Source organism: Bradyrhizobium sp. AZCC 1678 (assembly GCF_036924765.1).
In the GTDB taxonomy this organism is placed as follows: Bacteria; Pseudomonadota; Alphaproteobacteria; order Rhizobiales; family Xanthobacteraceae; genus Bradyrhizobium; species Bradyrhizobium algeriense.
Map to the genome: position 1 here is coordinate 169,377 of NZ_JAZHSE010000001.1, position 55,112 is coordinate 224,488.

57 protein-coding genes and 1 pseudogene (2 of these 58 cut by a window edge) are annotated in these 55,112 nt (G+C 62.7%); 25 read left to right on the top strand and 33 right to left on the bottom strand.

What is annotated here, in order from left to right; genetic code table 11:
* Window positions 1-255 carry the 5' portion of an MBL fold metallo-hydrolase gene (locus tag V1294_RS00865; RefSeq protein WP_334494564.1) on the bottom strand. It extends 711 nt beyond the left edge of the window, so only the first 255 of its 966 coding nucleotides appear in the window; it begins with the start codon at window positions 253-255; its stop codon lies beyond the left edge, outside the window.
* Window positions 256-498: 243 nt separating this feature from the next.
* Between V1294_RS00865 and V1294_RS00870 the strand changes: the two genes are divergently transcribed.
* The 4 genes from V1294_RS00870 (at window position 499) to V1294_RS00885 (ending at window position 4,017) form a co-directional block, all read left to right on the top strand.
* Window positions 499-1,509 (top strand): AraC family transcriptional regulator, encoded by a 1,011-nt coding sequence (locus V1294_RS00870; protein WP_334494566.1) that lies wholly within the window; start codon window positions 499-501, stop codon window positions 1,507-1,509.
* Between the two features lie 375 nt (window positions 1,510-1,884).
* Window positions 1,885-2,802, top strand: a complete 918-nt coding sequence (locus V1294_RS00875) for an aldo/keto reductase (protein WP_334494568.1) — start codon at window positions 1,885-1,887, stop codon at window positions 2,800-2,802.
* Window positions 2,802-3,485, top strand: a complete 684-nt coding sequence (locus V1294_RS00880) for a DUF6064 family protein (RefSeq protein WP_334486630.1) — start codon at window positions 2,802-2,804, stop codon at window positions 3,483-3,485. Before V1294_RS00875 ends, V1294_RS00880 begins: the two co-directional genes overlap by 1 nt.
* A 13-nt stretch (window positions 3,486-3,498) precedes the next feature.
* Window positions 3,499-4,017 carry a GNAT family N-acetyltransferase gene (locus V1294_RS00885; protein ID WP_334494570.1) on the top strand — a complete coding sequence of 173 codons (519 nt, stop codon included), beginning with the start codon at window positions 3,499-3,501 and terminating at the stop codon, window positions 4,015-4,017.
* A 54-nt stretch (window positions 4,018-4,071) separates the two neighbouring features.
* On the opposite strand, the gene V1294_RS00890 is transcribed toward V1294_RS00885, so the two are convergent.
* Window positions 4,072-4,506, bottom strand: a complete 435-nt coding sequence (locus tag V1294_RS00890; RefSeq protein WP_334494572.1) for a VOC family protein — start codon at window positions 4,504-4,506, stop codon at window positions 4,072-4,074.
* A gap of 218 nt (window positions 4,507-4,724) precedes the next feature.
* On the opposite strand from V1294_RS00890, the gene V1294_RS00895 reads away from it, so the two are divergent.
* Window positions 4,725-5,168, top strand: a complete 444-nt coding sequence (locus V1294_RS00895) for a hypothetical protein (RefSeq protein ID WP_334486635.1) — start codon at window positions 4,725-4,727, stop codon at window positions 5,166-5,168.
* A 63-nt stretch (window positions 5,169-5,231) separates the two neighbouring features.
* Here V1294_RS00895 and V1294_RS00900 read toward each other — a convergent pair whose 3' ends face one another.
* Entirely contained in the window at window positions 5,232-5,726 is a 495-nt protein-coding gene (locus tag V1294_RS00900) for a DUF3237 domain-containing protein (RefSeq protein WP_334494574.1), read from the bottom strand.
* A 29-nt stretch (window positions 5,727-5,755) separates the two neighbouring features.
* The gene (locus V1294_RS00905) at window positions 5,756-6,226 is read right to left on the bottom strand and encodes an ester cyclase (protein WP_334494575.1); all 471 of its coding nucleotides are present in this window, start codon (window positions 6,224-6,226) and stop codon (window positions 5,756-5,758) included.
* A gap of 135 nt (window positions 6,227-6,361) precedes the next feature.
* Here V1294_RS00905 and V1294_RS00910 point away from each other — a divergent pair, with 135 nt between their 5' ends.
* Window positions 6,362-6,970 carry a TetR/AcrR family transcriptional regulator gene (locus V1294_RS00910; protein ID WP_334494576.1) on the top strand — a complete coding sequence of 203 codons (609 nt, stop codon included), beginning with the start codon at window positions 6,362-6,364 and terminating at the stop codon, window positions 6,968-6,970.
* 12 nt (window positions 6,971-6,982) lie between these two features.
* Here V1294_RS00910 and V1294_RS00915 read toward each other — a convergent pair whose 3' ends face one another.
* Complete coding sequence (locus V1294_RS00915) at window positions 6,983-7,360, bottom strand: hypothetical protein (RefSeq protein ID WP_334494578.1); 378 nt, start codon at window positions 7,358-7,360, stop codon at window positions 6,983-6,985.
* Window positions 7,361-7,545: 185 nt separating this feature from the next.
* Here V1294_RS00915 and V1294_RS00920 point away from each other — a divergent pair, with 185 nt between their 5' ends.
* The gene (locus V1294_RS00920; RefSeq protein ID WP_108512806.1) at window positions 7,546-7,857 is read left to right on the top strand and encodes a putative quinol monooxygenase; all 312 of its coding nucleotides are present in this window, start codon (window positions 7,546-7,548) and stop codon (window positions 7,855-7,857) included.
* Between the two features lie 137 nt (window positions 7,858-7,994).
* Here the strand turns inward: V1294_RS00920 and V1294_RS00925 are convergent, their stop codons facing one another.
* Window positions 7,995-8,366, bottom strand: a complete 372-nt coding sequence (locus V1294_RS00925; RefSeq protein WP_334494580.1) for a carbohydrate porin — start codon at window positions 8,364-8,366, stop codon at window positions 7,995-7,997.
* Window positions 8,367-8,380: 14 nt separating this feature from the next.
* Between V1294_RS00925 and V1294_RS00930 the strand changes: the two genes are divergently transcribed.
* The 4 genes from V1294_RS00930 to V1294_RS00945 are packed head-to-tail and all read left to right on the top strand — an operon-like array spanning window position 8,381 to window position 11,932.
* Window positions 8,381-9,286, top strand: a complete 906-nt coding sequence (locus V1294_RS00930; protein ID WP_334494582.1) for a metal ABC transporter substrate-binding protein — start codon at window positions 8,381-8,383, stop codon at window positions 9,284-9,286.
* 5 nt (window positions 9,287-9,291) lie between these two features.
* On the top strand, window positions 9,292-10,188 hold the full coding sequence (locus tag V1294_RS00935; RefSeq protein WP_334494583.1) for a manganese/iron ABC transporter ATP-binding protein: 897 nt from the start codon (window positions 9,292-9,294) through the stop codon (window positions 10,186-10,188).
* 35 nt (window positions 10,189-10,223) lie between these two features.
* On the top strand, window positions 10,224-11,045 hold the full coding sequence (locus tag V1294_RS00940) for a metal ABC transporter permease (protein WP_334504440.1): 822 nt from the start codon (window positions 10,224-10,226) through the stop codon (window positions 11,043-11,045).
* A complete protein-coding gene (locus tag V1294_RS00945) occupies window positions 11,042-11,932 on the top strand; it encodes a metal ABC transporter permease (protein WP_334494585.1) in 891 nt (296 codons plus the stop codon). The genes V1294_RS00940 and V1294_RS00945 overlap by 4 nt, the downstream gene beginning before the upstream one ends.
* Window positions 11,933-11,941: 9 nt before the next feature.
* Here V1294_RS00945 and V1294_RS00950 read toward each other — a convergent pair whose 3' ends face one another.
* Window positions 11,942-13,207 (bottom strand): RNA polymerase sigma factor, encoded by a 1,266-nt coding sequence (locus V1294_RS00950; RefSeq protein ID WP_334494587.1) that lies wholly within the window; start codon window positions 13,205-13,207, stop codon window positions 11,942-11,944.
* A 31-nt stretch (window positions 13,208-13,238) separates the two neighbouring features.
* Window positions 13,239-13,637 carry a YciI family protein gene (locus tag V1294_RS00955; protein WP_334494589.1) on the bottom strand — a complete coding sequence of 133 codons (399 nt, stop codon included), beginning with the start codon at window positions 13,635-13,637 and terminating at the stop codon, window positions 13,239-13,241.
* A gap of 207 nt (window positions 13,638-13,844) precedes the next feature.
* Between V1294_RS00955 and V1294_RS00960 the strand changes: the two genes are divergently transcribed.
* Entirely contained in the window at window positions 13,845-14,357 is a 513-nt protein-coding gene (locus V1294_RS00960) for a GDSL-type esterase/lipase family protein (RefSeq protein ID WP_334494591.1), read from the top strand.
* Window positions 14,358-14,381: 24 nt separating this feature from the next.
* Here V1294_RS00960 and V1294_RS00965 read toward each other — a convergent pair whose 3' ends face one another.
* Genes V1294_RS00965 through V1294_RS00985 form a run of 5 tightly spaced genes read right to left on the bottom strand, consistent with a single transcriptional unit; the run spans window position 14,382 to window position 18,692 of the window.
* Window positions 14,382-15,059 (bottom strand): protease inhibitor Inh/omp19 family protein, encoded by a 678-nt coding sequence (locus V1294_RS00965; RefSeq protein ID WP_108512391.1) that lies wholly within the window; start codon window positions 15,057-15,059, stop codon window positions 14,382-14,384.
* Between the two features lie 20 nt (window positions 15,060-15,079).
* Window positions 15,080-16,069, bottom strand: a complete 990-nt coding sequence (locus V1294_RS00970; RefSeq protein WP_334494594.1) for a 2-hydroxyacid dehydrogenase — start codon at window positions 16,067-16,069, stop codon at window positions 15,080-15,082.
* A complete protein-coding gene (locus V1294_RS00975) occupies window positions 16,069-16,830 on the bottom strand; it encodes an ABC transporter permease (protein WP_334504443.1) in 762 nt (253 codons plus the stop codon). The genes V1294_RS00970 and V1294_RS00975 overlap by 1 nt, the downstream gene beginning before the upstream one ends.
* 23 nt (window positions 16,831-16,853) lie before the next feature.
* Window positions 16,854-17,666, bottom strand: coding sequence for an ABC transporter ATP-binding protein (locus tag V1294_RS00980; RefSeq protein WP_334494595.1), 813 nt, complete (start codon window positions 17,664-17,666; stop codon window positions 16,854-16,856).
* Between the two features lie 6 nt (window positions 17,667-17,672).
* Window positions 17,673-18,692 (bottom strand): ABC transporter substrate-binding protein, encoded by a 1,020-nt coding sequence (locus tag V1294_RS00985; protein WP_334494596.1) that lies wholly within the window; start codon window positions 18,690-18,692, stop codon window positions 17,673-17,675.
* A 145-nt stretch (window positions 18,693-18,837) separates the two neighbouring features.
* Between V1294_RS00985 and V1294_RS00990 the strand changes: the two genes are divergently transcribed.
* From V1294_RS00990 to V1294_RS01000, 3 genes are all read left to right on the top strand, one after another.
* Window positions 18,838-19,647, top strand: coding sequence for a creatininase family protein (locus tag V1294_RS00990; RefSeq protein ID WP_334494597.1), 810 nt, complete (start codon window positions 18,838-18,840; stop codon window positions 19,645-19,647).
* Window positions 19,648-19,800: 153 nt separating this feature from the next.
* Window positions 19,801-20,055, top strand: coding sequence for a hypothetical protein (locus V1294_RS00995; RefSeq protein WP_334494598.1), 255 nt, complete (start codon window positions 19,801-19,803; stop codon window positions 20,053-20,055).
* A 586-nt stretch (window positions 20,056-20,641) separates the two neighbouring features.
* Window positions 20,642-22,660 carry a carbohydrate porin gene (locus V1294_RS01000; RefSeq protein ID WP_442895303.1) on the top strand — a complete coding sequence of 673 codons (2,019 nt, stop codon included), beginning with the start codon at window positions 20,642-20,644 and terminating at the stop codon, window positions 22,658-22,660.
* A 130-nt stretch (window positions 22,661-22,790) separates the two neighbouring features.
* On the opposite strand, the gene V1294_RS01005 is transcribed toward V1294_RS01000, so the two are convergent.
* From V1294_RS01005 to V1294_RS01015, 3 genes are all read right to left on the bottom strand, one after another.
* Window positions 22,791-24,422, bottom strand: a complete 1,632-nt coding sequence (locus tag V1294_RS01005) for an FMN-binding glutamate synthase family protein (RefSeq protein ID WP_334494599.1) — start codon at window positions 24,420-24,422, stop codon at window positions 22,791-22,793.
* Window positions 24,423-24,599: 177 nt separating this feature from the next.
* Window positions 24,600-25,472 (bottom strand): patatin-like phospholipase family protein, encoded by an 873-nt coding sequence (locus tag V1294_RS01010; protein ID WP_334494601.1) that lies wholly within the window; start codon window positions 25,470-25,472, stop codon window positions 24,600-24,602.
* A 229-nt stretch (window positions 25,473-25,701) separates the two neighbouring features.
* Entirely contained in the window at window positions 25,702-26,475 is a 774-nt protein-coding gene (locus V1294_RS01015; RefSeq protein ID WP_108512401.1) for a ferredoxin--NADP reductase, read from the bottom strand.
* Between the two features lie 289 nt (window positions 26,476-26,764).
* On the opposite strand from V1294_RS01015, the gene V1294_RS01020 reads away from it, so the two are divergent.
* Together V1294_RS01020 and V1294_RS01025 are read left to right on the top strand one after the other, a co-directional pair.
* Window positions 26,765-27,763 (top strand): hypothetical protein, encoded by a 999-nt coding sequence (locus V1294_RS01020; protein WP_334494602.1) that lies wholly within the window; start codon window positions 26,765-26,767, stop codon window positions 27,761-27,763.
* Window positions 27,763-29,079, top strand: coding sequence for a bifunctional folylpolyglutamate synthase/dihydrofolate synthase (locus V1294_RS01025; protein ID WP_334494604.1), 1,317 nt, complete (start codon window positions 27,763-27,765; stop codon window positions 29,077-29,079). Before V1294_RS01020 ends, V1294_RS01025 begins: the two co-directional genes overlap by 1 nt.
* Here V1294_RS01025 and V1294_RS01030 read toward each other — a convergent pair whose 3' ends face one another.
* Both V1294_RS01030 and V1294_RS01035 read right to left on the bottom strand, forming a co-directional pair.
* Window positions 29,080-30,003 (bottom strand): amino acid ABC transporter substrate-binding protein, encoded by a 924-nt coding sequence (locus tag V1294_RS01030; RefSeq protein ID WP_334494606.1) that lies wholly within the window; start codon window positions 30,001-30,003, stop codon window positions 29,080-29,082.
* 12 nt (window positions 30,004-30,015) lie between these two features.
* Complete coding sequence (locus tag V1294_RS01035; RefSeq protein WP_334494608.1) at window positions 30,016-31,305, bottom strand: dicarboxylate/amino acid:cation symporter; 1,290 nt, start codon at window positions 31,303-31,305, stop codon at window positions 30,016-30,018.
* Window positions 31,306-31,526: 221 nt separating this feature from the next.
* Here V1294_RS01035 and V1294_RS01040 point away from each other — a divergent pair, with 221 nt between their 5' ends.
* On the top strand, window positions 31,527-32,528 hold the full coding sequence (locus V1294_RS01040; RefSeq protein WP_334494610.1) for an NADP-dependent oxidoreductase: 1,002 nt from the start codon (window positions 31,527-31,529) through the stop codon (window positions 32,526-32,528).
* Window positions 32,529-32,561: 33 nt separating this feature from the next.
* Window positions 32,562-33,344 (top strand): class I SAM-dependent methyltransferase, encoded by a 783-nt coding sequence (locus tag V1294_RS01045; RefSeq protein ID WP_334494611.1) that lies wholly within the window; start codon window positions 32,562-32,564, stop codon window positions 33,342-33,344.
* Window positions 33,345-33,395: 51 nt separating this feature from the next.
* Here V1294_RS01045 and V1294_RS01050 read toward each other — a convergent pair.
* Window positions 33,396-36,567 (bottom strand): annotated as a pseudogene (locus V1294_RS01050) (efflux RND transporter permease subunit).
* Window positions 36,568-36,577: 10 nt separating this feature from the next.
* Window positions 36,578-37,780 carry an efflux RND transporter periplasmic adaptor subunit gene (locus tag V1294_RS01055; protein ID WP_334494612.1) on the bottom strand — a complete coding sequence of 401 codons (1,203 nt, stop codon included), beginning with the start codon at window positions 37,778-37,780 and terminating at the stop codon, window positions 36,578-36,580.
* A gap of 197 nt (window positions 37,781-37,977) precedes the next feature.
* Here V1294_RS01055 and V1294_RS01060 point away from each other — a divergent pair, with 197 nt between their 5' ends.
* Entirely contained in the window at window positions 37,978-38,820 is an 843-nt protein-coding gene (locus tag V1294_RS01060; protein ID WP_334494613.1) for a hypothetical protein, read from the top strand.
* 45 nt (window positions 38,821-38,865) lie between these two features.
* Here V1294_RS01060 and V1294_RS01065 read toward each other — a convergent pair whose 3' ends face one another.
* Complete coding sequence (locus tag V1294_RS01065; RefSeq protein WP_334494614.1) at window positions 38,866-39,225, bottom strand: hypothetical protein; 360 nt, start codon at window positions 39,223-39,225, stop codon at window positions 38,866-38,868.
* A gap of 243 nt (window positions 39,226-39,468) precedes the next feature.
* Here V1294_RS01065 and V1294_RS01070 point away from each other — a divergent pair, with 243 nt between their 5' ends.
* The 3 genes from V1294_RS01070 to V1294_RS01080 all read left to right on the top strand — a co-directional run bounded on the left by V1294_RS01070 (window position 39,469) and on the right by V1294_RS01080 (window position 42,651).
* Entirely contained in the window at window positions 39,469-39,678 is a 210-nt protein-coding gene (locus tag V1294_RS01070; protein WP_334494615.1) for a hypothetical protein, read from the top strand.
* A gap of 223 nt (window positions 39,679-39,901) precedes the next feature.
* Entirely contained in the window at window positions 39,902-41,041 is a 1,140-nt protein-coding gene (locus tag V1294_RS01075; protein ID WP_334494616.1) for an FAD-dependent monooxygenase, read from the top strand.
* Window positions 41,038-42,651 (top strand): benzoate-CoA ligase family protein, encoded by a 1,614-nt coding sequence (locus tag V1294_RS01080; protein WP_334494618.1) that lies wholly within the window; start codon window positions 41,038-41,040, stop codon window positions 42,649-42,651. Before V1294_RS01075 ends, V1294_RS01080 begins: the two co-directional genes overlap by 4 nt.
* 155 nt (window positions 42,652-42,806) lie before the next feature.
* Here the strand turns inward: V1294_RS01080 and V1294_RS01085 are convergent, their stop codons facing one another.
* The 3 genes from V1294_RS01085 to maiA are packed head-to-tail and all read right to left on the bottom strand — an operon-like array spanning window position 42,807 to window position 45,119.
* The gene (locus V1294_RS01085) at window positions 42,807-43,988 is read right to left on the bottom strand and encodes a 3-hydroxybenzoate 6-monooxygenase (protein ID WP_334494619.1); all 1,182 of its coding nucleotides are present in this window, start codon (window positions 43,986-43,988) and stop codon (window positions 42,807-42,809) included.
* Complete coding sequence (locus V1294_RS01090) at window positions 43,988-44,497, bottom strand: MarR family winged helix-turn-helix transcriptional regulator (RefSeq protein WP_334494620.1); 510 nt, start codon at window positions 44,495-44,497, stop codon at window positions 43,988-43,990. Before V1294_RS01090 ends, V1294_RS01085 begins: the two co-directional genes overlap by 1 nt.
* On the bottom strand, window positions 44,487-45,119 hold the full coding sequence (gene maiA, locus V1294_RS01095; RefSeq protein ID WP_334494621.1) for a maleylacetoacetate isomerase: 633 nt from the start codon (window positions 45,117-45,119) through the stop codon (window positions 44,487-44,489). Before maiA ends, V1294_RS01090 begins: the two co-directional genes overlap by 11 nt.
* A gap of 114 nt (window positions 45,120-45,233) precedes the next feature.
* Between maiA and gtdA the strand changes: the two genes are divergently transcribed.
* The gene (gene gtdA, locus V1294_RS01100) at window positions 45,234-46,274 is read left to right on the top strand and encodes a gentisate 1,2-dioxygenase (protein ID WP_334490047.1); all 1,041 of its coding nucleotides are present in this window, start codon (window positions 45,234-45,236) and stop codon (window positions 46,272-46,274) included.
* 112 nt (window positions 46,275-46,386) lie between these two features.
* Here the strand turns inward: gtdA and V1294_RS01105 are convergent, their stop codons facing one another.
* The 8 genes from V1294_RS01105 to V1294_RS01140 all read right to left on the bottom strand — a co-directional run bounded on the left by V1294_RS01105 (window position 46,387) and on the right by V1294_RS01140 (window position 53,597).
* Entirely contained in the window at window positions 46,387-47,205 is an 819-nt protein-coding gene (locus V1294_RS01105; RefSeq protein WP_334490049.1) for an ABC transporter permease, read from the bottom strand.
* Complete coding sequence (locus V1294_RS01110) at window positions 47,198-47,971, bottom strand: ABC transporter ATP-binding protein (protein WP_334494622.1); 774 nt, start codon at window positions 47,969-47,971, stop codon at window positions 47,198-47,200. Before V1294_RS01110 ends, V1294_RS01105 begins: the two co-directional genes overlap by 8 nt.
* A gap of 168 nt (window positions 47,972-48,139) precedes the next feature.
* Window positions 48,140-49,144: an ABC transporter substrate-binding protein gene (locus tag V1294_RS01115; protein WP_334494625.1), complete on the bottom strand. Its 1,005-nt coding sequence runs from the start codon at window positions 49,142-49,144 to the stop codon at window positions 48,140-48,142.
* 21 nt (window positions 49,145-49,165) lie between these two features.
* Window positions 49,166-50,530, bottom strand: coding sequence for an FAD-dependent oxidoreductase (locus tag V1294_RS01120; RefSeq protein WP_334494626.1), 1,365 nt, complete (start codon window positions 50,528-50,530; stop codon window positions 49,166-49,168).
* 71 nt (window positions 50,531-50,601) lie between these two features.
* Window positions 50,602-51,408 carry an aspartate dehydrogenase gene (locus tag V1294_RS01125; protein ID WP_442895304.1) on the bottom strand — a complete coding sequence of 269 codons (807 nt, stop codon included), beginning with the start codon at window positions 51,406-51,408 and terminating at the stop codon, window positions 50,602-50,604.
* Window positions 51,409-51,457: 49 nt separating this feature from the next.
* The gene (locus V1294_RS01130) at window positions 51,458-52,258 is read right to left on the bottom strand and encodes an enoyl-CoA hydratase-related protein (RefSeq protein ID WP_334494628.1); all 801 of its coding nucleotides are present in this window, start codon (window positions 52,256-52,258) and stop codon (window positions 51,458-51,460) included.
* Between the two features lie 77 nt (window positions 52,259-52,335).
* Window positions 52,336-53,442 (bottom strand): Spy/CpxP family protein refolding chaperone, encoded by a 1,107-nt coding sequence (locus V1294_RS01135; RefSeq protein WP_334494630.1) that lies wholly within the window; start codon window positions 53,440-53,442, stop codon window positions 52,336-52,338.
* Complete coding sequence (locus tag V1294_RS01140) at window positions 53,439-53,597, bottom strand: hypothetical protein (RefSeq protein ID WP_334494632.1); 159 nt, start codon at window positions 53,595-53,597, stop codon at window positions 53,439-53,441. Before V1294_RS01140 ends, V1294_RS01135 begins: the two co-directional genes overlap by 4 nt.
* A gap of 300 nt (window positions 53,598-53,897) precedes the next feature.
* On the opposite strand from V1294_RS01140, the gene V1294_RS01145 reads away from it, so the two are divergent.
* The gene (locus V1294_RS01145) at window positions 53,898-54,872 is read left to right on the top strand and encodes a ketopantoate reductase family protein (protein WP_334494633.1); all 975 of its coding nucleotides are present in this window, start codon (window positions 53,898-53,900) and stop codon (window positions 54,870-54,872) included.
* Window positions 54,873-54,895: 23 nt separating this feature from the next.
* Here the strand turns inward: V1294_RS01145 and bioB are convergent, their stop codons facing one another.
* Window positions 54,896-55,112, bottom strand: partial view of a biotin synthase BioB gene (bioB, locus tag V1294_RS01150; RefSeq protein WP_334494634.1) — the 3' portion only. Its footprint extends 764 nt past the window's final position; 217 of the gene's 981 nt are visible here — the last part of the coding sequence; its start codon lies beyond the right edge, outside the window; it ends in the stop codon at window positions 54,896-54,898.

The following is a 55,112-nucleotide window of genomic DNA, read 5'->3' on the forward strand; positions in this document are numbered from 1 at the left end:
TCCGGGTGCGTTCAGGGCGGCTTCGCGCTCGGCAGGCGGAGAGTCCGGCGTCACGAGGAAGCTCGCTGGAAGGACGAAATGGCCGTCGCTCACGACCAGAGTCTCGAGGCTGCCTGATTTGTGGACCGGTACCGTAGGGACGGCTGCCCTAGTCGGTCGCAGCGAAGACACGCACGCAGATGCGGCCAGAGCCGCTGCAGCCGATTCAGCCAGAAATTGGCGACGAGCTATTCTGTAAACATGCCCTGCAATCACGACGCCTCCCTCCTTGATGGGCCACCCCTATTGATAGGCACCGCCCCGTTGGGCGCGAAGCTTAACTGGCGCATTGGGTGCTAGATATCCGAGTGCCGCGAGGTTCTATCCGGAAAGCGCGTAAATCCCCTCCGGGAACCAACGGTCATTATCCAGAAACTGCAAGAATGATCGGAACATTCCCCGCCCCCCGGTGCCCATGCCTCGGTATGCATGGTATGCTCGATCAACACGGAGGCGAGCATGCAGCTTGGCACAGCGCCGCTTCTGGAGCAGCTGCCCATTTTCCACAGCCGCAATGTGGAAGAAACCGGTGCATTTCTGCGCGCGAAAGGCTACCGCTTCGACATCGCGAGGCGGCAGGCCCGCCGGCTCGATGCGCGCCTTAACGGCGTTTACATGCCGGACCTCTACATGGGCTACGTGCAATACGGCGGCGCATCGGTTGTCCTGTCACCGAGCCCCGCCCGCACGGACACCTGGATCCATCTGCCGCTTCGCGGACAGCTTGAAGCCACTATTGGCCGTGACAACATCGTCTGCAACCCGAACCTTGCCACGATCATCTCGCCGATGCGCGAGAGCTGTCGGCTGGTATCGGAGGCCGATAGCAGCCGCATCCAACTGTCTTTGACCAAATCCAGCCTTACAGGTCAGCTTGCCGCCCTACTCGGCGAGCCACCAACCGCTCCCCTCGACTTTGCGCCCACCATCGACCTCGCCGCGGGGTACGGCCGCAGCCTGGCACGCCACGTGCTGATGGCCGTCGCGGACCTGGAACAGGCGGGATCGGTGCTCTGGAGCCCGACGACGATGAGCCAATTCGAGCAGTTCATTATTACCGCACTGCTGCTGTCGCACCCGCACAATTACAGCAACGCGCTGCGACGCCTCGATAGGCCGATTGCGCCGCGTGACGTGAGGCGCGCGGTCGACTACATCGAAGCCCACCTCGATCAGACAGTCACAGTGGCCGACCTCGTTACGGCGACCGGGGTTGCGGGCCGAACACTCTTTATGCACTTCAGGGAATTCAAGGGCGTCTCGCCGATGCGCTACCTACGGAACGCCCGCTTGAGGCAAGCTCGCCAAGCCTTACTGCAGGCCGATCCGGAAGCGAATGTCACCGAGATTGCCATGAGCACGGGGTTCACCCACATGGGCCGGTTCTCGGTCACGTACCGCGCGTATTTTGGGGAAAGTCCTTCGGAGACGCTGAGAGGTCAAGCGCAGCAGCTTCGGAAGCAACCGTAGTTTGGGAAGCTCCAGGCCAGCAATCGCATTTGCTGTGTTCAGTCGATCCACCAAAGCAGCCGACCAGCTTCGTGCTGAGGTCTCCTCGGCACAAAGCAGACAAAGCTGATGTCCGCTCTTGAGGGGTAAAGCAGACCTAGTCTCCCTATCAGCGCCGGGTCAAAATCATTGTCTGCAGGACCGGTCACGCAAGTTTGAGAAGACTGAAGTTCATCTGACGATGTCCGCGGTCCATCGTAGATTGAGGACGGCGCGCGACTGCATATTTAGTCCAGTGCCTTAATCTGCAATTTTGCATTGCAAAGCTGGTAGCGGCGTTCCGTTACTTTGCGCCTTTGGCGCGGGAGTTTCCCCGCCGCGATGATGGAGCATCGGATGCGGACGACACGCCGAACGTTCGTGCGGGCCTCCTTGGCAACGGCCACCGCCGCGCTCTTGCCGATCTCTCTGCATGCCCAGCAGAGCCCGCCCGCCCGCCGTACCATCCCCTCGACCCGCGAGGAGATACCGATCGTCGGATTAGGGACCTGGATCACCTTCAACGTCGGCGGCGATCCGGTACTGAGGGACGAATGCGCTGGTGTGATGGCCGCCTTCTTCGAGGCGGGCGGCCGCATGATCGACTCCTCCCCCATGTATGGCTCGTCGCAACCGGTGATCGGTTACGGCCTTCAAAAGCTCGGGCGGCCCGCCGCGCTATTCTCAGCCGAAAAGGTCTGGACGTCCTCGGCAGCGGGAGGTCCGCCCCAGATCGAGCAATCGCGGCGCTTCTGGGGGGTGCCGAAGTTCGATCTGGTTCAGGTTCACAATCTCCTCGCCTGGAAGGCGCATCTGCAGATGCTGTTCCAGATGAAGGCGGCGGGCGCGGTGCGTTACGTTGGAATCACCACGTCCGAAGGCCGCCGTCATGATCTCCTCGAACAGATCATGCGGAACGAGCCGATCGATTTCGTGCAGTTCTCCTACAACGTCGTCGACCGCGAGGCGGAGGCGCGGCTGCTGCCGCTGGCGTCGGAGCGCGGCATTGCCGTGATCGTCAACCGGCCGTTCCGGCAAGGCGCGCTGATCGACCGCCTCAAGCGAGAGCCGCTGCCCGAATGGGCGCGCGAGCTGGGGGTGTCGAGCTGGGCGCAGATCATCTTAAAATTCATCCTCTCTCACCCGGCCGTCACCGTCGCGATTCCGGCGACCACCCGCGCTGGCCACGTGCGTGAAAACCTTTCGGCCGCCGCCGGCCCGATGCCTGATCTCGCCATGCGGGAGCGCATCTCGGCCCACGTGAAGGCTCTGTGATGTCGGAGTGGTGGAGCTACCGGGCAGAGGATTTCCTGCTGTTTTCGCCGCGCGTCTACTGGCGCATGTTCGAATTGCACAATGCGGCGCTCTGGCCTCTACACGTGCTGACGCTCGCCGCCGGCCTCATCATCATCCTGCTCATCGCGTGGCGGCCGGAAACGTGGGCACGCTGGATCGCACTCATCCTCGCGATCCTTTGGATGTTCGTCGGGTGGTCCTTCCTGTGGAATCGCTACGCGACCATTAACTGGGCTGCCGCCTATGTCGCGCCGGCTTTCGCCGTTGAGGGCATGTTGCTGCTCGTCATCGGATCGTTGCGCGATGGTCTCGCCTTCGACCGGCGCGGGCCCGCCGGTTGGATTGGATATCTCATCCTCGCCTTCGCACTCACCGGACAGCCGTTGCTTGCGCCGCTGCAGGGACGTGGCTGGGCTTCGTCCGAGGTCTTTGGCATCGCACCGGATCCGACCGCGATGGCGACGCTCGGCGTTCTGCTCCTCGCCCGCGGCAGGCTTTTGCCAGTGCTGCTGCCAATTCCCGCTCTCTGGTGCCTCCTGAGCGGCCTAACCCTCAGCACGATGGGAGAGCCGCAAGCCTGGGCCCCCTATGCCGCCCTGGCGCTTGCCGCTGTAGCCTGGACCTGGATGATCATCCGCCGGCGCAGATGGCCGATATCATGAAGGAGAACCGAACGTGAGCGCCGAAGTCGCGATCCGACCGTTCATAGAGGAAGACGCGCCTCAAGTGCGCGAGCTATTCATTGTGGTCAACCGCCTGCTATCGCCACCGCATATGCGCGATGCCTTTGAAGCTTACATCGCTCGTTCATTGACCGAGGAAATGGATCGCGTCAGCGCGTACTATGATGAGCGAGGCGGTGGCTTTTGGGTCGCGCTCGGGGAAGCGAAGGTCGTCGGCATGTTCGGCCTTGAACCCACAGCGCCTGACGCCATGGAGCTGCGTCGCATGTATGTCGACCCGTCCGCCCGACGTAACGGGATCGCGCGGTCGATGCTGCGATTTGCAGAGGCTGAGTGCCGTCGGCTTGACATGCAAAGGCTTGAATTGAGCACGTCTGAATTACAGCCGGCCGCGCTCGAACTGTATCGGCACGCGGGATATCGGTTGCTGAACGAGGCCGTTGCCGAGCAAGCGAGCAACAAGACGCTGGGAGGCGGCATTCGTCGATATTACTTCGAAAAGTTCCTATAGGATAAAATGGACTTACGGCGCGTGATACGGCCCCGGCTCCCGCAACATTCGCCTCTAGTGGGCCGGCTCGAAAAGCTCGATCGGATTGCCGTCCGGGTCCTCCAACAGGATTTGTTTGCCGCCCGGTCCGCTCTCCATCTTATTGCGAAAATGAAGTCCCGCCGTTTTCAAATTCTCGATCCGCGAGGGGAGATCGGCGACTTCAAGAACGACCCGATTCCACCCGCCCGGCTCCTGGCGATGTCCGCTCGGCATCGGACGCGAACCCGACGCGCCCGGGCCGCTGAGGATGAGCTTGAGGTTGCCGATCGAGACCTGAGCGAAGGCGGGCAAATTCTTGCGATCAAGTTTGAAGCCGAGCTGTCTTGTATAAAAGTCAGCCGAGCGATCCACGTCTTTGACCTGATATCGGACGCCCCAAAGGCTTCGGACAAAGCTTCTTGTGGAACCGGAAGTCGTCTCCAACGATTGGTTTATGGCTTGATTCATGGAACCCCTCTCTGGCGATTGGAAGGCCCCGGCTACTAACGGGTGAGGACGCTGATAGTTCGCCATCTGCCATAGACGGATGCCGGCGCCGGTGGGCGCAAAGCTGTTCAGTCGTTCCAAATACGGAAGCCGCCTTCTCCCGGCGTTCCTGCCGGCCGCCGATTTTTGCTGGGCTTGCTCGGCTTCAGCAGGTCAATACCTATCGTACGGAAGCTGCCATGAACTCATCGGAAATGTTGTCACGCCAAGGGCGTTATCTGCTTCAACTCGGCGTTATCCTGTTTCTCTTCACGTCGTTTGAGGGCTTCGTCATCCCTGCGCTTGCGGCCCCCAATCTCGGTCGCTCCGTCCACACGCTATCCGCTTTTACCGGAGTCTTGTTCGTGACAATGGGACTGACGTGGCCGACGCTTAAACTTGGCACGACCGCATCAAGGATCGCGTTCTGGTTCCTTGTCTATTCGGCCCTGGCGACGATCGCGGGATTTGTTGTGGCGGCGCTTTGGGGAGCCGGCGGCTCGATCATGCCGATCGCAGCCCAGGGTGTGCGTGGCAGCGACCTCCAGGAAGCGGCAATCCAGGCCTTGATGTATCCGGCCGCTCCAACCGGCATCGTTGCGTTCGGGCTGATACTTTGGGGCCTTCGCGCCAGATCCAATTGAGCTTGCAGTGCCATCGCGGCCCGCGTTAGTGGCCAGTTGACACTGTCTGCGACAGCGCGTCGTTCAGATGACCTGGGAAATGCTGTAGGCGATGCCGCCCTCGACCAGGTATCCCGACCCGACGCAGACGATGTCGTTCATCCAGGCGTATTGCTCCGCGCCGGTTTCGAACAGCGGGTTGGTTCGGAAGTAGTAGCGCGACGGGTCGACCTGATAACGCGTGGCAGGATTGGCCATCTCGGCACGCAATTCGGGTGGCGTGATCCAGCGGCCGCCATAAGTCATGTGCACCAGCGCACCGTCATGGGTGCGCAACGTCAGGCGGACATCGAGCGACATCGCGCCATCGGCGCGAAACAGCGCCCAGTCACCGCCGCCGGGCACGACCTCGCCGCGCAGCCGTGGGCCTTCGAAGCGCCCGCCGGCCGCGCCGAACAGGATGCGGCGGCCAAGCGGGCCGTCACCGATGTTCAGTTTTGGATTGAGATCGACGACGATGTCGAACAGTGGCGCCGTGCTGATTGCGGCGACGGGTTTGATGCGTGGATCTGCTGACATGCTTGAAGCCCTGGTTTGCTGGGAGGGTGTCATTCCGCGGCCTGCTGCCGGGCGGCAATATCTCCAAAAATCTTGTGCCGGACCGCATCGCTTGAGACGCCGGATTGAGCGCACAACTCCGACAGGTCGAAGAAGAAGCGTTCACGGACGATCCGGTCGTCCCTGAAGGCGAACTGGATGAACACGGGGAGTTCGGCACGCCGGCCGTTCGGCACCACGCCGAACCGATCGCCGGTCATGGTCATCTGCACGCGCCCCCAGCAGACCAGCGTATCGTCGTTGGCGGCGTGGCCTTCGAGCACGACATTGTAATCCGGGAACGCGGCGAAGAACCGGGTCAGCACCTTCGCGTTTTCGGCCAGGCCGCGGGCGCTGGTGCCGAAGGCCGGGGTTTCCAGCAGCATGTCGTCATGAAGGACGGCAAGCGCCGCCGGTACATCCCGCCGGCTCTTCGCGACCGCGAGCGCCTTGGCCAGTTCGAACATCCGATCGCTGTTCATGTGATCCCTCCTCCCAAAGTCCCCTTCCGCCGGACGCGGAACGGCCGCCTCGAAAATACATACCAATTGTTTTTAACATACCGTATGTATGTTATATGTTGATAGGCTCTCAAGCGTCAAGTGGTATGCCGGGGCATGCAGGAAGCCGGACGCGAACGAACCCGCCGCGAGGAATACACCGAGGCCACGAGGCAGGCGCTGCTGGCGGCCGGCCGGGACGCTTTTGCGAGCGAGGGCTATCAGACGGCCGGAATCGAGGCGATCTCGCGCGCCGCGCGGGTGACGCGGGGCGCCTTCTATCACCACTTCGAGGACAAGAAGGCGCTATTCGACGCCGTGGTCGTCACGTTGCAGATCGAAGCCGCAGCAAAAATCGAAGCGCGAGCGAAAGCGCAGCGCAAGGTATGGGACCGCCTGACCGAGGGCATCGATGCCTATCTCGACGTCTGCCTCGAACCGGCCTACGCGCGAATCGTGATCCAGGAAGCCCCGGCGGTGCTCGGCAATGCGCGCTACCGGGAGATCGAGGAAGCCCACCCGATGGCCTTGCTCACCGCGACGCTGGCGGCGCTGAAGCGCCAGGGCGAGCTCGATTTCGAGGACATCGAGTTACTGAGCCGGATGGTCGATGCGATGATCTGCGAGGTAGCGCTGCTGCTGCCGGGCGCGGAGAATCCGAAGAAGCTCCGGGCACGCGGACAAAAGATCATCGGCAGTCTGCTCGGCTCGTTTCGTACGGCTTGAGCGCTCGCCTCATTACGGCTCGATCCACCGCCGCACGGCTTCCGCCGTATCCGCCGGCGTGGTGTTGAAGCAAATGCGGGTTTGCGGCGCGCCGAGGTGAACCAGATTGATGATCCGTTCGAACAGAAGCAGCCGCTCCCGCGGCTCGCGCAGCCCGGCGCCGATCACCACGCAGTCATAATGCTTTGCGCCCAGCGCCGCCGCGGCCACCGCTTCGGCCGTGTCGCCGAGGTCGATCAAGCAGCTATCGGCGTCATAGCCCATCGCGCGAAGCTGCTCGATTTGCGCCTTGATGTAGCTCGTCACCAATTCGGCCGTGAGCCCGGGGAAGGCGCTGAAGTCTACCAGGGAAGGCTCGATGCCGATCGCGAGCACGGTCTTTTTCGTCATGCGACTGCTCCGGGCAAAGTAATTTGCGCTTGAGGAAACGCGCCCGTCCTCAAACAGGTTCCGGCCAGCCGGTCGACATCATTATTCGACTGATGTCGAAGCATTCATGTCGCGAAATCGGGCATTGTGATCTGCGTCGCCGGCTCGGAATCGAACCGGCGCCGGAGGTTTCACAGGAGAACACCATGGCTGCTACAGACAACGCGAACCAGAACCTGGTCGTCACCGCATTCTGGGAAGTCAATTCGGGCGAGGAAGGCACCGTCGCGGAGCTTCTGAAGGATTTTCTGCCGCAGGCGCAGCGCGAGCCGGGCGTCAAGGCGTTCCAGATTCACCAGAACGTCGCCAAGCCCAGGGAATTCTTCTTCTATGAAGTGTTCGCGGGTGAAGCGGCCTTCGCCGAGCATCAGCAGACCGACCACTTCAAGAACATCATCCTCGGCCAGGCGATTCCGAAACTCGCCAAGCGCGAACGGTCACAGTTCCGCTTCATCTGAATTCAGGCCGGATCCGGCGCGCTGCCGATTGCCTCCGCAGCGCGCCGCTTCAACAATTGCTGTTCGCGCTTGTTGCCTGCAAGCGCGGCTGCCGGGAGTTTTCGTCTCTCACGACAGCCGAAAACGGCGTACCGGACTCAATATGCAATGGTCGTTCGCACGCCGAATATCGCGCCGTTCTTGATCGGCCCCTCCGGCCGATCTGGATCGGAGATGTGGCCGCCTGGATGAGTCACATACTGGAATGTGGGCTGTACGGTCCAGCCGGCTTTGATCTGGGCCTGGTAGCTCAGCTCGATCGTCATCTCATAGTCGCGGACCGGCTGTCCGTTCCCGGAATCCTTTTGGTCAAGCCTACTGCGCCCCACGAAACCACCTTTGATAACTTTGCGAATAAGTCGCATTTGCAAAATGTCTGAAGGTTCGCTAGACGTCGGGCTAGTTGCGAATGAATTGCAATTACAGAATGTCGCAGGCCGTTGCAGGCAGCAGTGGCGTGCGCGCGACATAGGAGAGCAAAGGAATGTCTGATCAGGGCAGGCGCGCCGTTCTTGCGGCGGTTGCGGGAGCCGCGGTGCTTGGGCTGATGACGGGAGCCGCGTTCGCCCAGACAAAATTCAGGGCCGTCACGACTTTCACGGTTATCGCCGACATGGCCCGAAATGTTGCCGGCGACGCGGCAATCGTCGAGTCAATTACCAAGCCCGACGCTGAAATTCATAACTATCAGCCGACGCCCGGTGACATCCTGAAGGCGCAGGAAGCGAATCTCGTGCTCTGGAACGGGCTCAATCTCGAGCTTTGGTTCGAAAGGTTCTTCCAGCGCCTCAAGAATGTTCCGGGCGCTGTCGTCTCCCAGGGCGTCAAGCCGATGGGAATCGTGGAGGGCCCCTACAAGGGCAAGCCCAACCCGCATGCCTGGATGTCGCCGAATGCGGCGCTCATCTACGTCGATAATATCCGTGACGCTTTCGCAAAGTACGATCCGAACAACGCCGCGACCTACAAGGCAAATGCCGAGGCGTACAAGCAGAAGATATCAGCGGCGATTGCTCCGATCCAGACAAGGCTTTCGGCTATTCCGCCTGAGCGCCGATGGCTGGTGTCGAGCGAGGGCGCCTTCAGCTACCTCGCCCGGGACTTCGGCCTGAAGGAGCTTTATCTCTGGCCGATCAATGCCGATCAGCAGGGCACACCGCAGCAGGTCCGCAAGGTGATCGATGCGGTGCGGGCCAACAATATCTCGGTCGTGTTTTCCGAAAGCACTATTTCGCCGGACCCGGCCAAGCAGGTTGCCCGCGAGACCGGGGCCAAATATGGTGGTGTTCTCTATGTGGACTCGCTCAGCGCCGCCGACGGCAAGGTTCCGACCTATATCGACCTCCTGCGCGTGACGTCCGAGACGATCGCAAACGGCCTCGCACAGTGAGCGCGATGATCGATCCGTTCCTCAATCCTGCGTCCTCGGATACGGGATCCGGCCTCTCCGTCAGAAGCGCGACCGTCACCTACCGCAACGGTCACACGGCCTTGCGCGACGCGACTTTCAAAATCCCGGCAGGCACGATCACCGCGCTCGTCGGGGTGAACGGCAGCGGCAAATCCACCCTGTTCAAGGCGATCATGGGGTTCGTCGGCCTCGCCGGGGGCGAGATCTCGATTCTCGGCCAACCGGTCAATGCCGCGTTGAAAAAGAACGTTGTCGCCTATGTGCCGCAGAGCGAGGACATCGACTGGAACTTCCCCGTTCTCGTCGAGGACGTGGTGATGATGGGCCGCTATGGCCACATGAACATGATGCGCCTTGCCAGGGCTGCAGATCATGAAGCGGTCGCAGCAGCGCTTGCCCGCGTCGGCATGAGCGATTTCCGCAAGCGCCAGATCGGCGAACTCTCCGGCGGCCAGAAGAAGCGTGTATTCCTTGCCCGCGCGCTTGCCCAGGACGGGCGAGTGATCCTGCTCGACGAACCCTTCACGGGCGTTGACGTCAATACCGAAGACGCCATCGTCAAGCTGCTGCGTTCGCTTCGCGATGAAGGACGGGTGATGCTGGTCTCCACGCACAATCTCGGCAGCGTTCCGGAATTCTGCGATCGCACCGTGCTTCTCAACCGCACCGTGCTCGCCTATGGACCGACGGTCGAGATTTTCACCCAGGCGAACCTGGAAAAGACCTTTGGCGGCGTCCTGCGGCATTTCGTGCTGGACGAAACGGAGGGCGGCAAGCCGCGTGCGCTCGATGTGATCACCGACGACGAGCGGGCGGTGGTCTTCCGGGACGGCCAGGCGACCAGGCGCAAATCGTCATCGGGCGATGAGGATCGTAGCTAGTGTCCTCGTTGCTCGAACCCTTCACTTACGGGTACATGCTCAATGCCATGTGGGTCTCCGCGCTCGTCGGCGGGGTCTGTGCATTTCTCTCCGCCTATCTGATGTTGAAAGGCTGGTCGCTGATCGGCGACGCGCTTTCTCACGCCATCGTGCCCGGTGTCGCCGGCGCCTACATGCTTGGCCTGCCGTTTTCCATCGGCGCTTTCTTCTCGGGCGGCCTCGCGGCAGCGGCCATGCTTTTCCTCAACCAGCGCACCAAGCTGAAAGAGGACGCCATCATCGGCCTGATCTTTTCTTCCTTTTTCGGCCTCGGACTTTTCATGGTGTCGCTTTCGCCGACTTCGGTGAACATCCAGACCATCGTGCTCGGCAACATCCTGGCGATCACCCCGGAAGACACCCTGCAGCTCGCCATTATCGGTTTCGTCTCGTTCGCCGTGCTCATCGTGAAATGGAAGGATCTGATGGTTACCTTCTTCGACGAGACCCACGCCCGCTCGATCGGACTCAATCCGACTGTTCTCAAGCTCATGTTCTTCACGCTGTTATCAGCCTCGACGGTGGCGGCGCTGCAGACGGTCGGAGCCTTCCTCGTCATCTGCATGGTGGTAACGCCCGGCGCGACCGCCTATCTCCTGACCGACCGCTTCCCTCGCCTGCTCCTGATCAGTGTTGCGATCGGATCCACGACGAGCTTCGTCGGCGCCTATGCAAGCTATTTCCTGGACGGTGCGACCGGCGGAATCATCGTCGTCCTGCAGACGCTGGCCTTCCTCGCGGTCTTCTTCCTCGCCCCCAAGCACGGCATGCTCGCGGCCCGCCGCCGCGCGGCCCAGGCGCTGGATGCAGACTCATGACGCTCCTCGACACGCTCCTTCAGCCCTTCCAACTCGAGTTCATGCGCTATGCGCTGATCATCTCGGTGCTGGTTGCGATCCCGACCGCACTTCTCTCCTGTTTCCTCGTCCTCAAGGGTTGGTCGCTGATGGGCGATGCGATCTCGCATGCCGTTTTTCCCGGCGTTGTGATCGCCTACATCGTCGGATTTCCCTATGCAGTCGGCGCGTTCGCAGCCGGCATGATCTGCGCGCTGGCGACCGGCTTCCTCAAGGAGAACAGCCGCATCAAGCAGGACACGGTGATGGGGGTCGTGTTCTCGGGGATGTTCGGGCTGGGGCTCGTGCTCTACGTCAAGATCCAGAGCGACGTGCATCTCGATCACATTCTGTTCGGCGACATGCTTGGGGTGGATCTCCGCGACATTGTCGAGACCGGAGTTATCGCGACCGTTGCGGCCGGCGTCGTCGTCGTCAAATGGCGCGACCTTCTCCTGCACGCGTTCGACCCGGCGCAAGCGAGAGCGATCGGACTGCCGGTCACGCTCCTGCACTACGGGTTGCTGGCGATCCTTTCCCTGACCATCGTCGGCGCCTTGAAGGCTGTCGGCATTATCCTCGCCATTGCGATGCTGATCGCACCGGGGGCCATCGCCTTCCTGCTGACACGCAAGTTCAGCGTCATGCTGGCGATCGCTGTCATCATCGCGGTGATCGCGTCTTTCCTCGGAGTCTATCTTTCTTTTTTCATCGACAGCGCGCCGGCTCCAACCATCGTGCTGCTGATGACCATCGTCTTCATTGCCGCCTTCGTCTTCGTCACGAGCAGGACTGCAAGCCTGCAAAGGCGTGAAGCCGCTCTAGCCGTAGAGCCCAACGACCCCGGAAGCGGTCAGTCCCGGATGTGAAGCCGCCCCTTAAGCCGACGCCGCGCCCGCCTCGGCGGCGCGCCGCTTCAGCAATTCGCGTTCGCGCTTGTTGGTTGCAAGCGTTGATGCAAGCTCGAACGCTGTGCGGGCTTCCGCAGCGCGGCCGAGCTTGTGGAGCAGATCGCCGCGGACACTCGGCAAGAGATGGTAGTTCTTCAGCGCGGGCTCGCTTGCCAACCCGTCCACGATCGCGAGCGCCGCCGCCGGCCCCTCGGCCATACCGACCGCCACGGCGCGGTTGAGTTCGATGATCGGTGAGCGCATCAGCATCGCGAGTTCGGCATAGAGTTTTGCGATGCGCGGCCAGTCGGTGTCGCCAGGCGTTCCGGCTCTGGCGTGACAAGCGACGATCGCGGCCTGCAGTGCGTAGAATCCGCGCCCACCGAGTTCATCCGCCCTTGCAAGCGCCAACATCCCGCGGCGGATCTGAAGCCGGTCCCACAGCATCCGGTTCTGGTCCATCAGGAGAATTGGGTCGCCAGCTGCATCCGTGCGCGCCGCAATGCGCGAAGCGTTCAGCTCCATCAGCGCGAGCAGGCCGTGGGCTTCGGCTTCCAGCGGCGCGACCAGTGTGAGCACCCGGCCCATGCGCAGCGCATCGTTGCAAAGCTGCGGCCGCAGCCATTCGTCGCCGCGCGCGGCCGTATGGCCTTCGTTGAAGATGAGATAGACGACCTCCAGCACCGAGGCCAGCCGTTCCGAGAGCTCCTCGCCGCGCGGGGTTTCGTAAGCGAGCCCGGATTCCGACAGCGTCCGCTTCGCGCGCACGATGCGCTGGGCTATGGTTGCCTCCGGCTGCAGGAAGGCGCGCGCGATCTCCTCCGTCGTCAGGCCGCAGATCATCCTGAGTGCGAGAGCGGCGCGCGCCTCACGCGACAGCCGCGGATGGCAGGCGGTGAATATCAGCCGCAGCAGTTCGTCGCCGATATCATCATCCAGGCCGGCGTCCGGATCAGGCATCGCCTGCTGCTCCTGCTCCAGGTCGCGTATCAGCATCTCGTGCTTGCGCGCGAGCATGTTGCGGCGGCGCAGGTCGTCGAGCGCGCGGCGTTTGGCGGTTGCCATCAGCCATGCGCCCGGCTTTTCCGGCACGCCGCTGACAGGCCAATGTTCGAGCGCCGCCACCAGGGCTTCCTGCGTGAGGTCTTCGGCCAGCGTCACATCGCGCAACATCCTCGACAGGCCGGTGAGCAGGCGCGGCTGCTCGATGCGCCAGACCGCCAGGATGGTGCGATGGATGTCGGCGGCCGTCATCGCCGCCGATTGCCTCTCGCGAACGTCCGCATCAGGCGTGGGCGCGTATGCCGGCCTCGCAGGCGCCGTCGACGCCGGGTGTCGCCATCACGCGAACCTCGCAGGTGCCCTCCCAGCCCGGCATGTGCTCGAGGTGCAACTGCATGAATTCCCGCGCCGCTGCCACCGCCTCGTTCATGTCGCGGAATTCGAAGATCGCGTAGCCGCCGATCAGCTCCTTGCTTTCCACAAACGGCCCGTCGGTCACGCTGAGCTTGCCATTGGTGATCCTGACCTGCGCGCCGCCCATGGCAATCGGCATCAGGCCGCCCATATCGATCATGCGGCCGGCCTTGATCTCGCGCTCGGCGAGCTTGCCCATCGCTTCCATCAGGGCGGGCGTCGGGGCTTTATCTGGCTGGGGTGAGGTAACGATAGACATGAAGCGCATGGCAAAACTCCCGTTGAGGCGAGTTGCGGCGGTGATCGCCCGCAAAACTGGCTCGCTATGGGAGACGACGAACGGGAGGACGCCGGATCGACAGCGTTTTGGAATTATTTTCGCAAGGCATCTTGCAGGAGGTAGGCCGGCCGGATGGATTGCGATGGGGCATGCCGGCGCTGTAGGCTGCCGGAATCAATGCTCATGGGGACAAGCATGAAATCGTGCACCAATCGATTTGGCGTCCAGAGTTTGCTGTCGATCCTGGCTGCCATCTTCATTTTCGCATCGACGCCCGCCGGCGCCGCTACCATCGTGGCGCTCGGCGCCAGCAACACCTATGGCAAAGGGGTAACCCGCAATCAGGCCTATCCCGCGCAACTCGAGGCGATATTGCGGGCAAAGGGAGCCAACGTCCGTGTCGTCAACGCCGGCATCAACGGCGACACAACGGAAGGCATGTTGCAGCGCCTTGACCGCGTTGTGCCGAACGGGACCAGCGCCGTCATCCTGCAGCCCGGCGGCAACGACCGCCGCAAGGGCTCGCCGGATCGAACATCGGAAATTCAGAGCCGGCTGAGAGCCCGGGGCATCCCGGTGATCATGATCGCCAACAGCACGTTCAGCGGATTGCCGCGTCAGCCCGACGGCCAGCATCTGACGTCGGAAGGCTACCGCATGCTCGCCGAGCATGTGGCGTCGCAGGTCGCGGGAGCAATTGGCCGCTAACACGCGGGTCAGCGTCGCCGGAAGCTACTGTCCCCGGATCATGATCAAGGGATCGGCTGTATCAGGCACCCGCCGCCACTGCGCATTGTCGTCGGCCTCGAACTGCCAGGTCTGGCCCGTCGCCGACATCAGAATCATCTGCCCGCGCTCCAGCCGCCACTGGTTCGGCGCAAAGGCCGCAACCGCGGGATCGCATTTCGGCTTCAAAAACACCTGGAAATTATCGCCCGTCGCTTCGGTATTGGTCAGCGTCAGGCCGCAGATCGTCTGGCCGTTGCCGCGAACCATCGACCAGTCGCCGATCATCTGGTCCATCGACTTGGCGAGCGAGCGGGCGGCGGCGAGGTTCTGCAGGATGTAGACGCCCTCGCCGGTCCGCAAGCCTTCGAAGATGCCGCTCTCGACTTCGGTAAAGTCGATCACCGGCTGGCCGGCCGCGTCCTGCAGCCGCACGATATCCAGCCCCTTGATATTCCAGGCGGTGATTTCCTTGGTGAACGGCAGCGCCGCGGCGCATCCAGGCTCGAGCTCGAGCTTGAGCCCCTGCGGCGTCGTATCGCCCTTCAGCGTGACGACGCAGGTTTTGCTGCGCTCGGTGGTGGCCAGCTCCCACTGCCCGACCATGTCCTTCTTCAGGGTCGAGGCATCCTGCGCCGCGACCTGCGACCCAAGTGCAAGCAGCGCCGTCAGCGCTGCCGCCATGCTCGAACACCCACGCGACATCAGCGTCCCTTCACCGGGGTTTCCGGCACGGGCGTCAACGGCGCCTTGCCGGCAAACCAGTTTTTCAGATTGTCGACGACAAGCTGATCCATGGCGTTGCGCGTTACCACCGAAGCTGAGCCGATATGTGGCAGCAGCACGACATTTTGCATGGCCTTCAGCTCGTCCGGCACGTTCGGCTCGTTGGCGAACACGTCGAGGCCGGCCGCAAGAATGGTGCCAGATTTCAGCGCCGCGACCAGCGCCGGCTCGTCGACGACGGAGCCGCGCGCGACGTTGATCAGGACGCCACGCGGACCGAGCGCCTTCAACACGTCGGCATTGATCATCTTGGCGGTGGATGCGCCGCCGGGCACGATCACGATCAGCGTGTCCACCGCCTCCGCCATTTCCATCAGGTCGGGATAGTGCTTGTAGGACACGGCCGAAGACGGATTGCGCGAGTGATAGGACACCGGGACGAGCGAGGCTTCGAGCCGGCGCCCGATCGCCTGGCCGATGCGACCCATGCCGACGATGCCGACCTTGCGGTCACGCAGCGAACCGACGCTCAGGGGATAGTTCTGGGTCTGCCACAGGCCGGAGCGCAGGTAGCGGTCGGCCTTGACGAACTCGCGCAAGGTCGAGATCAGAAGCCCCATCGCTACGTCGGCGACCTCTTCGGTCAGCACATCGGGCGTGTTGGTGACGACGATATTGTGTTCGCGCGCATAAGCGGAATCGACATGGTCGTAGCCGACGCCGAAGCTCGCGATGATTTCGAGCTTCGGAAATTGCGACAGCGCCTTCGCATCGGCCGGCACCATGTGATAGGTCACCGCCATGCCGCGGATCTTCGCTATCGTTTCGGGCGTCAACCGCTCGAGGTCGGCGCGGCTCTCCGCCATATGCAGGACGTACTGATCCGAAAAGCCGTTTTCCAGGATCGGCCGGACGGGCCCGTAGATCAGGAGATCGACCTTTTCGGACGAAACATTCGCGGCAGCCATCAATTTTCCTTTCCAAGCGCGCTCTCATGCCAGCGCCGTAATACCAGATGCGAAACTAGCGCCAGCAGCCCATAGATGACAATCCCGGCGACCGACAGCAACAGCAACGCCGCGAACATTCGGGGAATGTTGAGGCGATAACCGGATTCGGCGATCCGGAAGGCCAGCCCGGAGCCGGCGCCCGCGGTGCCCGCCGCGATTTCGGCGACCACGGCGCCGATCAGCGACAGGCCACCCGCGATCCGCAAGCCGCCGAGGATATACGGCAGAGCCGCCGGCAGTTTCAGGTACCGCAGCGTCTGCAGCCGCGACGCGCCGTAGAGCTGAAACAGCCCGGCCAGATTGCGGTCCACCGAATTCAGCCCAAGCGTGGTGTTGGACAGAACCGGAAAGAAACCGACGATCCAGGCGCAGACGATCACTGCCGTTTGCTGCGGCAGATAGATCAGCAATAACGGCGCAATTGCGATGACGGGCGTGACCTGCAGAATCACGGCATAGGGAAACAGCGAATATTCCAGCCATTTCGATTGATTGAACAACAGCGCCAGCGCGATGCCGCCGACGGCGGCGGCGACAAAACCTTCCAGCGTGGTGAGCAGGGTGACGCCGAGCGATTCCGACAGCACCTGCCAGTCGCCGACCAGCGTCCAAAACACGACATAAGGGCTCGGCAGCACATAAGGCTGGATGTCGTTGACGCGTACCACGAGTTCCCAAAAGCCCAGGCCCGCGGCGAGCACGGCGATGGGCAGCAGCATCCGGCCGATATTCTGGAAGGCGCTCATGCGCTGGACTGCCCGGAATATGAAGGCGCGAGCGCGCTGGAGACTTCGCGGCAATAGCCGGCATATTCGGCCGAGGTGCGGAACTCCTCCCCGCGCGGCTCCACGGTATTGATGCGAAACTCGCTTGCCAGGCGGCCCGGCCGCGCCGTCATCACGGTCACCCGCTGCGACAGATAGACCGACTCGAACACCGAATGGGTGACGAAGATGATGGTCTTGTGCAGCTTGCGCCACAGATCAAGCAGATCGTTGTTGAGCCGGAAGCGCGTGATCTCGTCGAGCGCCGCGAACGGCTCGTCTAGCAGCAGAATATCCGGATCGGTGACGAGCGCACGCGCCAGCGAGACCCGCATCTTCATGCCGCCGGACAGTTCACGGGGATAGGCATCGGAAAATTCGGCAAGACCGACCTGCGCCAGCGCCGCCTCGATGCGGCTGTCGGCCTCAGTCGCCGGCGCATGCGAAAGTTTCAGCGGCAGGCGAACGTTTTCGCGCACGCTTGCCCACGGCATCAGCGTCGGCTCTTGAAACACGAAACCGATGGGATGCCGCCCATCCGCCCGGCTGGCGCGATGGGAAACATTCACCGTGCCTGCGCTCGGCGCGCTGAGCCCCGCGATCAGCCGCAGCGCGGTCGATTTTCCGCAGCCGGAAGGCCCGAGCAACGAGACGAATTCGCCTTTTGCGACATCGAGATCGAGCGGCCCGAGCGCGGTCACGCCATTGTCATAGATCTTGGTAACGGCGCGCAGACGCACGGCAAGGCCGGCCGCATCGATATCCTTCTCGGACAAAGCGGGCTCGGCCATCCCGCGTCAGTTCTTCGGCCGCAGATCGACACCGACGCCCTTGTTGACGAAGCGCAACGTGTAGGCCTGGCGGTAATCGATATCGCGGCGAACCACGCCGGCCCGCACCATCTTGTCGAAGAAGTTCGCCACCCGCGCGTCGGTCATGGCGCCGATGCCGTCGCGCAAGGTATCGCCGGAATCGACGATGCCGTATTCCTTCATCTTGGTGACGGAATAGCCGAGCAATTCGTCGGTCATTTCCGGGTTCATCTTCTTGATTATCGCATTGCCGGCCGAATTGTCGCCGTAGAGATAATTGTACCAGCCGATCGCGGAAGCATCGACGAAGCGCTGCACGAGGTCGGGCTTCTTGTCGACGATCTCGCGGCGGGTCTCGATCAGGGTCGAATAGGCGTTGAAGCCGTGATCGGCGAGCAGGATCACGCCCGGCTTGAAGCCGGCCGCCTTCTCGACGGCATAGGGCTCGGAGGTGACATAGCCCTGCATCGCGCTCTGCTTGTTCACGATGAAGGGCTGCGAATTAAAGGTGTAGGGTTTCACCTTGCTTTCGCTGAAGCCGTATTCGGATTTCAGCCACTGGAAGTAGCTGGCGACGCCTTCTTTGGACACGAATAGCGTGAGCGGCTTGAGATCTTCGAGCTTGGTGAATTTGGTTTCCGGGTGGGTCAGGAAAACCTGCGGATCCTTCTGGAAGATGGCAGCGACCGCGACCACCGGTACGTTGTTGGTAACCGCATCGAACGATTGCAGCGTGTTCGCGGTCATGAAGAAGTCGATTTTGCCGGCGGTCAGCAGAATGCGATTGTTGGTGTTGGGGCCTCCCGGCACGATGGTGACGTCGAGGCCGTATTTCTTGTAGGTGCCGTCGGCAACCGCCTGGAAGAAGCCACCATGCTCAGCCTCCGCCACCCAGTTGGTTCCGAATGACACCTTGTCGAGGGTTTCCGCGCGCGCAGGCATCTCTGCCGCAGCCAGCGCCAGAAGGCCTACGGTTAACGCTCGCGGCAAAAAGGCAGGGTTCATGGTTGGACTCCGTCGATCGTTCTGGCCCATGATGGGAGGCAATGGACGTGGATCACGTCCCCGGGAGCTATCCAGGGTGCGGATAACGTCCCCGGAATATCTAACAAACTACCCCGCAAATTCATCCAAAGAAACGCTTCGCTCGATGGCTTCAACTGTTCCGCCCCACGACTGGACCGAGATCCGCTGGTCCGGCATCGCAAGCGCCGACGCCGCGCGCTGGATCGCGGTGCTGCCGCTGGCGGCGACCGAACAGCACGGCCCGCATTTGCCGCTGGAAACCGACGTCCTGATCGGCGAGGCCTATCTGGCGCGGGTGCGCGAGCTGTTGCCTGTCGCACTTCCCGTCACCTTTCTGCCACTGCAGCCGGTCGGCATTTCCACCGAACATATCGATTACCCGGGCACGCTGACGCTGCCGACCGACGTCGCGTTGAAGGAATGGATGGCAATCGGTGAAAGTGTCGCGCGATCCGGAATCCGGAAGCTCGTGATCGTGACCAGCCATGGCGGCAACAGCGCGGCGATGTCGCTGGTGGCGCAGGATCTGCGCGCGCATCACGGACTTCTCGTGGTGACCACGAGCTGGTCGCGCTTTGGTGCGCCGGATGGGCTGTTTTCCGCGGAAGAAATCCGTCACGGCATCCATGGCGGCGCGATCGAAACATCGATCATGCTGGCGCGCTATCCGCACACCGTGCGGCGAGAGGCGATCGCCGATTTTCGTCCCGCCAGCATCGCGATGGAGAAAAAATTTCGTTGGCTCTCGGCGCATCGGCCGGTGCCCTTCGCATGGCAGACGCAGGACCTGCATGAAAGCGGCGCGGTCGGCGACGCCACCAAGGCCTCCGCGGAGAAAGGCGAACAACTGCTCGATCACGGCGCGCGCGCGTTCTGCGAATTGCTCGACGATGTCGACAAATTCGATCCGGAATTGTTTCTTCGGAAACCATGAAATCGGGATTTTCTTCCCCTAACCACCTGAAATACCAAAGAAATAATTGACGAAACCATATTTCCAGGCGCGTTTTCGAACCGCTTTCCAGCACGCTCCGTCCAACTGGGCATGCGGACCACCATGGCCGCTCAACACAGGATGGAGATTTCCATGTCGATCAAGACCAAGTTCGCCGCTCTCGCTCTCGCTACCCTTGCCGTTACCAGCATGGCTTCCACGCAGTCTCAGGCCAAGCCGCTACACTGGGGTGTCGGCGCCGGCCTCGTTGGCGCAGCTATCGTCGGCACTGCGATCGCCGCTTCAGGCCCCGGCTACTACTACGACGGCTATCGCCGCTGCGGCTGGGTTCGCCAGTTCGACGCTTTCGGCAATTACATCGGCCGCGTCCGGACCTGCGGTTACTGATTTCTGCGGCTGACTTGGTTTCTGTTTGAGAAGCGACTTTCTTCAAGCAAGCCATTTCAAGACCTGACAACGCTTCCTCTTGTTTGACGCGTTTTCTTCACGCGAACCGGAATACCACTTCGCTCGAAAACGCTTCTGTCGTGGATTTGCGTCCAGCACGGGCGCCTCATCCACCCCGTGCTGAACCCGACCCGCCCGGTTGTCCCCCCGGGCGGGTCACCCTTTTTTGGGATGCAGGCTGGCCGTCAGGGCCCGGCCTGTCGCGATGTGTCAGCGATGTCTCCGAACACCCGTCAGCGATCTGTCCGAACGGTAGCTGCGATGACGCACTGGCCAATGTTGCAGCAACGTCACGCAGGCGTGTCATCGAATCGTAGTTGCCGGTCCTCTTCTTGCTATTGCGAATTACTCGCAATAAAGATCAGCCAGAATGCGGATAGTTCCGGTCTGGTGCTGACCGGGGGCGCCGTGGGAATGCGATAGGGCGACGGGGTTGATGACTTCAATTGTTGGGTGGCGGCAGGCATTCGAATCTGCAGTGATGGCAGGCAGCGACAGCATGGGTCGCATCAGGAATGTCTAAACTGTGAACCGCAACCGCCGATCCCTGGAACATGCGCTGGCTGGCGTCGCGTTCGGCGCGCTGGCGCTCGGCAGCCAGGCGATGGCAGCCGACATGCCGCTCAAGGCGCCGCATCTTCGTCCGGCGTTCGACTGGAGCGGCTTCTATCTCGGCGGCCATGTCGGCTACGGCGGCGGCAGCTTCGGTCCCGGTACCAATCCGCTGCCGCTGCAAGGCGTGTTCTTTCCCCACAGCATCACGGGTCTGATCGGCGGCTATCAGGCGGGTTACAATTTTCAGCTCCCGAACAATCTGGTGTTGGGCGCCGAGGCCGATGTTTCGTTCCTGAGCACGCTTGATCGTCCAAGGCTTGATCATCCAAGGCTTGCGCCGGCCCCTTTCAACACCAGCTTCGACTACATTGCCACGGTCCGGGGACGCGTCGGATACGCATTCGGAACGCTGCTGCCCTATGTGACCGGCGGCGTCGCCTGGGCCCGAACCCGCGTCGACGTCAATGATGTCGACGGCAGCGTGTTATCCGAGCGTGGGCATGCCCCTCTTGGCTGGACCGCAGGTATTGGCGTCGAATATGCCGCCGATGCCAAATGGAGTGCAAAGCTCGAATACGGCTACATCGATCTGGGCGCCCGAACCTACGGGCTTGCGGACGTACCGCTGCCGGACGTCGCCATCGACCCGAAGATCCACACCGTCAAGCTCGGATTGAACTACAGGATCTGGGACGGGCCGGCTTCGGCGACGGCGGGCGATTACGCCATCAAGCCACTCACCCCACCCGTATCCAGGGACTGGAACGTCCATGCCCAGACGACCCTCATATCGCAGGGCTATCCGAGCTTCCGCTCGCCATATCAAGGGTCTAACAGCTTGCCCGGCGCCGGACGCGTGCGAGAGACCTGGACGGTCGGAGCCTTCCTCGGATGGCGGTTGTGGGATGGCGGAGAGTTCTATTTTGGTCCGGAGCTTGCGCAAGGTTTTGGAATCGGCGGCACATTAGGCTTGGCAGGGTTTTCAAACGGCGAAGCGCAAAAAGGCGGCGCCGAATATCCGAGATTCCGCGCACAGCGCTATTTCTTCCGGCAGACTTTCGGGCTCGGGGGCGAACAGGAAGAAGTCACCGATGCCGCCAATCAGTTGCCGGGCAAACGCGACATCGACCGGGTTACAGTAACGGTCGGGCGATTTGCCGTCGGCGATTTCTTTGACGGCAATTCCTACGCAAAAGATCCGCGCGTCGATTTCATGAACTGGTCAATGTGGGCGTCGGCGGCCTATGACTTTCCGGCCGACCTTCCCGGATTTACCCGCGGCGCCGTGGTCGAACTCAATCGCAAGGATTGGGCCGTGCGCGCGGGCCTGTTTCAGGTGCCCTCTGCTCCCAACAGCGATGTCCTCACCTTCAAGACCGGCGGAGCTGTTGTCGAATTCGAGGAACGTCATACCGTGTTCGACCAGCCCGGCAAACTGCGGCTCGGCATCTTCGTCAATCGCGGCAATACCGGCAACTACCGCAACGCGCTGGCGATCAGCGCCGCAGACCCGGCGCTCGATATCAACAACGTCATGACAGATATCCAGCGCCAAAATTTCAAATACGGATTTTACGTCAACGCCGAACAACAGCTCATGAAGGATGTCGGCCTGTTCGCCCGCGCGAGCTGGAACGACGGCCGGAACCAAATCCTGTCCTTTACCGACATCGACCGCAGCGTCGCGGCGGGCCTTTCGGTCAAGGGCAGCTATTGGGGACGGCCGAGCGATACATTCGGTTTGGGCGGCGCAATCAACGGACTTTCCGGCGGGCACCGCGATTTCCTGGCGGCCGGCGGCCTCGGCCTGTTGATCGGCGACGGCCGTCTCAACTACAGCAACGAACGAATCCTCGAGACCTACTACGCCTACGCGATCGACAAGAACTTCACCCTCACCGCCGATTACCAGTTGATCACCAACCCCGCCTATAACGCCGACCGCGGCCCGGTCCACGTCTTCTCCGGCCGCTTCCACGGCGAGTTCTAACCGTCGTCCCTGCGAAGGCGGTGACATGTAGCCCGGATGGAGCGCAGCGCATCCGGGTAAGCCTGTCCGCAGGCGAGACGTGCCCAGATTGCGCTTCGCTCCATCCGGGCTACGCGGTCGTATTCGCGCCTCACCCCACCGGCTGGAAAGAATCCGCGCGTGCCATCGCCCAGGCGTCGCGGAAGCGCGGATCGTTGGTGCCTTCGATCAGCTCGCCCGGCCGCAGCGACGGATAGAGTTTCGCGAATGACAATGTGTCGTTCGTGGAGGATCGCTGCGTGAAGTGGATCGGCCGTAATTGCTGCGGATGTTCGAGGCCGGCTGCGGCGATAAGCTCGGATAGGGCGTGCAGGGTGGCGTGATGATAGCTGTAGACCCGCTCGATCTTGAGCGGCACCACCAGCGCGCGGGCGCGGAGCGGATCCTGGGTGCTCACGCCCGTCGGGCATCGATCGGTATGGCAGCTCAGCGACTGGATGCAGCCGAGAGCGAACATGAACCCGCGCGCAGAATTGCACCAGTCGGCGCCGATCGCCATCGCGCGCGCCATGTCGAAGGCGGTCGCGATCTTGCCAGCGGCGCCGATCTTGACGCGGTCGCGCGCATTGATGCCGATCAGTGCATTATGGACGAAATTGACGCCCTCCCGCATCGGCATGCCCAGATGGTCCATGAATTCCAGCGGCGCAGCGCCGGTGCCGCCTTCATTGCCGTCGACGACGATGAAATCAGGATATATCCCGGTCTGCAGCATCGCCTTGCAGATTGCCAGGAATTCCCAGGGATGACCGACGCACAGCTTGAACCCGGCGGGCTTGCCGCCGGATAATCGTCGCATCTCGCCGATGAAGGCCATCATTTCCAGCGGCGTCGAGAACGCGCTGTGCGTGGCCGGCGAAATGCAATCCTCGCCCATGGCGACACCGCGAATTTTGGAGATCTCTTCAGAGACTTTGGCCGCCGGAAGGACCCCGCCATGTCCAGGCTTGGCGCCCTGGCTGACCTTCAGTTCGACCATCTTGATCTGATCGTCGCTGGCGACGCGGGCAAATTCCTCCGGGTTGAACGAGCCGTCGCGGTTGCGGCAGCCGAAATAACCCGAGCCGATTTCCCAGATGATGTCACCGCCATGTTCGCGGTGATAAGGACTGACGCCGCCCTCGCCGGTGTCATGCGCAAAGCTGCCCTTCTTCGCACCCGCATTCAGCGCCCGCACGGCGTGGGGGCTGAGCGCGCCAAAACTCATCGCGGAGATGTTGAAGACCGAGGCCGAGTATGGCTTGGTGCAATCCGGACCACCGATGGTGACGCGAAATTGCTCGACGGCACGAGCTTTCGGCGCCATCGAATGGTGCATCCATTCATAACCGTCGCGGTAGACGTCCTCCTGGGTGCCGAACGGCCGCTTGTCGAGCACCATCTTGGCGCGCTGATAGACCAAGGCGCGGGTGTCGCGGGAAAACGGCATACCATCCTTCTCGCTCTCGAAGAAGTACTGCCGTATCTCCGGCCGAATTTCCTCGAGCAAGAAGCGGATATGCGCCGAGATCGGATAGTTGCGCAAAACCGCGTGGTTCTTTTGCAGGAGATCGCGAATGCCGAGCAGCGTGAGCGAGCCAAAAATCACGATCGGGAGCAGCAACAGCTCCCACACCTTGATGTTATGGTCGAAAATCCCGATGCCGATCAGCAAGGCGGTGACGACGGCGCAGATCGTCAGCACGATATAGCGTGGCGAGAACGGCAGCAGCAGTGTTTCCATGGAATCCCTCGGCTGGATTGTCGTGGCGCCGGCGGCAGCTTAGTCCAACCGCCGGAACGAGCGCTACACGATATACGGGGCGATGCTCACGGAAGTGACGTCGGCTCAAAAAAATAGTTGGTGGCTTTAATAAACCTGTCGCTTTTGCAGTGCAGCGTAACGGCCCGGGCCGGCCAGTCAGTGGCTGTGCAACCGCATCTCGTGCGGGATCTTGCCCTGCTGCAGGCCGTGCTGGGCCAGCCAGGCGTCGGTGGAGAGAATGGCGCGGTCGATATGATCGGCGGTTCGCGAGAAATCGTAGGGCGAGCCGACCAGCGGGCATAGCGGCGGCACCACGAAATACTCGATATCGGGCGCAAGCATTTCAAGCTCGGTGACCAGTTGCCGCGCGATCAGGAGCGTGAGCGCGTGCAGCGCGTTGGCGACCGCCCCGACCGGCGGCGCCTGGTTCGCGCAGGCGTGCCCGGTCGGCAGAATGATCAGGCGCCTGGCGCCCTTCTTCACGGCGACCTGTATCGGCGTGTTGCTGGAGATCGCGCCGTCGGCGAGATAATGATCCTTGTAGCGGATCGGCGAGAACGCGCCCGGGATCGCGGTGGACGCGACGATCGCCTCCGCCGTGGAGCCCTCCGACAACACCACGCTGTCGCCGGAGACGATGTCGGTGGTGACGATATGCACCGGCAACTTCGCCTCTTCCAGATTGCGATAGGGGATGTGATCCTCGATCAGCTTGCGGATGCCGTCATGAGGAATCAGAAAATCGCGGCGCCACAGAAAACTCAGCACCGTCCGCCAGCTCATCGGAAAGACGTCGTGCCGCGTCAAACCGCGCCAGATCGCGGCGAGCCGCTGCACGCCATCGAGCGTAGGATCGCCGGCATAGAATGCGCCGTTCAGGGCGCCAACGCTGCAGCCGACCACCATATCAGCGGCGACGCCATGCGCGGCAAGCGAATGCAGCATACCGACCTGAATGGCCCCGAAGCTGCCGCCGCCCGCAAACACGAAGGCGGTCTTTGCCGGACCGATCTCGTCGCGTACCGACACGCGCGAACTCCCTCATCGCAGCGTCGGCAACAGGCCGCACGGCGTTCGGGAGCGCTTATAGCAGTGGGAGATGGGGTGGGCTACACAGGCCCGCCGTCATTCCGGGGCGATTAGAAGCATCGAACTATGGGGCGCCCCTTGCGTCCCTGAGAATCTCGAGATTCCCCGATGCGCAATTGCGCATCTGAGGTCTGGTCCTTCGGACCATCCCGGAATGACGGTCAACTCATCAACGCTCGACGAAGGCCTTCTCGATCACGAAATGGCCGGGCGTGTTGTGGCTGCCTTCGAGGAAACCGCCGGACTCGAACATCTGCTTCAACTCGTCCAGCATCCCCGGGCTGCCGCACATCATGACGCGATCGGTCTCGATATTGAGCGGCGCCTGGTGGATGTCGTTGAACAACTGCTCCGACGATATCAGGTCGGTGATGCGGCCGCGGTTGCGGAACGGCTCGCGGGTCACCGTCGGGTAATACAGCAGCTTCTCCGACAGCAGCGGTCCGAACAGCTCATCCTCGCGCAGCTTGGCGACGAGTTCCTCGCCATAGGCGAGTTCGGAAACCTGGCGGCAGCCGTGAACGAGCACGATGGTCTCGAAGCGCTCATAGACGTCGGGATCCTTGATCAGGCTCGCGAACGGCGCGAGACCGGTGCCGGTCGACAGCAGCAGCAAACGCTTGCCCGGAATCAGATTGTCGGTGATCAGCGTGCCGGTCGCCTTGCGGCCGACCAGAATCTCGTCGCCCGCGCGGATCTTCTGCAGCTTCGAGGTCAGCGGCCCGTCCGCGACCTTGATGGAGAAGAATTCGAGCTCTTCCTCGTGATTGGCGCTCGCCATGCTGTAGGCACGCAAAAGTGGCCGGCCCTCGACCTCGAGGCCGATCATCGCAAACTGGCCGTTCTGGAAGCGGAAACCGGAATCACGGGTGGCCCGGAAGCTGAAAAGCGTATCGGTCCAGTGGCGAACAGAAAGAACCTTCTCTCTATAGAATGCGCTCATGGGTTTTCGTTTTTCCTGACGTCTCGATGTAGAACGTTTCGGTCTTCGGGCCTCGAAGTGCCAGAAATCAGCGAAATTACTGGCGATTTGGCGCTTCATTTGCGCACAGCAGATACATAGTCAATATGACCTACAGCACAATCGAGAACTCGGAATGGCTGTCGGTCTAATTTGCAGAAAGGTTCGATTGGCTTCGTTAACGCTTTCTCGCGCAATTAACTTGCTGAATTCGGCACCGATCTGGCAATAAATGACCACATCAAATTAAGAACGTTTCAAAAGAGATCGCATGCGGAGCCCAACTGAATTTCGAAAGGGAAAACCGGGCTTCTATCCGGACCAGGCGATCTATGCCGAATTTGCCTGCGCTGAATTTGGGCTCCATTTTCGCGACCTCGACGGCGGGTCGGGGTTGATCTTCAGCGTCGCCTCGCGCGACGGGCTGGTTCATTTCGGCGCCGGCCGATGCTCCTGGTATCCGCAGAACAGCGCGACCGCCTCGACGCTGGCGTCCGACAAACATTTTACGAGCCGGATCTTGCGCGAAGCCGGCGTCCCGGCGCTTGGCGGCGAATATTTCTTCCTGCACGAGCGCTATCGCGCGCAGCGCCCGGCGGGACATGAGCGCAGCGATGCGCTTGCCCATTTCGAGACATTGGGCGGATCAGCTTTCGTCAAGCCCCTGACGGGATCGCGCGGCGATTTCGCGCAAGCCATTCACGGCGACGCGGCGTTCATTCGCTATCTCGACGAGGTGACGAAATATTACGACGCCGTGCTGATCCAGCCGATCGTCGAGGGAAGCGAGTATCGCGTTTTCCTGCTCGACGACGACGCGCTCTATTGCGCGCGAAAATATCCGCCGTCCGTCACGGGCGACGGCGTGCATACCACGCGTGAATTGCTCACCGTCCACAATGATGCCCTGCGCGCGCGCGGTCTCTCGCCTGCTTCGCTGCCGAACCAGGATCCGTCGCTCGATACTGTCCCGGCAAAGGGCGAACGCCGCGAGATTCCCGGGCGCATGAATCTGAGCGCGGGCGGCACGATGGTGCTGGCACCGGCGCCATCCGAAAAAGCCATCACCCTGGCGCGGCAGGCTGCGCGTGCGATCGGTCTCCGCGTCGCGGCCATCGACATGTTCGTCGATATCGGTGGCAAGCCGGATGCAATCGAGATCATCGAGATCAATTCCAATCCCGCGATCCGACTACTGGAGGAATCCAATCACGGCGATCTCATTCTAAAAATCTGGCATCACACCTTCTCCACCATGGGATTGCTGTAGTGTTCGACCTGCCGAAATACGGCGACGGCATCTGCCTCGCGCGCATGGCCGGATTGCTGGAAGCGCTCGGAACCGATCGCCTGCTGCTGCAGCGCATCTCGGTGGTGGTGACCGGCTCGAACGGCAAGGGCAGCACGGCGGCGATGTGCGCCGGTATCGGCCGCGCCTACGGCCTGCGCACCGGCCTCTTCACCTCCCCGCATCTCTTCCGTTTCAACGAACGGATTCAGGTCGATGGCGTCGAGATCGACGACGACGCGCTCGCTCGCCTGAAGCGGCGGGTCGAAGCCGTCATCGCCACTGTCTCGAACAACATGGGCGAGCAGTTCGGCGCGTTCGAAGCGCTGTTCGCGCTCGCCTGCCTGCACTTTCAAGAGAGCGGCTGCGACTTCGCGGTGTTCGAGGCCGGCATCGGCGGACGCTACGATCCGGTCCGCCTCGTCGGCGCGCACGAGACTTGCGTCACTTCGGTCGACTACGAGCATGTCGAACTGCTCGGCAATTCGCTTGAACTGATCGTATCGGACAAGAGCGACGCCTGCGCTGCCGGCGGCACGGTCGTCTATGGCGAGAACTGCCGAGGCTTGCGGGCGCACCTCGTCGAGTATAATCGCGCGCGCGGCTGCACGCCGCTGTTCATCCGCGATGATATCCGTATCGATAACGCGGTGACGGCAGCCTCAGGCCAGCATTTCGATTTCCAGTTCGGATATCATGATTATCGCCACCTCGAAGTGAGCCTGTCCGGCGCGTTCCAGTTCAACAACTCGGCCATTGCCGTCACCCTGTTCCTGCTCTGGCTGCAGCGCGAGCAGCCGCGCAAGGCTCCGGACCGAGTCGAGACTGCGATACGCGCCGGCTTGCGCGATGCGCGATGGCCCGGCCGCCTCGAGGTCATCAGTCAGGACCCGTTCACCGTAATCGACGTCGGTCACACCCCCGACGGCATCCGGCAATCGCTGGCAAGTCTGCTGGCGATCCATGGCACCGAAGATTGGATCCTGGTGATCGGTGCGTCTGGCGACAAGAAGGCGCAGGAAATCGTCGGCGCGCTGGCGCCGTCGTTTGATACGATCATCTGCACGGCGGCGCATCACAAGGGAGCGGACGCGCAACGCATCGCCGCCGCTGCCGCGCGCGCCAACCCCGCCGCGAGCCTCCGTGTCGCCGCCTCGATCGAGGAGGCGGTGCGACTGGCGGGGGACGTTGCTGCCGCGCATTCGCAAAGAATTTATGTCGCCGGCGGCCTGTTCCTGGCGATCGAATACGCAACGGCCGCCCGTGGCGGCCGCCCGCAAGACCTGCATTTCTTCTGACTAGTTGCTTCCGTGCTTGTCGTCGAGCACCCTGAAGGCTTCCTCGAGTTGCGGCGAGATCGCGACGCCGAGCTTTTCCCCGGTCGGCAGTCGCGCGACGAACCATTTGTTGTAGAGCGGGATCAGGTCACGGCCCGAACCGAGTTTCTGGAAAGTGCGCTCGACCACGGCCTTCAACTGCGGCTCACCCTTGCGGAACATGATGCCGTAGGGATCGTAGGACAGATACTCACCGGTGACCTTGAATTGGCCCTGCGCCTTGTGCCGCGCGATCAGGCCGTAGAGCAGGATGTCGTCGGTCGCGAACGCATCGGCCTTGCCGTCCACCAGCGTCTGATAGGATTGCTCGTGATCGGGTGCCGTCACGATGTTGAGGCCGAGCGAAAACTTCTTGTCGATCGCGTGCATGGCCTGCTCGTTGGTGGTGCCCTTGGTCACCACCACGGTCTTGCCCTTCATGTCCGTGGGCGCCGAGATGGTGGACGCCTTCGGCACCATCAGCTTGGTGCCGGCCACGAAGATCAGCGGCGAGAACGCCACCTGTTTCGCGCGCTCGGCATTGGCCGTGGTCGAACCGCATTCGAGGTCGATCTTGTTCTGCACCACCGCCTGAATGCGGTCATCCGAAGTGACCTTAACGTATTCAATCTTGAGATTGGCATCGTCGACCTCGACGCCGATCTCCTCGACAATCGCCTCACACAGTTCGAGGCTGTAGCCGATCGGCCGGTTGGACTGGTCCAGGAACGAGAACGGCGGCGAACTCTCGCGGTAGCCGAGACGCACGACATGCGTCCGCTTGATGTTGGCGAGCGTCGGGCTGAGCCCTTCGCTGGCGGTCTGGGCAGACGCCGGCGTGGCCAGCAGGCAGGCGGCCAGCAGCATTGCGCCGACCCCTGCCAACCTCCTTGGGAATTGATGCATGCATCTCTCCCCTCAATGTGCCGGAACAGGGGCGCCCGGAACGGCGTCGGTGGGCACGACGTCATCGGGTCCGAGCTCATGCTCGGCCTTCAGCTCGCCCTCCCATTTCGCCACCACGGCGGTCGCCAGCGAATTGCCGATCACGTTGGTGGCGCTGCGTCCCATGTCGAGGAACGTGTCGATGCCCATGATCATCAACAGACCGGCCTCGGGAATGCCGAACTGGCTGAGCGTCGAGGCGATCACCACCAGTGAGGCGCGCGGCACGCCCGCGACGCCCTTCGAGGTGATCATCAGCGTCGCCAGCATCGCGAGCTGCGTGCCGAGCGACATCTCGATGTGATAGGTCTGCGCGATGAATATGCTCGCGAAGGTGCAATACATCATCGTGCCGTCGAGATTGAACGAGTAGCCGAGCGGCAGCACGAAGGACGAAATCCGCGAGGAGGCGCCGAAGCGATTGAGGCCTTCCAGCGTCTTGGGATAGGCGGCTTCCGAGGAGGAGGTCGAGAACGCAATCATCAGCGGCTCACGGATCAGTCGCAAGAGATGGCTGTATCGCGGCCCGATCACGATGAAACCGACCACGATCAGGATGGCCCACAGGATCAGAAGCGAGAGATAGAAGCCGCCCATGAACACGATCAGCTTCCACAGCACGCCGAGGCCGTTCTTCGACACCGTCGCCATGATCGCCGCCCACACCGCGATCGGCGCGAACAGCATCACATAGCCGGTCACTTTCAGCATGATGTGGGCGAGGTCGTCGATCAGCCCCATGATCGGCTTGGCGCGCTCCGGCATCGCGCCGAGCGCGACCGCGAAGAACACGGCAAACACCACGATCTGCAGGATTTCGTTCTGCGCCATGGCATCCGCGATCGAGGTCGGGATCAGATGAGTCAGAAACTTCTCGATCGAGAACGCCGAGACCGGCAGGCCGGTCGATTGCGTCTTGTCGGGCAGCGTGCCGGGAAAGTTGGCGCCGGGCTGCAGCAGGTTGACCATCACCAGGCCAAGCAGCAGCGAGACAAAGGAAGCGCTGACGAACCAGCCCATCGTCTTGGCGAACACGCGGCCGAGCTTCGAGCCGGAGCCCATATGGGCGATGCCGCCGACAAGGGTGGCGAACACCAAAGGCGCGATGATCATCTTGATCAGGCGCAGGAACAGCATGGCGATCAGGTTTACGTCGGCCGCGATTTCCACCCGGCTGTCGGGCATATAGTTGAAGACGATGGTTCCCATCACAATGCCAAGCGCCATCGCGATCAGGATATACTGCGTAAACCTGCTGGACATTCTTGCACCCCCGTATTTCCGGCAACCACAAGTTTGGCAGATTTGAATGAGGACGCAACAAGCTTGCGGCGTTTTGTACGCTTGCCAGAATGTTCCCGTTGTGAAATGCGCGCACGCCGACTAGCGTTCATGCAGCGCACAATCTGTGCAGGTGATCGCCTGATGCGCAGTCAATTGCATCCGGAAACGCCAGAACAACAACGCCGAGGGGAGACAACATCATGAACGACGCTGTCAATCGTCAGATCCTGCTGGTCGAGAAGCCGACCGGCAAGCTCGGGCCCGAGCATTTCAAGATGGTCAAGGGCGCAGTGCCCGAGCCGAAGGACGGCGAGGCGCTGGTGCGGACACGCTATATCTCGCTCGACGCCGCCAACCGGGCGTGGATGCACGGCGCGACCTATCGTGCCGCCGTCGAGGCCAACACCGTGATGGCAGGCGGCAGCATCGCCGAAGTCATCTCGTCGAAAGCGCCCGGACTGACAGCGGGCGATATCGTATTCGGCGACACCGGCTGGCAGGATTACGCCGCCGTACCAGCAAAACATCTCACCAAGATGCCAAAGATGGAACCGATGACGCATCTGCTCAGCGTGTACGGCATCGCTGGCCTCACCGCCTATTTCGGCCTGCTGCATGTCGGCAATCCGAAGGCCGGCGAGACCGTCGTGGTGTCGGCCGCGGCCGGCTCGGTCGGATCAATCGTCGGACAGATCGCGAAGATCAAGGGCTGCAACGTCATCGGCATCGCCGGCGGCAAGGACAAATGCCACTGGCTCACCTCCGAGCTCGGCTTCGATGCCGCGGTCGATTACAAGGACGGCGCCACCTTCAAGGCGCTGCGGGCCGCAGCGCCCAAGGGCATCGACGTCTATTTCGACAATGTCGGCGGCGACATTCTCGAAGCCTGCCTTTCGCTGATGAACAACCGCGGCCGCATCGCCTGCTGCGGCGCGATCTCGCAATATGACGGCGTGCCGTCGGCCCATGGCCCCCGCGGCGTGCCCGGCCTGATCGTGGTCAAACGCCTTATCATGCAAGGCTTCATCGTGATGGACTACATGGACCAGAGCGCTGCGGCGCTGGCCGACCTGCAGTCCTGGGTCGCCTCGGGAAAGCTGAAGGTGCAGGAAGACGTGATCGACGGAATCGAGAACACGCCGAAGGCGCTGATCGGCCTGCTCGCCGGCGAGAACCGCGGCAAGCGGATGGTGAGAGTCTAGCCCGCGCAGGGTAGCAGCGGAGGGGTGGCGCTGATGGCTGAAATTCGCTTCGACGACGGCGCCAGCTATGAGCGCTTGATGGGTATCTGGAGCCGGCTCGCCGGCGAGATCTTTCTCGATTGGCTGGCCCCGCCGATGGGGTTGCGATGGATCGACGTCGGCTGCGGCAATGGCGCCTTCACCGAGTTCCTGGTCGAGCGATGCGCCCCGGCAGACGTTCAGGGCATTGATCCGTCGGAGGGGCAACTTGCATTTGCACGCACCAGACTTGGGGCGCGCCTGGCGAAGTTTCGCCAAGGGGACGCCATGGCGCTGCCGTTCCCCGCTGACAGCTTCGATGCAGCCGTCATGGCGCTGGTCCTGGTGTTCGTCCCCGATCCGGCCAAAGGCGTTGCGGAAATGGTGCGAGTTGTCAGCCCGGGTGGCACGGTCGCGACCTACATGTGGGACATGTTGGGTGGGGGATTTCCCCTGGATCCGGTCCACGTCGAGATGCGCGCGATGGGTCTTGCGCCTCCGCGCCCGTCGCGGATGGACGCATCCACAATGCCGGCGCTACTGGACTTGTGGAGAGGTGCCGGTCTCGAGGCCGTGGAGACGCGGGAGATCTCCGTACAGCGGACCTTTGCTCACTTCGACGAATTCTGGAAGATCAACCTGGAGGCCCCGTCGATCGCGCCCGTCATTGCCACCATGGAATCTTCAGACGCAGATGCGCTCAAGAGGCGGGTGCACGCGCGCCTCCAGGAGGATATGGAGGGACGCATCATTTGTGATGCGCGCGCACATGCGATAAAGGGACGGCGGCCGAGGTAGCTCACTGCGAGCTTATGGTCCCGGCTCAGGTCGTGACGACGTGGATGGAGCCTAATGCACTGCCTCGGGCGCTTGCGGCGCGGCCTGCACTCCGGCCTTCTTCAGCTTGCGCTCCTTCAGCCAGTTCTCGAACCGCTGGATCACGACAAAGAATGTCGGCACAAACAGCACGGCAAGACAGGTCGAGGCCAGCATGCCCGAGGCCGCCGTGATGCCAATCGACTTCCGGGCGTTGGCGCCGGCGCCGGTTGCAAGCACCAGCGGGATCATGCCGAAGATGAAAGCAAACGACGTCATCAGGATCGGCCGGAACCGGGCTCGCGCCGCCTCGATGGCGGATTCCAGCAACGGCTTGCGATCGCGCACGTGCAGCTCCAGCGCCACCTCGACGATCAGGATGGCGTTCTTGGCCGACAGCGCGATCAACAGGATGATGCCGATCTGGGTATAGAGGTTGTTCTCGATCCTCAAGCCGGTCAGCACGATCATAGGGCCGAGCAAGGACAGCGGCACGGCGAGAATGACCGAGATCGGCGCGTACCAGCTTTCATATTGTCCGGCCAGCACGAGGTAGACCAGCAGCAGGCCCAGGCCGAACGCCCAGTAGATCTGGCCGCTGACGACCTTCTCCTGATACGACATCGCCGTCCACTCGAAGCCCGTGCCGGGCGGCAGGGTCTTCGCGGCAATCTGCTCCATCAGATTCATCGACTGGCCGGAGCTGTAACCCGTCGCCGGCAGGCCGATGATGGTTGCGGAAGGATAGAGATTGTACAGGCTGATCAGCGACGGACCGACCGCAGGCGTAATCTTTGCCACCGTGCCGAGCGGGATCATGTCGCCATTGCTGTTACGCACCATCATGTTCTGCATATCACGCGGCGTCAGGCGGAATTGCGCGTCCGCCTGCGCATAGACCTGGAAGGTACGACCGAACTTGTTGAACTGGTTGACGAAGGTGGAACCCATGTAAGTGGACAACGTCGAAAAGATCTGGTCGGTCGTGACATGCAGCGTCTGGGTCTTGATTCGGTCCACCTCGACGTCGAATTGCGGCACCATCGAGCGGAACGGCGAACTGACCCGCTGCAGCGCGCTCTGTGACGACGCATTGGCGACGATCGCGCCGGTGATCGCCTGCAACTTGCTGAAGTCGGAATTGCCGTCGCGGAGCTGGACCTGCATCGCAAAGCCGGCGGCGTTACCGATACCCTGGATCGGCGGCGGCGGGACCACCAGGATCCGCGCCTCCTCGATCACGGACAGCTTCTCGTTCAATCCGAACGAACAGCGACCGCAGATCCTCACCTGGCCCTCGCGCGCTCCACTCTTTCAGGATCAAATAGGCGACGCCCGCATTGGCGAGACTGGAAGAATTGTCGAGCGCGGAGATGCCGGAAATGGCGATCACCTGATCGACACCCTGGGCCTTGCCGGCTATCTCGCTGACCTGGGTAAGCACACGCTGGGTACGCTCAAGCGCCGCACCATCGGGCAATTGCACGGCGACCAGGAGATAGCCCTGGTCCTCGATCGGAATGAAGCCGGTCGGCACCCGCGACAGGCCGTAACCGCCAATGGCGATCAGGATCAGCGCGCAGATGACGGAAAGATTGCTGTGTGCGACCAGGCGGCCGATCAACCGGCTATAGGCGGCCTCAACGCGGTTATAGACCGCGTTGAAGCCGCGGTAGAAAAAGTTGCGCTGCTCCGGCGGCACCGGCCGGCGCAGCCACAACGCGCACTGCGTCGGCTTCAGCGTCGCCGCGTTGATGGCGCTGAGCAGCGCGGTTGCGGCAATCACCAGCGCGAACTGCGCATACATCTGCCCGGTCAATCCCGGCAGAAACGCCGAGGGCAGGAACACCGAGATCAGCACCAGCGTAATGCCGATGATCGGCGCGAACAGCGCGTCCATCGCGCTGATCGCGGCGTCATGGCCGGACATGCCCTTCTCGATATTGTGGGCTGCGCCTTCGACCACGACGATGGCGTCATCCACCACGATGCCGATCGCGAGCACGATCGCAAACAGGGTCGAGATATTGACGGTAAAGCCGAGCGCCGCCATCGCAGCAAAGGCGCCGATGATCGTCACCGGCACCGTGGTCGCGGGCACCAGCATCGCGCGCCAGTCCTGCAGGAAGATCAGGATCACGACGAGGACGAGCAAACCCGCCTCGATCAGCGTCTTGTAGACCTCATTGATCGATTCCGAGACGAATTTGGTGGTGTCGAACGGCGTGTCGTAGGTCACGTCCTGCGGAAACGCCTTCGCTAGCACCTGCATCTTCTTCTCGACGGCCTGCTGGACCTCGAGCGCGTTGGCGCCGGGCGACTGGAAAACGCCGATGCCGGTGGCCGGCTTGTTGTTGAGCGAGAACGCCTGGCTGTAGGTCTGGGCGCCGAGCTCGACCCAGCCGACATCGCGGACGCGCGTGACGTCGCCGCTGGTGCCGGTCTTGACGATCACGTTCTCGAACTCGCTGGTGTCAGCGAGCCGTCCACTGACGTTCAGCGTATACTGGAACGCCTGCCCTGCGGGCGCTGGCGGTGCCCCGACCTGGCCCGCGGTGACCTGCTGGCTCTGCTGCTGGATCGCCGAAATGACATCCTGCGGCATCAGCCCGCGCGCATACAGCTTGTTCGGATCGAGCCAGACCCGCATCGAGTACTGGCCGGCCCCGAACACGGTGACGTTGCCGACGCCGGGCAAACGCGACAGCTCATCGCGGATATTGATGGTGGCGTAGTTGCTCAGGAACAGGCTGTCATAGGTCGCTTTCGGCGACGTCAGCGTCACGAACAGCAGGATCGCCGTCGATCTCTTCTGCACGGTGACGCCCTGGCTCTGCACCGACTGCGGCAGTTGAGCCAGCGCGCTCGACACCCGGTTCTGCACCAACACCTGCGCGAAGTTGAGGTCGGTGCCGATCTTGAAAGTGACCGTCAGCGTATAGGTGCCGTCGGCACCGCTGTAGGACTGCATGTAGAGCATGTCCTCGACGCCGTTGACCTGCTGCTCGATCGGCAGCGCCACCGTATCGATCACGGTTTTCGCGCTGGCACCGGGATAGCGGGTGGTGACCTGCACCGTCGGCGGCACGACCTCAGGATACTGCGCGACAGCCAGCCGGAACAGGCAGACGCCGCCGATCAGGATCATCAGGATCGCGATGACGTTGGAAAGAACGGGCCGCTCGATAAAAAATTTCGAAATCATGGCCCGGCTCCTACTTGGCCGCTATTGGCTGTGCTTCGATCTTTTTCAGTTGCGGATCGACCTTCTGGCCGGGAATCGCGCGCAACAGCCCGGCGGTGACGACGCGGTCGTCGGCCTTCAGACCTTCTTCGATGACACGCAGCTCGCCTTCGAGCGGCCCGACCCGCACCTTGCGCTGTTCGACGATATTTTCGCCGTTCACGACCAGCAGGTAGCGTCCGGACTGATCGCTGCCCAGCGCAACATCCGGCACGAACAACGCGCTCTGCACCTGATCCACGGGGACGCGGACCCGGACAAAGAACCCCGGCAGCAACGCGCGATCGGAATTGGGCAGCACGCCCCGCACCGGGAGCGTGCCCGTCGACTGGTTGAGCGTCACGGCGGCGTAGTCGAGCTTGCCCTTGTGCGGAAAACCGGTCTCGGTTTGCAATCCGACTTCGATCGGCAATTGTCTGAGATCGTCCGGCGTCATCCCACGCCGGCGGGCCTCCGTGCGGATCCGCAGCACGTCCTGTTCGTTGACGTTGAAATTCACCCAGATCGGGTCGAGCGCCACGATGGTGGCGAGCTGCGTCGGCGACGAGACGCCGACGAGTTCGCCAACGGCGACGAGATGCGCGCTGACGACACCGTCAAACGGCGCAGTCACATTGGTATAACCGTAATTGACCGCCGCGATCTTGGTATTGACCTGGGCCTGCAGCAGGCTCGCCTGCGCGTTGTCGCGCGTTGACGTTGAAGTATCCAGCGTCGCCTGGGAAACGGCTTGCCGCTGCACCAATTCCTGCTGGCGCTTGAAGTCCGCCTCGGCCTGCCTCACCGTTGCCTGCGCGCCGGTTTCCGCGGCCTGCGCCTGTTCGAGCTTCAGCTTGTAGGTTTCAGGCTCGATCGTGAACAGGGACGTGCCTTCTTTCACAAAGGCGCCGTCCTGGTAATTGATCGATTGCAGAAAGCCCTGCACCCGCGCGACCAGATCGACATTCTTGATCGCAGCCGTATTGCCGGTCGCTTCCAGATAACGCGTGAAGGACCGTTGCACCGGCACCGCGACATCGACCTTCGGCGGCGGCGGCGGGACAAAAGTATTTTGTTCGCAGGCACTTAAGATGCCGAACGCGGCAATGGCGAGCGCCGCGCGCAGGACCGAAGCAGCTCCTTGTCCGATGCTGCGGTGCAGACTCAATCGTGCTGGCGAACGCGTGGACTTCATTTTTCGTGCCTCAATTGGGTGTTCAGAAAAATGTCTATTCAGAAATCGGCGTTCGGCGCCACCCCATGAAAATAGCAACAATCCGCTTGCAGTGAAACCGGAAAGCGAAAATGATGCCGGCCGTTAGAATTCTTACGACGAAATTTTACTGCGGTTGAAGCGGCGGCTTCCTGCGACGACAAAAGGATTTATTCAAAATGATCAACACGTGGAAACGTGCGAGCAAGCTTGCGCCGTGGCTTTCGGTTGCCGCGATACTGGCAACCGCAGCGCCGGCTTTCGCGCAAGCGCCGAGCCAGGCGCAACGCGACGCCATCAAATCGCAGTGCCGCTCCGATTACATCGCGCATTGCTCCAGCGTGCCGCCGGGCGGCGAGGCCTCGCTGCAATGCCTGCAGAAGAACATGTCGAGCCTCTCATCGAGCTGCCAGGGCGCAGTGCGCGCCGTGGAAGCGCCAGCGGCTGCGCCCGCCAAGGCGGCCGAGACTGCAGCGCCGAAAGCCGCTGCTCCCGCGACTGCAACGGCAGCGCCGGCGGCTGCAACGACGGCGCCGGCGAAATCAGCCGAGCCAAAGGCCGCAGCAGCGCCCGCAGCCGGACAGCCGACCAGCGCACAGATTTCCGCCATCCGCAGCGCATGCCGCTCCGATTATCCGAAGGTCTGCGCGGGCGTGCCGACCGGCGGCGCGCCGGCCCTGCAATGCCTGGAAAAAAACAAGACGAAGCTCTCGGCCGGTTGCGAGAAGGCCGTTTCCGCCGCGAGCGGCGGTGGAGCAGCAGCGGCGGCACCCGCGGCGGGAACGGCTCCTGCAGGCGCGGCGGCTGCCGCTGCACCGGCGGCGCCGGCCGTGATCGTGCTGCGGCCGATGCGGCCGCGCGAAGAACTGTTGGTGCTGCGATCGGCCTGCGGCGCCGACGTCCGCACGATCTGCGGCGGCGTGCAGCCTGGCGGCGGCCGGATCGTGCAGTGTCTGGCGACCAATGCCGCGCAGCTTTCGCCGGCCTGCAAGGACGTGCTGTCCCAGTTCGCGGCACGTTAATCACACGCCCCTGCGGCGGTCCTGCATTAATCTGGGGACCGCCGGTCACTCGCCGCCGCGAAAGGCGAGGATGAGCTGAATGAGCCGTATCGATAGCGAGACATAAAGGATCGCCATCAGGGTTTGGTACGCAATATGCCAATTGAGCTTTGCGAGCTTGTAGAGGCCGTCGACGAAGTTCAGCAGCAGGAGAATGACGCCGAACAACATGACGCCGCGGCCGATGAGACCATGGCGCAGATAGCCGAACAGCACGATTGCCGGCTCACTGCTCGAGACATGGGCGCCGGCCGATACGATCAACGTCCCGATGATCAACTTCTCGACGTGAGAAAATATTTCCTTGGAGACCGGCTCGACATGTTCGGAATAGAACGCCAGCCATTTGGCTCTGACCTCCGCCATGGGTTTTCCTTGGTTTTCCTTGCGGCTGCTAATAGGAGCTTCACTACAGCGGGTCCGCGATCAAGAAGCAAGAAGGCCCGCCTGGTTTGCGGTGGTCCGAGAAGAGATGAGGGGACGTCCGGCGTTCATGCCGGCCGTCAACCGAAGCGAGATCGGCGTGCGCGCACGCCGTGACAGGTATCCGCAGAACCTTCCGAAAAATTTCAACCTGAACATCAACCAGTATCAGTCCGGGAGATTAACATGCGTTCCCTTCTGCTGATGGCAGCCGCCGTGCTGTCCTTTTCCGCCACCATGACGTTTGAAGCCACCGAGGCCAGCGCGGCGGTCTGTGCCCGCGGCGTCTATCGCGCCGGCTGCGCCGGAGCCCGCGGCGCAGTCGTCGTCCGCAAGCCTGCCGTGGTCTGCAGGACCGTGTGGGTGAACGGCGTGAAGGTTCGCCGCTGCGGCTGAACCGCGGGCGTCTCCGTCGAAGACAAGCCGGGGTCACCGCATAGCGCACAACCGTTCGCGGATAGAACCGGGCAGGCGAAACGGCGCATTGGCGCCCGGTCCTGACGCGGGCGGACCGGACGCCAGTTTCCGTTCCCCTTGTGATTTTTTGGTAGCGCAAATTTCCGGCGCGGATTAGTCTCCGGCCCAAATTAATCAGTATACTGTCGATTGGGAGGAAGACGTGCGTATCGCCGTCATCGGCGGAGGCCCCGGAGGCCTCTATTTCGCCTATCTCTGGAAGCGGCGTCATCCGGACGCACATATCGACCTGTTCGAACAGAATCCCGAAGGCGCGACCTGGGGGTTTGGCGTGGTGTTCTCCGAACAGGCGCTGGAATTTCTGCGCGCCGACGATCCCGAGACCGTCGACGCCATCACGCCCTGGATGGAGAGCTGGAAGAACATCACGCTCAACCTGCGTGGGCAAAGCGTCGAGATCGACGGCATTGGCTTCTCCTCGATCGGCCGGCTGGAGCTGCTGACCATCCTGCAGCAGCGCGTGCGCGCGGCGGGAATCACGGCGCGATACAACACGACGATCCAGTCATTGGACGAACTCGGGGGGTACGACCTGATCGTCGCTGCCGACGGGCTGAACTCGCTGGTGCGCCGCGGCTTTGAGAAGGAATTCGGCGCCTCGGTTTCGCACTCGACCAACAAGTTCGCCTGGTACGGCACCACCAAGCGCTTTGCCACGCTGTCGCAGACTTTTGTGAAGACCGGTCTCGGCTCATTCAACGCCCACCACTATCGCTATTCGCCCTCCATGAGCACGTTCCTGGTCGAATGCGACGCAGCGACCTGGCAGGCCTATGGCTTCGAGCACAAGACCATCGAGCAGTCGCAGGCGATCTGCGAGGAGATCTTTGCCGACACGCTGGACGGCCATGCGCTGGTTTCGAACAAATCGGTGTGGCGCAATTTTCCCTGGATCTGGAACGAGAACTGGTCGCACAGCAACATGGTGCTGATCGGCGACGCCCTGCATACCGCGCATTTCTCGATCGGCTCGGGTACCCGGCTCGCCATCGAAGACGCGATCGCGCTGACCAAGGCGCTAGAGGCCGAGACGGAGATTGCCGCTGGCCTCGCCCGCTATCAGGCCGAACGCAAGCCGATCGTGCAGAAGCTGGTGACGGCGGCGCGCACCAGCGCCGACTGGTATGAACACTTCGACGAACACATGAAGCTCGACCTGATGGATTTTGCCTACAGCTACATCACCCGTTCCGGGCGGATCGCCGACGCGCGGCTGCGCGCGATGTCGCCGGAATTCATGGCGCGCTACGAGGCGGAAAAGAAGATCGGGAGCCAAGCATGACATCAGAAATTTACGATCTGGTTCCCCGCAACAGTCCGGGCGCGCGCGAGATCGGATTTGCGATTCCGGAAAGCTATAACGCTGGCCGCATCCTGTTCGACAATCTCGCCCAAGGCCGCGGCGGCCGGCTGGCGCTGACCGGCCCCGGCGGCACGCGCACCTACGCAGAGCTCTGCGCCGAGGCTTCGCAATGGGGCCACGGTTTTCAATCACTGGGCCTGAAGCGCGGCGATCGCATCCTGATGTTCCTCGACGACACGCCGGCCTATCCTGCGGCGTTTTTCGGCGCGGTGCGCTCCGGCTTCGTGCCGCTATTGATCAACACGCTGACGCCGCCGGATTTGCTGCAATACTACCTTTCGGACGCCGGCGCGGCGGTGGCGGTCGCCGAGGCCGAGTTTAGCTCGCGGTTCAATGCGGAGGCCTGCAAGGACACGCCGCTGCAAACCCTGGTCGTGGTCAATGGCGCGGCGGGCGAACACGCCGTGCCGAAAGCCCTGATTGCGCAGCAATGGCTGCAGGGATTCTCCACTGATCTGCCGGAAGCCGACACCAGACGCGACGACATGGCGTTCTGGATGTATTCATCCGGCTCGACCGGTCGTCCCAAGGGCATCGTGCATCTGCAGCACGACATGGCCTATAGCGAGCAGGCGTTCGCGCGCAACGTGCTCAGGCTTACGCCCGATGACATCTGTTTCTCGGTGCCTAAGATTTTCTTCGCCTACGGCTTTGGCAACGCCGTCACCTTCCCGTTCTCGGTCGGCGCGGCGACGCTGCTGCTGCCCGGCCAGCCGAAGCCGGCTGCAATCTTCGAAGCGATCGGAAAATACCGGCCGTCGGTGTTCTACGGATTGCCGACGCTCTACACCTCGCTGACCAAGGCCGAAGGTGCGGCCGCCACCGATTTCTCCTCGCTGCGGATGGCGCTGTCGGCCGCCGAGGTGCTGTCGGCGGAAGTATTCAACGGCTGGAAGGCGCTGACGGGACTCGAGATCATCGAGGGGCTCGGCTCGACCGAAGTGCTGCACATCTATCTCTCCAACCGCCCCGAGAAGAAAAAGCTCGGCGCGGCGGGCCTGCGCGTTCCCGGCTACGAAATCCTCTTGAAGGACAAGGACGGCCGCGAGGTCGGCGACAATGAGGAAGGCATTTTGTGGGTGCGGGGCGATTCCAACACGCCAATATACTGGAACCGACCCGACAAATCGGCGGAGACCATTCGTGAAGGGGGCTGGATCTACACCGGCGACCGCTTCCTGCGCGATGCCGACGGCTTCCATTTTTTCCGCGGCCGCGCCGACGACCTGATCAAGATATCAGGCCAATGGGTCTACCCGCTGGAGGTCGAGCTCTGCCTTGCCGAGCATCCCGATATCAGGGAATGCGCTGTCTTCGCCGCCGAACTGCCGGATCGGCGCATGACGCTGAAGGCGGTGGTGGTGATGAACCAGGGCGAATTCGATCCGAACAAAGCCACGAAGAAGCTGCAGGACTACGTCAAGGAAAAATTGCTGCCCTACAAATATCCGCGCGAGATCAGGTTCATCGGCGAATTGCCGAAGACCGGCACGGGCAAGATCGACCGCCAGGCATTGATGAAGATGTAGCCGGCTCGTCATTGCGAGCCAGCGGGTCGCGCGAATGCGCGCCCGATGACAGGCTCCGCGAAGCAATCCATCTTTCCGCCCGGGGACAGATGGATTGCTTCGTCGCTTCGCTCCCTTGCGCAAACGCTTCGCGTTTGTCGCAGGCAATGACGGCCTTAGCTCCCCAGCCCTGTCCCGCCATATAGCCACGCCAGATCGCCGTACCACTCCTCCGATGTCTTCGCGCTCATGATCTCGTTGCGCAGCCGGGCATGTCCGCCTGAGGGGTGATAGATGTGCTCGCCGATGGCGCGGGACATCAACTGCACCTTTGCGGTGCGCAGGAAACGCTGCGTGCGATAGGCTTCCAGCGCGACCGCATGATCGTCATGCACGCCCATCATGTGCGACAGGCACACCGCGTCCTCCATTGCCTGACACGCACCTTGCGCAAAGTATTGCAGCATCGGATGCGCGGCGTCGCCGAGCAGCGCGACGCGGCCGTCGATCCAGCGCTCGACCGGATCACGGTCGCACAGCACCCACAGTCGCCAGTTCTTGCCGTGTCGGATGATCTCCTGCGCACGCGGATGGATGTGCCCGAAGCCTTGCATGACCTCTTCGTCCGACACCGGCTTGCCCGCCACCGGCTCCGGCGCATCGTTGTGATAGGTGACGACGAGGTTGAACACCTTCCAGCCCGACAGCGGATAATGCACGATGTGGCATTTCGGCCCGGCCCACAGCGTCGCCGCGTTCCAGCGCAAATCTTCCGGCATTTGCTCGGTCGGGATCACCGAGCGGTAGGTCGTGTGACCGGAAACCCGCGGCGGCCCGTCCGCGACAACCTGCTTGCGGACATTCGACCACAGCCCGTCGGCGCCGATCAACAGCCGGCCCGTGACGCGCTCTCCATTCGCAAGCCGCGCCGTCACCGACGACCCATCCTGATCGTAACCGACGACTTCGCTGCTGACGCGCAACTCGATCAACTCGTGATTCTGGCAGGCGCGCAGGAAAACACCGTGCAGATCGCCGCGATGCACCACCGCATAGGGATTGCGGAAGCGCGAGCGAAACGCTTCGCCCAGATCGACATGGGTGATCTCCTCGGCGGTCAGCGCATCCATCAGCCGGAGCTGGTCGATATAGACGGCCATGCTTCGTGCGGCCTCGCCGACGCCGAGATAGTCGAAGGCGTGGAATGCGTTGGGCCCGAGCTGGATGCCGGCGCCGATCTCGCCGAGCTGCGAGGCCTTTTCCAGCAGGATCGAGCGGATGCCTTTTTGCGCCAGACCAAGTGCCACCGCGAGCCCGCCGATGCCGCCACCTGCAATGAGAACCGGCCGCGTGTCCATCAGCTCGACTTTCCCAGATGCTCGAGCGCGTCTTCGGCGCGCAGCGGCACGCGCGAGGCCTCGTTGTTGAGATCGACCAGCTGCGTCAGCAGCGCCAGCAGGGCCCTGCGGTCGGCCGGCTTCAGCGGCTGCAGCATCCTTAGCTGCGCGCGCTCCACCGAGGGCATGATGTCGCGCAGCACCGCCGCACCCGATCTGGTCAGATGGAGCAGCTTGACGCGCTTGTCCTCGCGCGAGGGCTTGCGCTCGATGAGCGCCTTGCTCTCCAGCCGCTCGATCACGTTGCCGAGCGTGGAACGGTCGAATGCGATCACCGCCGACAGCCGCGTGGCGTCGATGCCGGGATGGGTGTGGATCGCCACCAGCGCCGCATATTGCACCGGCGTCAGGTCGAACGCCCTGCACTCTTCGACAAAGATCGAGACCGCGATCTGCTGCATGCGCCGGAACAGGTAGCCGGGCGCGGTGTAAACCGCGTCCATCGTGATGGGTGATGGCTTACTCGGCATCGGCTTGCTTGTCCGGCGCGGCGTCGGCGAACGCCTTTATTTCCCTGGCCGCAGCTTCTGCCTCGAGCAGGCGCGGATAGGCCGAAACATCGACGCCGAAGCGCCGCGCATTCCCGAGCTGCGGGATCAGGCAAAGGTCTGCAAGGCTGGGCTTGTCCCCGAAGCAGAACGGGCCGGCCTCACCTGTGACGAGCGTTTCGCAGGCGGACAATCCCTCCCGGTTGGCCCAGGCCGCCCATTCCGTCACTTTTTCCTCGGCCACGCCAAGCTGGCGCAGCCGGGCCAGGACCTTCAAATTCTGCACCGGATGGATATCGCAGGCGATGGCCAGCGCGAAGGCGCGCACCTTGGCGCGGCGCAGCGGATCCTTTGGCAGCAACGGCGGATTGGGATGAGTCTCGTCCAGCCATTCGATGATGGCGAGCGACTGGGTCAGCACGGCACCTGTGCCGTCTTCCAGCGTCGGCACCAGCCCCTGCGGGTTGATGGCGAGATAGGCCGGCGCGCACTGTTCGCCCTTGCGAAGGTGATGCGACAGGTGATCGGTCGACAACCCCTTGAGGTTGAGCGCGATCCTGACCCGGTATGCCGCGCTGCTGCGGAAATAGCCATGCAGCTTCATCGGAACCTCCCTCGGATTTTGTCGTTTGCCTGTCGCGGCCTGTCATTGACGCTACCCATATTGTAAGTATACTGTCAATCCATAGACGATACAAAAATGACGGGAGGCTTGACCATGGAAGCCGTGCAGAAGACCCCGGAACGCGAGGCGTTCTACAAGAAGATCGACGGCGAGAATCTCTCTGCGCTGTGGAACGTGCTGGGCGATCTCGTCACGCCGGAACCGCGAAGCGCCTGCCGGCCGCATCTGTGGAAGTTCGATTCGATCCGTGATTACATGACCGAAGCCGGCAAGCTGATCACCGCCAAGGAAGCCGAGCGGCGGGTGCTGGTGCTGGAAAATCCCGGCCTGCGCGGCCAGTCGAAGGTCACGACATCGCTGTTTGCCGGCGTGCAGATGGTAGTCCCGGGCGACGTCGCCCCCGCCCATCGGCACAGCCAGTCGGCGCTGCGCTTCGTGCTCGAAGGCAAGGGTGCCCACACCACCGTCGACGGCGAGCGCACCGCGATGGAGCCCGGCGATTTCGTCATCACGCCCTCGATGACCTGGCACGACCATTCCAACGAAACCTCCGAGCCGATGTTCTGGCTCGACGGGCTCGATATCCCGATGGTGCAATTCTTCGATGCGTCCTTTGCCGAAGGGTCCAACGAGGACCAGCAGAAGATCTCAAAACCCGCCGGCGACAGCTTTGCGCGCTACGGCCACAACCTGCTGCCGGTCGACGAGAAGCGAAAGTCCAAGACCTCGCCGATCTTCAACTATCCCTACAGCTATACGCGCGAGGCGCTGGAGCTGGCCAAGACGCGCAACGAGTGGGACGCCTGTCACGGGCTGAAGCTGAAATTCTCCAATCCCGAGACCGGCGATTTCGCGATGCCGACGATCGGCACCTTCATCCAGCTATTGCCGAAGGGCTTCAAGACCGCGCGCTATCGCGCGACCGATGCCACCGTGTTCGCCGCGATCGAAGGCAAGGGCCGCACACGGATCGGCGACCAGATTTTCGAGTGGGGCGCGCGCGATTTGTTCGTAGTACCGAGCTGGCACTGGGTCACGCACGAGGCCGACACCGACGCGGTGCTGTTCTCGTTCTCCGACCGTCCGGTACAGCAGAAGCTCGATTTGTTCCGCGAGGACCGCGGGAATGCGTGAGGTGATGCGACAAATCGTAGGGTGGGCAAAGGAGCGTAAGCGACGTGCCCACCAGACTTGCTGAGGTCAAAGTGGTGGGCACGCTTCGCTTTGCCCACCCTACTCCTCTACATCACCGCCAGTGCAGCAACCGCGCTTCCAGCACGTTGATCGCCTTCCCCACCGCCAGCCCGAACAGCGACAGGATCACGACGCCGGCGAGCAGCTGATCGGTCTGCATCAGATTGCCGGCCTGCAACACGAAAGCGCCGATGCCGAACTGGGCGCCGATCATTTCGGCGCTCACCACCAGCAGCAGCGCCACTGACGCCGTGATGCGAAAGCCCGCGAGGATCGAGGGCAACGCGCCCGGCCAGACCACGCGGCGCACGATGGCGTGGAACGGCACGTTAAAACTCTGCGCCATCCGGATCAGGTTGCGCGGCACCGCATCGACGCCGCTATAGACCGAGATCGCGGTCGAGAAGAACACGCCGAGCGCAATGGTCGCGATCTTCGGCTCCTCGCCGATCCCGAGCCAGAGGATCAGAAGCGGCAACAGCGCGATTTTGGGAATCGGAAACAGCGCCGAGATGAATGTGATGCCGACGCCGCGCGCCAGCGTCGAGAGCCCGATCGCAAAACCTGTGATCACGCCGGCCACGGTGCCGAGAACCCAGCCGCTGCCTATTCGGATCACCGAAGCCGATACATGCTGCCAGAGCGCGCCTGACATCGCGAGCTTGTAGATCGCAACTGCAATGGCCGATGGCGCCGGCAGGAACAGCGGGTTGACCCAGCCGGCGCTGCCCGCGAGTTGCCAGATCGCAATCACCAGCACGAGCGCAATCCAGCCCGAGTAACGCCCCGCCGTTGGCACAAAACCGGCGCCGCGAAATGCGACCGGCCGGGCTTCGGTTGCGCAATCGTCCTGCGGCGCGCGCTCAAGCATGCTGCACCTCGCGCTCGGCATCGATCGCCTCCTCGCGGATCAGCGACCACAGATCGTTCTGCAGTGTCAGCAACTTGCCGCGGGCATCGATCGCACCGCGTTCGGCGCGCGTCATCGGGATTTCGACGATCTCCCTGACGCGGCCCGGGCGGCGCGACAGCACCACGATGCGATCGGCGAGCCGCACTGCTTCCTCCAGATTATGCGTGACATAGATTGCGCCCATCGCGCCGTCCGCGAGCAGGCCGATGAAATCCTCCATCAGCAATTCACGGGTTTGCGAATCCAGCGCCGACAATGGCTCGTCCATCAAGAGAATCGCCGGCCGCACCGCCAGCGCGCGAGCAATGCCGACGCGCTGGCGCATGCCGCCGGACAATTGCTTTGGATAGGCGCCGCGGAAATCGGACAAGCCCGTCCGGCGCAGCGCATCATCGACGACGGCGCGGCGCACGGCGGCCTCGAGCGCAGTGTGCGCAAGCGGAAATTCGACGTTCGCTTCCACCGTGCACCACGGCAGCAGTGCAAAATCCTGGAACACGAAGGTCAGCGGATTGAGGCTGTCGGCCGGCGGCGCACCGCGCAGCTCTGCTTTTCCCTCGCTCGGGCGCAGCAGCCCGCCCAGGATCGACAGCAGCGTGCTCTTGCCGCAACCGGAGGGCCCCACGATCGCGACCACCTCGCCGGAGGCAACGGTGAAGGACACGTGGTCGAGCACGTCGAGGCCGCCGAAGCGGTGAGTGATTTGGTCGGCGATCAAATCCATGTGGTTACTGCATCTCTTCGAAGACCGGGTTTTCTGCTCGCCATGCCCGGGCAAAAGCGCGAAGCGCGTCTTCGCGCTAGATGTCCCGGGCATCCACGCTTTCACAGTCCAACGGCGACAAAGACGTGGATGGCCGGGTCAAGCCCGGCCATGACGGAGAATGTCACATCAATCCGCCTTCACATATTCCTTCGCGATGATCGCGTCCGCCGCAAACCCCTTGTCGACAAAGCCCTGCTCCTGCAGCCACGCGATCTGGTTGTCGACATTCTTGACGTCGAGCTTGCCGTCGGGGTCGATATAGGCGCAATTGCCGACCACCTGCTCGACCGGCAGATTGGTGTATTTGGCGATGATTTCCAGCAGCGGCTTTGTCTTGTCGTTGATGTCCGCCTTGCCATTCTTCACGGAAGCCAGAATCACGTCGTGATATTCGCGGTCGGCACGCGCCAATGCGGCGAGGAGCTTGGTCACCATCGCCTTGTTGGTCAGAGTCTTCGGCGAGGCAAACACCGCCCCTAACTGCCACGGCGTCTCGTCGCCGACCCAGCCGAGGAATTTGGCTCCGCCGGAATCCACCAGCGGGCGCGCGGTCGAGATCGGCAGCAACGCGGCATCGACGGTTTCGCCCTTCAGCGCGGCCGCGGCATTCGACAGCGACTGCAGCGGCAACACCTTTACGTCGGCGAGCTTGAAGCCATATTTGTCGGCAAGCAGGCCGAGCGAATAATGGAAGCTGGAGCCGACCTGCGTCACCGCGATCCGCCTGCCCGCAAGATCCTTTGGCGTCTTCAGCCCGGCCGCATAGGCGTTGTTGCTGGCGAAGTAGCCGATCAGCGGGTAGCCTGCCTTCTCGCGACTCATGCCGCCGATCACCTTCAGCGTGCCTTTGCCGGCGAGATTGTAGAGTCCGGCGGTAAATGCCGTGATGCCGAAATCGACATCTCCTGAGGTCGTCGCCACTGCGATCGGCTGCGCCGCATCGAAGAATTTCAATTCGATATCGAGGCCGGCCTCGCGGAAATAGCCCTTGTCCTGCGCAATGAACACCGGCGCCGACGACGACAGCCGGAGCACGCCGATTTTCGCCTTTTGCGCGTCATCGGCCCGCGCGATCCCGCCCGCTGATATCGCCAACAGGCCCGCCAGCGCGAGCCGTGCAAACTTCGTCATCCCGCCTCCTCCGTAACTCTTTTATAACCCCTCGGGCACGCTCTGGTCCCGCCCGATGAAAGCGCCCTGTTGTTTCAGGCCTTGTTGCAACTTTTCAACCGCAATGTCGCGCGGAATCGTGTTGCCCGACAGCGCCAGCGCAGCCGCCGCGCCGGCTGCCTCCCCCATCGCAAAGCAGGCGCCGGAGACCCGCGCCGCCGACTGACCCTCGTGGGTCATCGAGGCGCAGCGCCCGGCCATCAGGAGATTGTCTATGCCCTCAGGCACCAGCATGCGATACGGCAATTCGTTGAAGCCGCGCGATTCCGGGATCGGCGGAAACGTGAAGGTCACATCTCCCGCGACATGCTGCTCCATCGGCCAGCCATTGACGCCGATGGAGTCGTCGAACGAGGCGCAGCCGAGCACGTCCTCGCCGGACAGCATGTAGCCGCCGATCACGCGCCGCGTCTCGCGGATGCCGAGCTGCGGCGGCAGGTCGACGATGTAGGATTTTTCGAAGCCGGGCACCGTGCGCAGGAATTCGAACGCCTGGAGGGCCTGCCGCCGGCCTTCGATTTCACCGCGCGTCATCTGGTCGGGGTCGATTCCGCTGACCGCCGTGCCGTCCTCGCGCGCAAGCTGGGTAAAATTCACCCGCCATTCGATAACCGACCGCTGCGGCCGCACGATCGCGGTCTTGCGTGGGAAACGATGCGTGCCCGCGGCCTCGGCCTTTTCCATCAACGCCGGGATCGTCCGCCAGGCATCACCGGCCTTCTCGGGATCGATGCCGTTGAGGCGAAACATCATCGAGGGATAGAGCATGCTGCCGGCATCGTCGCCGACTTCAAACGGCGCGCCCGCCCAGGCCGCAAGATCGCCGTCGCCCGAGCAGTCGATGAAGATGCCGGCGCGCACCGCCTGACGCCCGGCCTTGGTCTCCACCATCAGCACGTTGATGCGCGTCTCGTCCTGCATCACCACGCTGGCGCCGAGCGCATGAAAGAGGATGTCGACCTTGTGCGACGTCAGCAGATCGTCCGCCGCGATCTTGTAGGCCGCCGTGTCGTAAGCCTGCGCAAAAATCTTGCCGAGGATCAGATGCGGCGCGTTGAGCCCGTCGAGCCGGTCGATCCGCGCGAGCAGATCGGAGGCGATCCCCTGCACCACCCGATGCATCTCGCCATGAACATTGGCGTGCAGCCCGCAGAAATTCGTGACGCCTGCAGCCGTGCCCATGCCGCCGAGAAAGCCGTATCGCTCGATCAGGAGCGTGCGGCGGCCGGCACGCGCGGCGGCAACGGCGGCCGCGATGCCCGCCGGCCCGCCACCGAGGACAGCGACTTCATATTCGCCGTAGAGCGGAATCTGGCGCGCGGGTTCGGTGATGATTTTGGCGGGCAAGGTGACCTTCCCGGATGGTGCCTGGGCGATAATGCCCCGGACGAGGGATTTTAGCTATTGCGGCAGGATACTCAGGTTCCGACCTGCAGCGGCGAAGTCAGCTTGCGCAGCGCTGCAATCACCGAGAGCGCGGTGATGCGGCCGGTCTTCGGGTTTTCCGATGGGATGTTTTCGATTCCCATCGTGAACGCGGCCGAGTCGGACTCGACCCTGATCTGATGACAGTTCCGCGTCACGGCCGGATCGGCCCAGATTTCGATGGTCGTGCGATCGGGGCCGATGCCGGCCAGCGCCAGCGCCGCCACCACGTTGACGTTGGCGGGAAACGCCGCAGCCGCGTCGCGCGCAGAGCCCTTGAAGACGCACAGGGCCGACTTTACCCCCTCCATGGAGATCCCGTTCTCGACGAGATAGGGCGCGCCGGCGAGACCGCCGGGCGGCTTGCGCGTGACCATCTGCACCGAATGGATAGTGCCTTCAGCGGCAGCCGAAACCGCATCGAAGCCAATCAAGGCGCCAGTCGGCACGATGATCTGACCGCCATGCGCCCGCGCGAGGTCGATCAGCTCCGGACGGGGCAACAGCGCACTGGAACTGAGCACCATGACCTGCTTGCCGGCGATCAGCATCGGGCGGCAGATCTGATCGAGGATCGCCGCCGGGGCGCATTCGACAACGAGGTCGGCATGGTCGGGCAGCTCATCGAGCGAGATCAGCGGACATGAGATACCTTCGCGATCGAGCCATGCTTGCGCTTTCGCCCGATCCCTCGTCGTGATCGCCGTGAGAGCAAGTCCCGGCAGCCCCTGCGCCAGCTTGCGCGCCACGGTTTTGCCGATCTCCCCCAGCCCGGCAATGGCGATATTTTTTGATGGCAAATCCAATACTCCTGCAAGAAACGTCATCGAGCGTGGCAGAGCCTAACGCCTATGCGTTGTGTCTCCAACTCGCCGCCCGCTTCTCCGCAAATGACGCCAGCCCCTCCGACGCCTCTTTGGTTTGGCGCCTGTCCGAGTGCATCTTTACCAGCCGTGCATAGGCCTCGTCATCCACGCCCATGCCGCCGAACGAGCTTTCCATCGCGAGCGCCTTGGTTTCGGCCATTGCTTGCGGACCATTGGCGAGCAGTTGCTCCACTACCTTCGCGCCCGCCGTCTCCAACTCAGCCAGCGACACCACCTCATGCACCAACCCGATCCGCCGCGCCTCCTCCGCGCCAAACCGTTCGCCGGTCAGCGCGTAGCGGCGGACCTGGCGGACGCCGATGGCGTCGCAGAGCTGCGGGATGATGATGGCGGCCGTCAGGCCCCAGCGCACTTCGGTGATCGAGAACAGCGCATTGTCGGCGGCGACTACGACATCACAGGCCGAGATCACGCCGGTGCCGCCGCCGAAGCAGCCGCCCTGCACCAGCGCCACCGTCGGGATCGGCAGCGTGTTCAGCCGCTGCACGGCTTCGAACGTCGCGCGCGACACCGCCTCATTTTCCTCCGCCGATTTCGGCCGCACGCCGTTGATCCATTTCAGGTCGGCGCCGGCCTGGAAATGCTTGCCGTTGCCCTTCAGCACCACGACGCGGAGATTGGGCTTCTGGCCGAGTTCATCCATCGCCGCGAGCACGCCGTTGATGAGCCCGGCGTCATAGGCATTGTTCACCTCGGGACGGTTCAACGTGACGGTTGCGACGCCGCGCGCGTCGAGATCCCACAAAACCGGATTGGCAGTCATCGGCGGCCCCTTTGTTCGGCAATCTTTGTTATGCCGGACAATAGGCCGGGATCGCAGGCGTTGTCACCGCCGCCAATCTATCGGCGGCCGTACCGCTGCATCATATCTGCCCTGTCGGTAACGGAGGTCCGCCGCGGGCCGATCGCCTCGAACTGGGCCTTCTGCTCGTCGCTCAGCAGCGCATAGAAATCATCGAGCGCGGTGCGCACGAGCTTGACGGACTCCAGCATGACGCCGAGCCGCTTGCCGACGGCGGTAAGCCGCACCGGCGGCGTGGCCGCTTCCTCGATCCGACACGATGTAGCCAGCATGTCGGCGGCCTTTGCGCTGGCTTTCTGCAGGGCGGTAAGGCCGGTGCGTTGCGCATCGGTCGGATGCACCCGCGCCTCGATCTCCTCGGCCGGCCATTGCAAGCTCGAGGATTGCGTAACATCACAGGGCCGCGCAATGGATCTGTTGCGGCGCCGCTCGGTCTTCCTTTCCTGCTCTTCAGCTACCGCGTTCAGCCGCGCCTTCTGCTCGTCATTCAGCAGACCGTATAGTTTGTCCAGCGCCGGCTGCACGGTCGCAACACCAGCAATCATCGCCTCGATGCGTTGCTGCATCGAGGCAAGCCGGCCGGACGCCGTCAGCGCCACCGTGGCCGGACACGCCGCCTTGATCTTTTGCGCCGAAATCACCGATGCATTGGCGAGATCGTCGAGGGCCGCGCGTTGCACCTCGGTCGGCTCGATCGCCTGCGCGATCAGGTCGATCGGCAGGCCGGCGATTTCGCGGCTGTCCTCGCCGCATAACAGCGCGAGCCGGTCCGGTCCGGCGCCGGAAGCACCGCGCGGCGGCAGGTAGCCCGCAAGACCCTGATAGTCATAGGGGCCAAACAGTCCGGCATAAATGTCGTCATAGCCGTAGTACCAGAACGGAGCGCCGACACGCGGCCCCCATAGCGCGTAGTCGTAGATGTCGAAATAAGCGAACGGCCAGAACAGCGGCCCGACCCAGCCGTACCCACCATTGCCGTGCCGCCACCAACCGCCGCCTCTGGACCGTCCGTATTGCCACCCGGCAAGCGCCGCGCCCGCGGTGACGCTGGCCCGCATGGCGGGACGATGGAGCGCTGCGGTATGGCGATAGCTGCGGGCGAGTGCGCGCGCGTTCAGTGCCCGACCGCCGCCCGCAAAATTCATGCGATGCGCGGAGAAGGAACGATGTGCAGAGAATGAGCGGTGATGCGCTGCCCTGCCGTGAAAATGGCCGCCATGATGCCGGCCGCCGAAATGGTGGCCATGACCACCACCACGATGGCCGCCGCCATGATGACCGCCGCCGCGACCACCGCCATGGCCGCCCCCATGACCACCTTTCGCGATCGCAAAGTCCGCCACCGACACCGCCGTTGCGAACACAATGGCCGCAATTCCCAGTGTGATCTTTGACATGGCGCGCCCCATCATCGTCGCACGTCCCATTGTCGCTATGCCGCGAGCTTGACGGCACATGGATGAACGTTGACTGAACGGTAGAGTTCCCGGCGCGGCCAGGCCGCGCCCTGCGCAACCCACCCTGTTCGGCGGACCGGTTGCGCCCAATCAAGGCTTGTGAAAACTAGCAACGCTCTTCCCTCCCTGCAGGATTTCCACTCATGCGGATTTGCGTTTTCGGTGCGGGCGCCGTCGGCAGCCATTTTGCGGTGCGGCTCGCACTGGCAGGACATGACGTTTCCTGCGTGATGAGGGGTGCGCATCTCGATGCCGTGAAAGCCAACGGGCTGACGCTGCGGGTCGGAAATGGCGAGTTCAAGGCGAAGGTGCGCGCATCGGGCGATCCGGCCGCGCTGGGCCGCCAGGACGCCGTCATCTGCACGCTGAAGGCCACTGGCCTCTCCAGCCTCGCGGACGGCCTCCAACCCCTGATCGGCGGGGATACCGCCGTGGTGTTCGCACAGAACGGCGTCCCCTGGTGGTACGATATCGGGCTTTCGCCAGGGCATCCGCCGGTGCCCGATCTCGCCTTCCTCGATCCGGGTGGACGCTTGCGCGCGGCGATCCCGAAGGAGCTTATCGTCGGCGGCGTGGTGTTTTCGTCCAACGAAGTCGTGACCCCAGGCGTGGTTGCGAACCTTTCGCCCGAGCGTAACCGGCTCCTGATCGGCGAATGCGACGACCGCCAGAGTGAGCGGGTCACGCGGCTACGCGCCGCGCTCAATGACGCCGCGATCGAATCGCCTGATATCGCCGAGATCAGGGAGACGATCTGGTCAAAACTCCTGACCAACATGTCGATGTCGGTGCTGTGCCTGTTGACCGGGCAGACCGCGCGCGCCGTGCGCGACGATCCTGATCTCGCCGAAATCGTGCCGCGCCTGCTCGACGAGGCCAACAGCGTAGCGCAGAGCTGCTTCCCCAAGGTCAAGCGCGTAACGCGCTCCGGCCCCGCACCGGACCACAAGCCGTCGATCCTGCAAGACTACGAACTCGGCCGCGCCATGGAGATCGACGTGCTGGTGCGCGCGCCGGCCGCGTTCGCGCGCGCCGCAGGACTTGCGACGCCGATGCTCGACATGATGGCGGCGCTCGCGATCCGTCAGGCCCGCGACAAGGGACTCTATCAGGGCTGAAAACCCTGCTGTTCCAGGCCCGGTCAGAGCGCCTGCAGTCCCAGCCGCGCGAACAGCTTCCGGTCGGCCTCGTCCTCCGGATTGCCGGCCGTCAGCAAGGTGTCGCCGACGAAGATCGAATTCGCCCCTGCAAAGAAGCAGAGCGCCTGCATCTCGTCGGTCATGGCCGAGCGGCCCGCCGACAGGCGGACATATGATTTCGGCATCATGATGCGCGCCAGCGCAACGATCCGGACAAAC

Bases quoted from the DNA above. Each gene is read 5' to 3' on its own strand.
- V1294_RS00870 (WP_334494566.1), top strand. From the start codon at position 499: ATGCAGCTTGGCACAGCGCCGCTTCTGGAGCAGCTGCCCATTTTCCAC.
- V1294_RS00875 (WP_334494568.1), top strand. From the start codon at position 1,885: ATGCGGACGACACGCCGAACGTTCGTGCGGGCCTCCTTGGCAACGGCC.
- V1294_RS00880 (WP_334486630.1), top strand. From the start codon at position 2,802: ATGTCGGAGTGGTGGAGCTACCGGGCAGAGGATTTCCTGCTGTTTTCG.
- V1294_RS00890 (WP_334494572.1), bottom strand. From the start codon at position 4,506: ATGAATCAAGCCATAAACCAATCGTTGGAGACGACTTCCGGTTCCACA.
- V1294_RS00895 (WP_334486635.1), top strand. From the start codon at position 4,725: ATGAACTCATCGGAAATGTTGTCACGCCAAGGGCGTTATCTGCTTCAA.
- V1294_RS00900 (WP_334494574.1), bottom strand. From the start codon at position 5,726: ATGTCAGCAGATCCACGCATCAAACCCGTCGCCGCAATCAGCACGGCG.
- V1294_RS00905 (WP_334494575.1), bottom strand. From the start codon at position 6,226: ATGAACAGCGATCGGATGTTCGAACTGGCCAAGGCGCTCGCGGTCGCG.
- V1294_RS00910 (WP_334494576.1), top strand. From the start codon at position 6,362: ATGCAGGAAGCCGGACGCGAACGAACCCGCCGCGAGGAATACACCGAG.
- V1294_RS00915 (WP_334494578.1), bottom strand. From the start codon at position 7,360: ATGACGAAAAAGACCGTGCTCGCGATCGGCATCGAGCCTTCCCTGGTA.
- V1294_RS00920 (WP_108512806.1), top strand. From the start codon at position 7,546: ATGGCTGCTACAGACAACGCGAACCAGAACCTGGTCGTCACCGCATTC.
- V1294_RS00925 (WP_334494580.1), bottom strand. From the start codon at position 8,366: ATGTCGCGCGCACGCCACTGCTGCCTGCAACGGCCTGCGACATTCTGT.
- V1294_RS00930 (WP_334494582.1), top strand. From the start codon at position 8,381: ATGTCTGATCAGGGCAGGCGCGCCGTTCTTGCGGCGGTTGCGGGAGCC.
- V1294_RS00935 (WP_334494583.1), top strand. From the start codon at position 9,292: ATGATCGATCCGTTCCTCAATCCTGCGTCCTCGGATACGGGATCCGGC.
- V1294_RS00940 (WP_334504440.1), top strand. From the start codon at position 10,224: ATGCTCAATGCCATGTGGGTCTCCGCGCTCGTCGGCGGGGTCTGTGCA.
- V1294_RS00945 (WP_334494585.1), top strand. From the start codon at position 11,042: ATGACGCTCCTCGACACGCTCCTTCAGCCCTTCCAACTCGAGTTCATG.
- V1294_RS00950 (WP_334494587.1), bottom strand. From the start codon at position 13,207: ATGACGGCCGCCGACATCCATCGCACCATCCTGGCGGTCTGGCGCATC.
- V1294_RS00955 (WP_334494589.1), bottom strand. From the start codon at position 13,637: ATGCGCTTCATGTCTATCGTTACCTCACCCCAGCCAGATAAAGCCCCG.
- V1294_RS00960 (WP_334494591.1), top strand. From the start codon at position 13,845: ATGAAATCGTGCACCAATCGATTTGGCGTCCAGAGTTTGCTGTCGATC.
- V1294_RS00965 (WP_108512391.1), bottom strand. From the start codon at position 15,059: ATGGCGGCAGCGCTGACGGCGCTGCTTGCACTTGGGTCGCAGGTCGCG.
- V1294_RS00970 (WP_334494594.1), bottom strand. From the start codon at position 16,069: ATGGCTGCCGCGAATGTTTCGTCCGAAAAGGTCGATCTCCTGATCTAC.
- V1294_RS00975 (WP_334504443.1), bottom strand. From the start codon at position 16,830: ATGCTGCTGCCCATCGCCGTGCTCGCCGCGGGCCTGGGCTTTTGGGAA.
- V1294_RS00980 (WP_334494595.1), bottom strand. From the start codon at position 17,666: ATGGCCGAGCCCGCTTTGTCCGAGAAGGATATCGATGCGGCCGGCCTT.
- V1294_RS00985 (WP_334494596.1), bottom strand. From the start codon at position 18,692: ATGAACCCTGCCTTTTTGCCGCGAGCGTTAACCGTAGGCCTTCTGGCG.
- V1294_RS00990 (WP_334494597.1), top strand. From the start codon at position 18,838: ATGGCTTCAACTGTTCCGCCCCACGACTGGACCGAGATCCGCTGGTCC.
- V1294_RS00995 (WP_334494598.1), top strand. From the start codon at position 19,801: ATGTCGATCAAGACCAAGTTCGCCGCTCTCGCTCTCGCTACCCTTGCC.
- V1294_RS01005 (WP_334494599.1), bottom strand. From the start codon at position 24,422: ATGGAAACACTGCTGCTGCCGTTCTCGCCACGCTATATCGTGCTGACG.
- V1294_RS01015 (WP_108512401.1), bottom strand. From the start codon at position 26,475: ATGAGCGCATTCTATAGAGAGAAGGTTCTTTCTGTTCGCCACTGGACC.
- V1294_RS01020 (WP_334494602.1), top strand. From the start codon at position 26,765: ATGCGGAGCCCAACTGAATTTCGAAAGGGAAAACCGGGCTTCTATCCG.
- V1294_RS01030 (WP_334494606.1), bottom strand. From the start codon at position 30,003: ATGCATCAATTCCCAAGGAGGTTGGCAGGGGTCGGCGCAATGCTGCTG.
- V1294_RS01035 (WP_334494608.1), bottom strand. From the start codon at position 31,305: ATGTCCAGCAGGTTTACGCAGTATATCCTGATCGCGATGGCGCTTGGC.
- V1294_RS01040 (WP_334494610.1), top strand. From the start codon at position 31,527: ATGAACGACGCTGTCAATCGTCAGATCCTGCTGGTCGAGAAGCCGACC.
- V1294_RS01045 (WP_334494611.1), top strand. From the start codon at position 32,562: ATGGCTGAAATTCGCTTCGACGACGGCGCCAGCTATGAGCGCTTGATG.
- V1294_RS01055 (WP_334494612.1), bottom strand. From the start codon at position 37,780: ATGAAGTCCACGCGTTCGCCAGCACGATTGAGTCTGCACCGCAGCATC.
- V1294_RS01060 (WP_334494613.1), top strand. From the start codon at position 37,978: ATGATCAACACGTGGAAACGTGCGAGCAAGCTTGCGCCGTGGCTTTCG.
- V1294_RS01065 (WP_334494614.1), bottom strand. From the start codon at position 39,225: ATGGCGGAGGTCAGAGCCAAATGGCTGGCGTTCTATTCCGAACATGTC.
- V1294_RS01070 (WP_334494615.1), top strand. From the start codon at position 39,469: ATGCGTTCCCTTCTGCTGATGGCAGCCGCCGTGCTGTCCTTTTCCGCC.
- V1294_RS01080 (WP_334494618.1), top strand. From the start codon at position 41,038: ATGACATCAGAAATTTACGATCTGGTTCCCCGCAACAGTCCGGGCGCG.
- V1294_RS01085 (WP_334494619.1), bottom strand. From the start codon at position 43,988: ATGGACACGCGGCCGGTTCTCATTGCAGGTGGCGGCATCGGCGGGCTC.
- V1294_RS01090 (WP_334494620.1), bottom strand. From the start codon at position 44,497: ATGCCGAGTAAGCCATCACCCATCACGATGGACGCGGTTTACACCGCG.
- maiA (WP_334494621.1), bottom strand. From the start codon at position 45,119: ATGAAGCTGCATGGCTATTTCCGCAGCAGCGCGGCATACCGGGTCAGG.
- gtdA (WP_334490047.1), top strand. From the start codon at position 45,234: ATGGAAGCCGTGCAGAAGACCCCGGAACGCGAGGCGTTCTACAAGAAG.
- V1294_RS01105 (WP_334490049.1), bottom strand. From the start codon at position 47,205: ATGCTTGAGCGCGCGCCGCAGGACGATTGCGCAACCGAAGCCCGGCCG.
- V1294_RS01110 (WP_334494622.1), bottom strand. From the start codon at position 47,971: ATGGATTTGATCGCCGACCAAATCACTCACCGCTTCGGCGGCCTCGAC.
- V1294_RS01115 (WP_334494625.1), bottom strand. From the start codon at position 49,144: ATGACGAAGTTTGCACGGCTCGCGCTGGCGGGCCTGTTGGCGATATCA.
- V1294_RS01130 (WP_334494628.1), bottom strand. From the start codon at position 52,258: ATGACTGCCAATCCGGTTTTGTGGGATCTCGACGCGCGCGGCGTCGCA.
- V1294_RS01135 (WP_334494630.1), bottom strand. From the start codon at position 53,442: ATGAATTTTGCGGGCGGCGGTCGGGCACTGAACGCGCGCGCACTCGCC.
- V1294_RS01140 (WP_334494632.1), bottom strand. From the start codon at position 53,597: ATGGCGGTGGTCGCGGCGGCGGTCATCATGGCGGCGGCCATCGTGGTG.
- V1294_RS01145 (WP_334494633.1), top strand. From the start codon at position 53,898: ATGCGGATTTGCGTTTTCGGTGCGGGCGCCGTCGGCAGCCATTTTGCG.